This is a genomic window from Flavihumibacter cheonanensis (assembly GCF_022352215.1).
In the GTDB taxonomy this organism is placed as follows: Bacteria; Bacteroidota; Bacteroidia; order Chitinophagales; family Chitinophagaceae; genus Flavihumibacter; species Flavihumibacter cheonanensis.
In genome coordinates, this window is sequence record NZ_JAKRWF010000005.1 from 115,344 (window position 1) to 173,014 (window position 57,671).

46 protein-coding genes and 1 riboswitch (2 of these 47 cut by a window edge) are annotated in these 57,671 nt (G+C 44.6%); of the genes, 18 read left to right on the forward strand and 28 right to left on the reverse strand.

Features of this window, described 5'->3' with window-relative positions:
• The 5 genes in view from MD536_RS19480 to MD536_RS19500 are tightly spaced (at most 10 nt apart) and all read left to right on the forward strand, a layout consistent with a single transcriptional unit that may run on beyond the window.
• Window positions 1-736: the 3' end of a TonB-dependent receptor gene (locus MD536_RS19480; protein WP_239603199.1), read on the forward strand. It extends 1,763 nt beyond the left edge of the window; 736 of the gene's 2,499 nt are visible here — the last part of the coding sequence; its start codon lies beyond the left edge, outside the window; the stop codon is at window positions 734-736.
• Between the two features lie 10 nt (window positions 737-746).
• The gene (locus MD536_RS19485) at window positions 747-1,967 is read left to right on the forward strand and encodes a PepSY-associated TM helix domain-containing protein (protein WP_239603200.1); all 1,221 of its coding nucleotides are present in this window, start codon (window positions 747-749) and stop codon (window positions 1,965-1,967) included.
• Window positions 1,968-1,975: 8 nt separating this feature from the next.
• Window positions 1,976-2,470, forward strand: coding sequence for a DUF1579 family protein (locus tag MD536_RS19490; RefSeq protein WP_239603202.1), 495 nt, complete (start codon window positions 1,976-1,978; stop codon window positions 2,468-2,470).
• Between the two features lies 1 nt (window position 2,471).
• Entirely contained in the window at window positions 2,472-3,905 is a 1,434-nt protein-coding gene (locus MD536_RS19495; RefSeq protein ID WP_239603204.1) for a phytoene desaturase family protein, read from the forward strand.
• A 2-nt stretch (window positions 3,906-3,907) separates the two neighbouring features.
• Window positions 3,908-5,161 carry a YeiH family protein gene (locus MD536_RS19500; protein WP_239603205.1) on the forward strand — a complete coding sequence of 418 codons (1,254 nt, stop codon included), beginning with the start codon at window positions 3,908-3,910 and terminating at the stop codon, window positions 5,159-5,161.
• On the opposite strand, the gene MD536_RS19505 is transcribed toward MD536_RS19500, so the two are convergent.
• Window positions 5,158-6,417, reverse strand: a complete 1,260-nt coding sequence (locus tag MD536_RS19505; RefSeq protein ID WP_239603207.1) for a homoserine dehydrogenase — start codon at window positions 6,415-6,417, stop codon at window positions 5,158-5,160. The two genes, MD536_RS19500 and MD536_RS19505, sit on opposite strands and share 4 nt — an antisense overlap.
• Window positions 6,418-6,438: 21 nt before the next feature.
• Window positions 6,439-7,584, reverse strand: a complete 1,146-nt coding sequence (locus MD536_RS19510) for a trans-sulfuration enzyme family protein (protein ID WP_239603209.1) — start codon at window positions 7,582-7,584, stop codon at window positions 6,439-6,441.
• A gap of 149 nt (window positions 7,585-7,733) precedes the next feature.
• A riboswitch (SAM riboswitch) is annotated at window positions 7,734-7,846 on the reverse strand.
• Window positions 7,847-7,974: 128 nt separating this feature from the next.
• Here MD536_RS19510 and uvrA point away from each other — a divergent pair.
• On the forward strand, window positions 7,975-10,839 hold the full coding sequence (gene uvrA, locus MD536_RS19515; protein ID WP_239603210.1) for an excinuclease ABC subunit UvrA: 2,865 nt from the start codon (window positions 7,975-7,977) through the stop codon (window positions 10,837-10,839).
• A gap of 268 nt (window positions 10,840-11,107) precedes the next feature.
• Here uvrA and MD536_RS19520 read toward each other — a convergent pair whose 3' ends face one another.
• From MD536_RS19520 to aspS, 10 genes are all read right to left on the reverse strand, one after another.
• Window positions 11,108-11,485 (reverse strand): hypothetical protein, encoded by a 378-nt coding sequence (locus tag MD536_RS19520; protein WP_239603212.1) that lies wholly within the window; start codon window positions 11,483-11,485, stop codon window positions 11,108-11,110.
• A 28-nt stretch (window positions 11,486-11,513) separates the two neighbouring features.
• Window positions 11,514-12,482 carry a DUF6089 family protein gene (locus MD536_RS19525; RefSeq protein ID WP_239603214.1) on the reverse strand — a complete coding sequence of 323 codons (969 nt, stop codon included), beginning with the start codon at window positions 12,480-12,482 and terminating at the stop codon, window positions 11,514-11,516.
• A gap of 118 nt (window positions 12,483-12,600) precedes the next feature.
• Window positions 12,601-13,053, reverse strand: a complete 453-nt coding sequence (locus tag MD536_RS19530) for a GNAT family N-acetyltransferase (protein ID WP_239603215.1) — start codon at window positions 13,051-13,053, stop codon at window positions 12,601-12,603.
• A 9-nt stretch (window positions 13,054-13,062) separates the two neighbouring features.
• A complete protein-coding gene (locus MD536_RS19535; protein ID WP_239603217.1) occupies window positions 13,063-14,412 on the reverse strand; it encodes a M28 family metallopeptidase in 1,350 nt (449 codons plus the stop codon).
• Between the two features lie 13 nt (window positions 14,413-14,425).
• On the reverse strand, window positions 14,426-15,688 hold the full coding sequence (locus MD536_RS19540) for a replication-associated recombination protein A (protein ID WP_239603218.1): 1,263 nt from the start codon (window positions 15,686-15,688) through the stop codon (window positions 14,426-14,428).
• Between the two features lie 50 nt (window positions 15,689-15,738).
• Window positions 15,739-16,686 (reverse strand): transglutaminase family protein, encoded by a 948-nt coding sequence (locus tag MD536_RS19545; protein WP_239603220.1) that lies wholly within the window; start codon window positions 16,684-16,686, stop codon window positions 15,739-15,741.
• 8 nt (window positions 16,687-16,694) lie between these two features.
• Window positions 16,695-17,636 carry an alpha-E domain-containing protein gene (locus tag MD536_RS19550; protein WP_239603222.1) on the reverse strand — a complete coding sequence of 314 codons (942 nt, stop codon included), beginning with the start codon at window positions 17,634-17,636 and terminating at the stop codon, window positions 16,695-16,697.
• 18 nt (window positions 17,637-17,654) lie between these two features.
• Entirely contained in the window at window positions 17,655-19,100 is a 1,446-nt protein-coding gene (locus MD536_RS19555) for a circularly permuted type 2 ATP-grasp protein (RefSeq protein ID WP_239603224.1), read from the reverse strand.
• Between the two features lie 99 nt (window positions 19,101-19,199).
• On the reverse strand, window positions 19,200-19,712 hold the full coding sequence (locus tag MD536_RS19560; protein WP_239603225.1) for a hypothetical protein: 513 nt from the start codon (window positions 19,710-19,712) through the stop codon (window positions 19,200-19,202).
• A 65-nt stretch (window positions 19,713-19,777) separates the two neighbouring features.
• Window positions 19,778-21,601, reverse strand: coding sequence for an aspartate--tRNA ligase (aspS, locus tag MD536_RS19565; RefSeq protein ID WP_239603227.1), 1,824 nt, complete (start codon window positions 21,599-21,601; stop codon window positions 19,778-19,780).
• Between the two features lie 44 nt (window positions 21,602-21,645).
• On the opposite strand from aspS, the gene MD536_RS19570 reads away from it, so the two are divergent.
• Both MD536_RS19570 and MD536_RS19575 read left to right on the forward strand, forming a co-directional pair.
• Entirely contained in the window at window positions 21,646-22,470 is an 825-nt protein-coding gene (locus MD536_RS19570) for a zinc-dependent peptidase (RefSeq protein WP_239603228.1), read from the forward strand.
• Window positions 22,471-22,690: 220 nt separating this feature from the next.
• Window positions 22,691-23,491, forward strand: coding sequence for a zinc-dependent peptidase (locus MD536_RS19575; RefSeq protein WP_239603229.1), 801 nt, complete (start codon window positions 22,691-22,693; stop codon window positions 23,489-23,491).
• 6 nt (window positions 23,492-23,497) lie between these two features.
• Here the strand turns inward: MD536_RS19575 and MD536_RS19580 are convergent, their stop codons facing one another.
• A complete protein-coding gene (locus MD536_RS19580; RefSeq protein WP_239603231.1) occupies window positions 23,498-23,779 on the reverse strand; it encodes an Rdx family protein in 282 nt (93 codons plus the stop codon).
• Window positions 23,780-23,827: 48 nt separating this feature from the next.
• Between MD536_RS19580 and MD536_RS19585 the strand changes: the two genes are divergently transcribed.
• Window positions 23,828-24,637, forward strand: coding sequence for an MOSC domain-containing protein (locus tag MD536_RS19585; protein ID WP_239603233.1), 810 nt, complete (start codon window positions 23,828-23,830; stop codon window positions 24,635-24,637).
• On the opposite strand, the gene MD536_RS19590 is transcribed toward MD536_RS19585, so the two are convergent.
• From MD536_RS19590 to MD536_RS19620, 7 genes are all read right to left on the reverse strand, one after another.
• Entirely contained in the window at window positions 24,610-24,969 is a 360-nt protein-coding gene (locus MD536_RS19590) for a hypothetical protein (protein ID WP_239603236.1), read from the reverse strand. The two genes, MD536_RS19585 and MD536_RS19590, sit on opposite strands and share 28 nt — an antisense overlap.
• 25 nt (window positions 24,970-24,994) lie before the next feature.
• Window positions 24,995-26,074: an NAD(P)/FAD-dependent oxidoreductase gene (locus tag MD536_RS19595; RefSeq protein ID WP_239603238.1), complete on the reverse strand. Its 1,080-nt coding sequence runs from the start codon at window positions 26,072-26,074 to the stop codon at window positions 24,995-24,997.
• A gap of 5 nt (window positions 26,075-26,079) precedes the next feature.
• A complete protein-coding gene (locus MD536_RS19600; RefSeq protein ID WP_239603245.1) occupies window positions 26,080-32,127 on the reverse strand; it encodes an alpha-2-macroglobulin family protein in 6,048 nt (2,015 codons plus the stop codon).
• A gap of 333 nt (window positions 32,128-32,460) precedes the next feature.
• Entirely contained in the window at window positions 32,461-33,333 is an 873-nt protein-coding gene (gene sucD, locus MD536_RS19605; protein WP_239603247.1) for a succinate--CoA ligase subunit alpha, read from the reverse strand.
• A 74-nt stretch (window positions 33,334-33,407) separates the two neighbouring features.
• Window positions 33,408-34,217 carry an ABC transporter ATP-binding protein gene (locus MD536_RS19610; RefSeq protein ID WP_239603249.1) on the reverse strand — a complete coding sequence of 270 codons (810 nt, stop codon included), beginning with the start codon at window positions 34,215-34,217 and terminating at the stop codon, window positions 33,408-33,410.
• Window position 34,218: 1 nt separating this feature from the next.
• Entirely contained in the window at window positions 34,219-34,956 is a 738-nt protein-coding gene (locus tag MD536_RS19615) for an MlaE family ABC transporter permease (protein ID WP_239603251.1), read from the reverse strand.
• A gap of 21 nt (window positions 34,957-34,977) precedes the next feature.
• Window positions 34,978-37,323: an NADP-dependent malic enzyme gene (locus MD536_RS19620; protein ID WP_239603253.1), complete on the reverse strand. Its 2,346-nt coding sequence runs from the start codon at window positions 37,321-37,323 to the stop codon at window positions 34,978-34,980.
• A gap of 106 nt (window positions 37,324-37,429) precedes the next feature.
• Here MD536_RS19620 and MD536_RS19625 point away from each other — a divergent pair, with 106 nt between their 5' ends.
• The 4 genes from MD536_RS19625 to MD536_RS19640 are packed head-to-tail and all read left to right on the forward strand — an operon-like array spanning window position 37,430 to window position 40,229.
• Window positions 37,430-38,260, forward strand: a complete 831-nt coding sequence (locus MD536_RS19625; protein WP_239603255.1) for an ABC transporter ATP-binding protein — start codon at window positions 37,430-37,432, stop codon at window positions 38,258-38,260.
• Between the two features lie 20 nt (window positions 38,261-38,280).
• Window positions 38,281-39,090: a hypothetical protein gene (locus MD536_RS19630; RefSeq protein ID WP_239603256.1), complete on the forward strand. Its 810-nt coding sequence runs from the start codon at window positions 38,281-38,283 to the stop codon at window positions 39,088-39,090.
• Between the two features lie 25 nt (window positions 39,091-39,115).
• Complete coding sequence (locus MD536_RS19635; RefSeq protein ID WP_239603258.1) at window positions 39,116-39,493, forward strand: GntR family transcriptional regulator; 378 nt, start codon at window positions 39,116-39,118, stop codon at window positions 39,491-39,493.
• A 10-nt stretch (window positions 39,494-39,503) separates the two neighbouring features.
• Window positions 39,504-40,229, forward strand: a complete 726-nt coding sequence (locus MD536_RS19640) for a hypothetical protein (RefSeq protein ID WP_239603260.1) — start codon at window positions 39,504-39,506, stop codon at window positions 40,227-40,229.
• Here MD536_RS19640 and MD536_RS19645 read toward each other — a convergent pair whose 3' ends face one another.
• The 3 genes from MD536_RS19645 to deoC all read right to left on the reverse strand — a co-directional run bounded on the left by MD536_RS19645 (window position 40,230) and on the right by deoC (window position 42,660).
• Window positions 40,230-41,432 carry a M20 metallopeptidase family protein gene (locus tag MD536_RS19645; protein WP_239603262.1) on the reverse strand — a complete coding sequence of 401 codons (1,203 nt, stop codon included), beginning with the start codon at window positions 41,430-41,432 and terminating at the stop codon, window positions 40,230-40,232.
• A 61-nt stretch (window positions 41,433-41,493) separates the two neighbouring features.
• Entirely contained in the window at window positions 41,494-41,922 is a 429-nt protein-coding gene (locus tag MD536_RS19650; protein ID WP_239603264.1) for an SPOR domain-containing protein, read from the reverse strand.
• Between the two features lie 60 nt (window positions 41,923-41,982).
• Window positions 41,983-42,660: a deoxyribose-phosphate aldolase gene (deoC, locus tag MD536_RS19655; protein WP_239603265.1), complete on the reverse strand. Its 678-nt coding sequence runs from the start codon at window positions 42,658-42,660 to the stop codon at window positions 41,983-41,985.
• A gap of 91 nt (window positions 42,661-42,751) precedes the next feature.
• On the opposite strand from deoC, the gene MD536_RS19660 reads away from it, so the two are divergent.
• From MD536_RS19660 to MD536_RS19675, 4 genes are all read left to right on the forward strand, one after another.
• Window positions 42,752-45,832, forward strand: coding sequence for an amidohydrolase family protein (locus tag MD536_RS19660; protein ID WP_239603267.1), 3,081 nt, complete (start codon window positions 42,752-42,754; stop codon window positions 45,830-45,832).
• Window positions 45,833-45,843: 11 nt separating this feature from the next.
• On the forward strand, window positions 45,844-47,154 hold the full coding sequence (locus MD536_RS19665) for an amidohydrolase family protein (RefSeq protein ID WP_239603268.1): 1,311 nt from the start codon (window positions 45,844-45,846) through the stop codon (window positions 47,152-47,154).
• An 88-nt stretch (window positions 47,155-47,242) separates the two neighbouring features.
• Window positions 47,243-47,689: a hypothetical protein gene (locus MD536_RS19670; RefSeq protein ID WP_239603270.1), complete on the forward strand. Its 447-nt coding sequence runs from the start codon at window positions 47,243-47,245 to the stop codon at window positions 47,687-47,689.
• Between the two features lie 81 nt (window positions 47,690-47,770).
• A complete protein-coding gene (locus tag MD536_RS19675) occupies window positions 47,771-48,979 on the forward strand; it encodes a DUF5009 domain-containing protein (RefSeq protein WP_239603272.1) in 1,209 nt (402 codons plus the stop codon).
• 26 nt (window positions 48,980-49,005) lie between these two features.
• Here MD536_RS19675 and MD536_RS19680 read toward each other — a convergent pair whose 3' ends face one another.
• The 4 genes from MD536_RS19680 to MD536_RS19695 are packed head-to-tail and all read right to left on the reverse strand — an operon-like array spanning window position 49,006 to window position 56,343.
• Window positions 49,006-50,586: a calcineurin-like phosphoesterase C-terminal domain-containing protein gene (locus MD536_RS19680; RefSeq protein WP_239603273.1), complete on the reverse strand. Its 1,581-nt coding sequence runs from the start codon at window positions 50,584-50,586 to the stop codon at window positions 49,006-49,008.
• Window positions 50,587-50,591: 5 nt separating this feature from the next.
• A complete protein-coding gene (locus tag MD536_RS19685; RefSeq protein ID WP_239603275.1) occupies window positions 50,592-52,025 on the reverse strand; it encodes a SusD/RagB family nutrient-binding outer membrane lipoprotein in 1,434 nt (477 codons plus the stop codon).
• Window positions 52,026-52,043: 18 nt separating this feature from the next.
• Window positions 52,044-55,283 carry a SusC/RagA family TonB-linked outer membrane protein gene (locus MD536_RS19690; RefSeq protein ID WP_239603276.1) on the reverse strand — a complete coding sequence of 1,080 codons (3,240 nt, stop codon included), beginning with the start codon at window positions 55,281-55,283 and terminating at the stop codon, window positions 52,044-52,046.
• Between the two features lie 22 nt (window positions 55,284-55,305).
• Entirely contained in the window at window positions 55,306-56,343 is a 1,038-nt protein-coding gene (locus tag MD536_RS19695; RefSeq protein WP_239603279.1) for a FecR family protein, read from the reverse strand.
• 102 nt (window positions 56,344-56,445) lie between these two features.
• On the opposite strand from MD536_RS19695, the gene MD536_RS19700 reads away from it, so the two are divergent.
• Window positions 56,446-57,036 (forward strand): RNA polymerase sigma-70 factor, encoded by a 591-nt coding sequence (locus MD536_RS19700; protein ID WP_239603280.1) that lies wholly within the window; start codon window positions 56,446-56,448, stop codon window positions 57,034-57,036.
• Here MD536_RS19700 and MD536_RS19705 read toward each other — a convergent pair.
• On the reverse strand, window positions 57,017-57,671 hold the 3' portion of the coding sequence (locus MD536_RS19705; RefSeq protein WP_239603282.1) for a 3-keto-disaccharide hydrolase. 188 nt of this gene lie beyond the right edge of the window; only the last 655 of its 843 coding nucleotides appear in the window; its start codon lies off the right edge, out of view; its stop codon occupies window positions 57,017-57,019. The genes MD536_RS19700 and MD536_RS19705 overlap by 20 nt on opposite strands.

Consider the following 57,671-nt stretch of genomic DNA (forward strand, 5'->3'; position numbering starts at 1 on the left):
ACCCAAATTCGGATTGGTTTACCAGGTGATTCCTTCAAAAATCAGCCTGTTCGCCAACTATATGAATGGTTTCCGGAATTTGGCGCCGGTGGTGCAGCCATTACCTGATATTGATGGAACATTTAAACCCCAGCAGGCCAACCAGTTTGAATCGGGTGTAAAAATGGAATTGTTCAACCGTAAATTATTCCTGACAGCCAGCTATTACAATATCCATGTTGCCAATATTACCCGTCCGGAAAGTGTTGAACGGGAAGGAACGGTTTACAATATCACAGTGCAAAACGGAGAACAAAGAAGTAAAGGGGTTGAAGTGGAACTCCAGGCAAATCCCGTTCCCGGTTTGTCAATGGTTGCTGGATATGCATACAATGACAGTCGTAATGAAAAAACAAATCCAACCCTGGATGGTCGCAGGGTAGTTGGTTCCGGACCGGCACATTTAGGAAATGCCTGGGCCAGTTATACACAGCCATCAGGCAAACTGGCAGGATTCGGAATTGGAATGGGAGTTAATTATGCCAGTGAAAATATTGTAACTAACAATAGCACCACCGGTCAGTTCATACTTCCAGAGTACACAATTCTTAATGCAACTGTGTATTACCAGGCAAAACTGTTCCGTATTGGCTTGAAGGGAGATAATCTGGCAAATACCAGGTACTACAAAGGCTGGACTACCATTGAACCACAAATGCCTCGTCGCTTATTGATGACAGTTAGTATTGGATTATAAAAAAAATCAATTGGGAAAAACTCGAAAATTTAGTGCCCGTTGGTGGGCAGCAAAATTACACCTCTGGCTCGGACTCGCGTCCGGGCTGGTTGTTTTTATCGTAAGTATTACGGGGTGCATTTTTGTATTCCAGAAAGAAATCAGTGAGGTGGTTTACAGGGAAAAACTCTATGTTCCTGAAGCACAATGGAGCCATACGCTCCCTGCCTCCACCTTGCTTGAGATTGCCCGTAAGGAAATTGGAGAAGGTGTTACAATCCGGAATTTCACTATTCCCACTGATCCGCGTAAGACCTGGGAATTTATGGCTTTCGAAGGAGGAGATAAAGACGCGATCACGTTCGCCGGATCAGTAAAATATTATCAAAGCGTACACCTGAATCCTTATACCGGTGAAGTAACCGGTAGAACAAATTATCTAAGGGAGTTTTTCATCATCATTAAATATTTGCACTGGAGTTTATTGTTGAATACGCCGTATGGCCAACCGATTGTCGGCTGGAGTACCTTGATATTTGTAATCTTGCTTATAACCGGACTTATTTTGTGGTGGCCTAAAAAATGGAATAAAAAACAGCAGCAACAGGCTTTTACAGTAAAATGGAAAGCCAGATTCAAACGACTGAATTATGACCTGCACAATGTATTGGGGTTCTATTTCCTCATACCTTCCATCATACTGGCACTTACAGGAATGGTATGGTCGTTTCAATGGTTTAAAAAAACTGTATATGTAGCTGCTGCCCGTACTAATGCTGCACCAGGTGTTTTGAAAACAGTTTCTGCGGACAGCTTATTACTGAAACGACAACCAGCGGCAGTTCTAAGCCAGACCGCGTTAGACAAAGCGCTGGCTGAAGCCCGACTAATATTACCGAATGCCAAAAGGTTTAATGTATTACCAGCTGCTGCTGATCCTTCCGCTGTGTTGAAAATAAATGGTTATGGCCATGAACAAACTTATCATAACCGCGATGAGCTTCAGTTTGATCAGTTCAGTGGCAAATTGCTAGGCAAACGAATGGATATCGAAAAGAATGCCGGAGAACAGTTGGTGGAAGCTAATTATGATATTCATATTGGTGCGATTGCCGGTTTGCCCGGGAAAATACTGGCGTTCATTGCCAGCCTGATTTGCGCGAGTTTACCACTGACCGGTTTTTTGATCTGGTGGAATAAAAGAAGAAAGCATGTGATCATTTATAAGCCGATAATACCGAAACATGCTTAACTTGAAGTATGGAAAAAATGAGCTTTGCCATCTCTCAGGAGAGAGGAAAACACAAGGACTTGCAGGCCTTTGTTGGTAAATGGAAAGGTATCAGCAGGGTATGGCTGGAAGCAGGCCAGTTATCGGATGAATCTCCCATTGAAGGAACCATTGAACCGGTTCTGGATGGACGGTTTTTACTTCATCGGTATACCACTCGATTTAAAGACCGCGACATTGAAGGACTTTATCTCATTGGGTTTGATTTGCAATCCAACCAGTTCCAGGTTGCCTGGGTCGACAGCTTTCACATGAGTACAGCCATTATGTTCAGTAAGGGAAATCCAAACGATCAGGATTTTGAAGTACTGGGTTCCTTCCCCGATCAACAGGAGCCTCCGCAACAATGGGGCTGGCGCACCGATATGCATTTTGAAGGTCCAGACCTGGTCATTATTGCCTACATCATTACTCCAACTGGGCAGTCGGGAAAAGCAACCGAGATCCGTTACCAGCCTGCCTGATATGATTACTTCATCAGAGTTTGATGCTGTAATTGTTGGCGCAGGACCGAATGGGCTTGCTGCTGCAATTACGCTTCAGAATGCAGGTTGTAAAGTTCTTCTTTTGGAAGCTAAAGCAACAATTGGAGGAGGTATGCGCACTGCTGAATGTACTATTCCCGGTTTTAAACATGATATCTGTTCCGCTGTACATCCTTTACTCGCTATCTCACCCTTTTTTGCTTCGGTTAACTGGTCAGACTACCAACTTCAAATGGTGAACCCCAGTATATGTGGTGCCCATCCACTTGATCATCTAAGGCCTGTCTTTTTAAGATCTTCTTTGGAACGAACTGCTTCGGGTCTGGGTATTGATCAGGATCGGTACACCAGCCTTATAAAGCCACTTTTGAATGATTTTGATACGGTAACTAGTTTTATTCTTTCACCCCTAGGCTGGCCGAATCAACCCGGTACTATTCTGAGATTTGGCTTGAACGCGATTCAGCCTTCCAGTTGGATCGCCAACAGGTTTGCATCTGTGGAGGCAAAAGCGTTGGTAGCAGGAATGGCAGCTCATAGTATGCAACCCCTTACAAATTGGGCTACCGGCGCATTTGGGCTGGTATTGCTGGCAGCCGGACATAAAGTTGGATGGCCCATCCCTGTCGGCGGCTCTCAATCTATTGCCGATGCCATGGCGGCTCATTTTCGGTTACTCGGCGGTGTTATTGAAACCAACTTTGAAGTAAAGTCACTACAGCAATTACCTTCCTCGAAAGCTGTGCTGTTTGATTGTACACCCCGGCAACTTTTGCAAATCGCGGGTCATAAATTCTCTGATTTTTACAAATGGCAGCTCAATCGCTACCGGTATGGCATGGGCGTTTTCAAAATAGATTGGGCGTTGGATGCTCCCATTCCCTGGCAGGATGAAGAAATCAAATTGGCGGGTACGGTGCATATTGGAAATACATTTGAGGAAATCAGTTGGAATGAAGCAGCAACTGCAAGAGGTATTCATCCGGAAAAACCTTTTGTACTGCTGTCGCAGCCTTCGCTTTTTGATAATACAAGAGCACCGGAAGGGAAACATACAGCCTGGGCCTATTGCCATGTTCCCTTTGGTTCTGAGAAAGATATGACAGAAGCAATCGAAAAACAGGTGGAGCGGTTTGCGCCTGGTTTCAGAGATCGGATCCTGTCAAGACATACCATGAATACAAAAGCCATGCAGGACTATAACCCAAATTATATCGGCGGCGATATCAATGGTGGTGTACAGGATATTTTTCAATTGTTTACCCGACCTGCCTTGCGCTGGTCGCCCTACCGCACCAGTGCAAAAGGTCTCTATATTTGTTCTTCCTCCACTCCCCCGGGAGGTGGTGTGCACGGCATGTGTGGATATCATGCAGCAAAACAGGTTTTACAAGATGTTTTTAAACAAGGTTAATCATGGCGGAAAAAGTAGCAAAACCCATTTTACATGAAGACTGGACAGCTGTTTGGCTCGGTGCCATTATTATTCTGCTCGCTGTTGCTGGATTCACGATTCCTAAACCCGCATTCTCCTGGTCCGATTCAACTGCCTTTTTGACGAAACTATTGAGTTCGGATAATGTAGTTGCAATTACTGGACTTTTTCTGATCATGTATGCAATTGCGGTAATAGGTACCTGGCTCGCAGGAAAACCAATTCGCGCTCTTGTACAAAGTTTTCCTGTTGTCTTTTTTGTCTCGATCCTTGCCATGATACTGGCAGGAAATAAACAGATCAAAGCCCTCAACCTGGAAGCAGTTATTTTTAGCCTTTGCCTGGGCTTACTCATTGGGAATTTTGTTAACCTACCCCAATGGTTCAGAAATTCATTGCAAACGGAATTGTTTGTGAAAATCGGACTGGTATTATTGGGTACCAGCATCATTTTTGGAGATATGCTGAAAGCAGGCTCGCTGGGCCTGCTGCAAGCACTAATCGTGGTGTTATCCGTTTGGTATTTTGCATTCTGGGTATGTAAGAAATTAGGCGTGGAAGATGATATGCGTATGATGATCTCCAGTGCCGTTTCAATTTGTGGTGTTTCGGCGGCTATCGCTACCGCCGGTGCCATCAGTGGTGATACTAAAAAACTTTCTTATGTAATATCCCTTGTACTGGTGACGGCAATTCCCATGATGATTGGCATGCCTTATATCGCTCAATGGTTGCAACTGCCTGAAGCGGTTACCGGTGCCTGGCTGGGTGGCAGTATTGATACTTCCGGTGCTGTAGTGGCAGCCGGCACCCTGGTAGGAGAGGAAGCATTAAAGATCAGCACCATTGTAAAATTTTCGCAGAATGTATTACTCGGACTGGCAGCATTTGCCATTTCTGTCTACTGGACCTATTCCAGGAAGGAAAATCAGGCTGTTGAAAAACCTACGCTTTCTGTGATTTGGGAGCGATTTCCAAAATTTGTACTTGGTTTCGTTTTTGCCTCCCTGTTATTTTCGTTTGTGCTTTCAGGTGAAACCATAACGGCCGTTAAAGAACCACTGAAAAATATCCAGACCATGTGGTTTGTGCTGGCTTTTACCAGTATTGGGATGGAAACCAAATTTGCTGATCTTTTCCACCAGGACAATAAAAAACCCCTGTATGGATTTCTGATCGCACAGGGATTTAATATACTGGTTACGTTGATTGTTGCTTATCTGCTATTCCGCTAGAAGGCTACCCCGGCAAGTTCAAGGCTTTTTTTCTTGAGCTGCTGAATCGCAACGTCTTCAATGATGGGTTGAGGCGTCAGGATCAGGGAGGTGTTGTTCTGTTTCCACCAGTCATTTTCGATCAGCTCTTTTACATGCAATACACCCACCAGGTACTTGCGCTCTTCTCTTGCATGCCATTCTTCGATCCATTCGAATTTTTCCCGTGGAACATATTTCCAATCGGTAAAACTTAAATAGACCCGCAGGTAGAAATCGTTCGTTAAACTGTTGGGCTGATGATGGTAGAGTTTTTTGTATTCGTATTTGTATTCATACCGGAGCGCAGACAGATCACTTAATACAGCCGATGCAGTAGGAAAACTTCCTGCTCCCTTGCCATAGAAGAATTGTTTGTCAGCAAATCCGCTTTCAATTACAACCCCGTTATATTCATTTTTTACAAAGGAAAGGTGATCGTCCTGTTGAATGAATTGAGGCAGAATAAAACTGGCAACTTTTCCATTGTGTAGTTTCTGTGCCTGTGCCACCAGTTTGATCTGTTGACCTTTTTCCGCTGCAACCCGGGCATCCATGGCGTGAATATTTTGTATGCCGGTAAACAGCAGTTTGTCTGGATGCTCCACAATTCCATAGGCATGTGTCAGGAGGAAGGTCCATTTGTTCAGGGCGTCGTATCCTTCCACATCCAGCGATGGGTCGGATTCCGCAAAACCCAGTTGCTGCGCCAATAAGAGTGCCTGCTGAAAATCCAGTTTGTCCTCAAACATTTTGGTTAGGATAAAATTCGTTGATCCATTTACAATGGCTTTGATGCCATGCAACAGGTCATTGTCGTAGTATTCTTCCAGGTTCCGGATAACAGGAATCGATGCACAGGCCGCCGCTTCATAGAGAAAACTGGTTGAGACATTTTTCTGGATCTCTAGTAATTCAGGCAGGTGTTCAGCAATCATTTTTTTGCTGGCGCTTACTACTGATTTGCCATTTTTCAATGCCCGGCTAACAATTTGAAAAGCAGGTTCCGCTTCATTGATCACTTCCACAATTACATTGATTTCCTCATCATTCAATAACTCCTCCCGATTGGTGGTGAATAAATCGGCCGGAGCATTTCTTTTCTTCGTTGCGTCTTTGATACAAACTTTTTTTATCCGGGCACTGAGGGATGGTGTCTGTTGTAATACTTTGAACAATCCTTCTCCAACAACACCAAATCCGAATAGTCCGATTGTTAATTGCTTGTGATAACTCATGGTGGGTTCTCTTGCTTAAAGTTAAATAGATACTAAGGCTGATTTTATTTTTTTTCTGGAACTGCTGATTTCTCCTACTGCCAGAAACGCATCTTCCAGGTCATTTACCAGGTCGCTGCCATCTTCGAGGCCAACACTGAGCCGGATGAGTCCGTCTGTTATTCCAGCTGCTTTGCGCTGTTCAGGATTAACCGTTTTGTGTGTCATGCTGGCCGGGTGACTTACCAGGCTCTTAACACCTCCGAGGCTTTCCGCGAGGTGAAATAGTTTGGTGGCACCAATAAATTGAAGTGCTGCTGCATGGTTGTCTTTCTTCAATCGGAAACTCACTACGCCACCGAAACCGGGATAAAATACTTCTCCGACTTCCGGATGATTTTTCAAATAAGCGGCAACCCGGCTGGCAGTTTCTGTATGTTGCTTTAGCCGGATGTGCAGCGTTTCGAGCCCGCGTATCAGGAGGAAACTGTCAAAGGGGCCCAATACCGCTCCGCAGGCATTCTGATAAAACTTGATTTGTTGGCCAATCTCCGGGTCTTTGGCAATTACCAATCCGGCTATGACATCACTGTGCCCGCCAATAAACTTAGTGGCACTGTGTACTACTATATCTGCCCCCAGCGCTAATGGCTGCTGGTAAACCGGAGACGCAAAGGTGTTATCTACGGCAAAAAGCAATTTATACCGGTTAGCAATTGCTGCGATAGCCCGGATATCAGCCACTTTCAGGGTAGGGTTGGTAGGTGTTTCCAGCCAGATCAGTTTGGTCTTCAAGGTGATGGCCCGTTGAATAGCGGAGAGATCGGTCATATCCACATAGCTCACCCGGATTCCAAACTTTTTGTAAACTTTCTCAAACAGGCGGAAGGCACCTCCATAAATATCATTCACGGCAATGATTTCATCTCCTGATTCCAAAAGTTTGATTACGGCATCAATGGCTGCCAGTCCGCTTGAGAAAGCTGCCGCTACGGAACCTTTTTCCAATTTGGCTACAATTTTTTCCAATTCCTGGCGGGTTGGATTGTTGGTCCGGCTATAGTCAAATCCTTTGTTGACGCCCGGAGCTTCCTGCACAAAAGTGCTGGTTTGGTAAATCGGAACGGCGATAGCGCCGGTTTGTGCATCCACCGGGATGCTGTGCAATAATTGTGTTGTCGCTTGCATTGTTAAACAGTTTTAAAATTGAAAAACAGGTTGTTAGCGACACCACCTACCAAGCAAAATCGGGAGGAGCGGGTATAAAAAAAGCTCTCCCGATAAATCATCAGAAGAGCTCTATGAAGAAGTTATATTTCTGCAAAAGCCATTCATCTGACTTATCTGTCCCCTTACGGGCTGGATTTGGCACCTTACTTCCCGCAATTAAGCGGAAAACAGGTTGTCAAGGCTTCATCGGGCCATTTCCCTCTGCCTTTCTTGATAAGCGATGCTCTAAAGAACTGACGCAAAGGTAGGGAGATTTGTTTGATATCTCCAAACTTTAGTCGCCAATAACTGTTTTCAGATCTGTCAGATACTTACTTATTCATCTGTCGGAGAGCTTAGATTTGCATTATGAAAAAAAAGAAGGCGGGCGCAACAGAAGTGTTGGAAATGATTGAAGTAACCGGCGCAAGAGAACATAACTTAAAAAATATCGATATACAATTACCGAAAAACCAGCTCGTGGTTTTTACTGGCGTCAGTGGTAGCGGAAAATCTTCCCTTGCGTTTGATACGATCTATAATGAAGGGCAACGCCGTTACATGGAAAGTTTCTCCGCCTACGCCCGCCAGTTTGTGGGTGATATGGAACGTCCGGATGTTGATCGCATCACCGGTCTCTCTCCGGTTATCTCTATTGAGCAGAAAACGACCAACAAGAACCCTCGCTCCACCGTGGGTACCATTACCGAAGTGTATGATTTCCTGCGACTGCTGTATGCCCGTGCTTCCGATGCGTATAGCTACAATACCGGAAAACAAATGACCAAGTTTTCCGAAGAGGAAATCGTTGACAATATTTTCAGTAAATACACCAAACAAAAAATTTCACTGCTTGCTCCACTTGTTAGAGGCAGAAAAGGCCATTATCGGGAACTCTTTGAAGATATCCGTAAGAAAGGTTATCTCAAAGTGCGGGTAGATGGGGAAGTGAAAGACCTGGTGCCGAAAATGCAGGTGGATCGATATAAGATTCACGATATTGAAGTAGTGGTGGATCGACTGGCTGTTACTCCCGATATGAAACTGCGCCTTAGTCAGAGTGTGCAGAAATCGATGCAGGTTGGAAAGGGGTTGCTTTTTCTCTTGTTAAACGACAGCAACCAGGTAGTTCAATACAGTCGCCAACTAATGTGTGAAGACACTGGCATCTCCTATGAAGAACCCTCTCCAAATAGTTTCTCCTTTAACTCTCCCTATGGTGCCTGTCCAACCTGTAAAGGCCTTGGTACAGTTTACCAGGTTAGTATGGAGAAGATCATTCCCGATTGGAGTAAAAGCATCAAAGAAGGAGCCATTGCGCCGCTGGGTGAAGAACGGGAAGCCTATGTGTACAAACAGGTGCAGCAACTGGCAAAAAAAAATAAAATTGATTTGAAAAAACCGGTGCGGGATTTGCCGGATGCGCAACTCAACCTGGTGCTGTACGCTACTGAAAAACCGGGAGAGGAAGCAGATTTCGATTTTGATGAGCTCAGTGCGGCAGATCGGGTATATGCCGAGGAATTTGAAGGCGTTATTCCCCAACTGAAGCGCTGGTTTGCTTCCGCCAGTTCCGATGGCATTCGTGAATGGGCGGAAGGTTTTATGGACCTCACTACCTGCTCTTCGTGTGCTGGTGCCCGTTTGAGAAAAGAGAGTCTCTGGTTTAAAGTGGATGGGAAAAATATCGCAGAGATCAGCCAGTATAACCTGGATAAGTTGCTTGTCTGGTTCAATGGTCTTGAGCAACGATTGTCTGCCAAACAACGTGTTATTGCAAAAGATATATTGAAAGAAATTCGGGAACGATTGCAGTTTCTGCTGGATGTAGGACTTTCCTATCTTACATTGAACCGTGCTACGAAAACACTTAGTGGGGGCGAATCGCAGCGAATCCGGTTAGCCACACAAATTGGTTCTCAGTTGCAGGGTATCACCTATGTATTGGACGAACCAAGTATTGGCTTACATCAACGCGATAATCATCGGCTCATTACTGCGCTGCAGAACCTGCGTAATATCGGTAACAGTGTATTGGTGGTAGAACACGATAAAGACATTATGATGGCAGCGGATTACCTGGTTGATATTGGTCCGCGTGCCGGTAAATTCGGTGGCGAAATTGTTGCCCAGGGAACACCTAAAGAAGTACTGGATTCCAATTCTGAAACAGCGCAATACCTAAGCGGTAAAAAAAATATTGATGTGCCGGAGGCGCGTAGAAAGGGGAGTGGAGCCAGTCTTGATCTAAAGGGTGCCAAAGGAAATAACCTGAAGAATGTTTCAGTGAAGTTCCCATTGGGAAAATTAATTCTTGTAACAGGTGTGAGCGGAAGTGGTAAGAGTACACTGATCAATGATACACTGTATCCGATTTTATCACAGTACTGTTATGAGTCCAAACAAAAACCGCTGGAATATAAATCCATAAAAGGACTGGAACATATCGATAAGGTGATTGAGATTGATCAGTCACCCATTGGTCGTACTCCCCGAAGCAATCCGGCTACTTATTGTGGTTTCTTTACAGAAATACGACAGCTATTCGCGGCGGTTCCGGAAGCAAAAATCAGGGGCTATGCAGCGAGACGTTTTTCCTTCAATGTAAAAGGTGGCCGTTGTGATATGTGTGAAGGTGGGGGCATGCGGGTAATTGAAATGAATTTTCTTCCTGATGTATATGTGCACTGTGAAAAATGCAATGGCAAACGATACAATCGGGAAACACTGGAGATCCGGTACAAGGGTAAATCCATCAGTGATGTGCTGGATATGACGGTGGACGAAGCCGTGGAGTTTTTTCAGGCAGTACCTTATTTGTACCGGAAGATTAAAGTGTTGCAGGAGGTAGGACTTGGTTATATCACACTTGGACAAAGTGCCGTTACGCTTAGTGGGGGAGAAGCACAACGTGTCAAACTGGCAACTGAATTATCAAAGAAAGATACGGGCAAAACCTTTTACATATTGGATGAACCAACCACCGGTCTTCACTTTCAGGATATTCAGCACCTGCTGGATGTACTCAATAAACTAGTGGATCGTGGAAATACGGTTCTGGTTATTGAACATAATCTGGATGTAATAAAAGTTGCTGACCATATCATCGATATTGGTCCCGAAGGCGGCGATGGTGGTGGCCAGGTTTTATTCGAAGGCACCCCCGAAGAGCTCATAAAAGTGAAAGAAAGCCATACTGCCAGGTTTTTGAAGGAGGAGATGAGGAAGAAGTGAAAGGTGAAAAGTGAAAGGTGAAAGTATGTGAAAAGTGAAAGGTCAAAAGTGAAATTGGATGAATTCATTTTTCATTTTTGACCTTTGACAATCTTTCACCTTTCACTTTTCACCTTTCACGTTTTTCCGATAAGAGGCGGCAGGTAGTCTTAATAAAATCGTTGCATATAAAGGGTACAAACAATAGGGAACGGATCAGGTTCTAAAACCGGATTATTGGATTTTATCAATTTCCCTGCCTTCTTATCGGTAAGCTTATGGATACATATTAATGTACTACAATGGTTCCGCTTTCAATCAGTATATCATCACTGAATACTTCATAATAGTAGCGACCTTTTTCCGGTTTGCTGACTACCGTTGTTTCGCGGTTCTTGATTTTACTCTGTTTTACCAGTACTCCCTTTTGTTTGAATAGGAGCAACTTATACGTGCTTTGGTCATCGCCCTGTGCACTGAAGAATAAAACCTTTTGTGAAGTGTTAGTGTAGATGTTGACTGAATGCCGGTGATTGTTGTTTAGTTTTTGAATAATAATACTATCTCTTTCTGTGGGTTGATGGCTGTTTCCGGCCATCGCAACTATGCTTCCCATACAACTCGCCATGATCATCCACAGTTGCCGTTTCAGGATCCTGCATTTCATGGGAACGGATTATTGATTACATCGTTGATTAATAACGCAGCAATGTCGGGCACCTCATTTGACGATCACTATTGCTGGGTCTTGCCAGTTTGAAACTGAGTTTGAAATTGAATGAGTAATAGGCATCATTCTGTGTAGGCGTACCTCTTTTATCACCCGGACCAAAACCTGCCGATGCTCCACTTGTCTGGTCTGTTTTATTGGCCATTCTTCGGGCAAGCTGTGCTTTTTGAGTTCCTACACCAAAATACTGGTCAAACAAATCCGGATCAATGTAATTGGTACTTACGTCGTCAATATAATCGGTAAATGTTTTACGATGCAATACTTCCACTGACAGACTTGTTTTATCACTCAGGAAATACTTTACGCCTAATCCCATTGGGATATTGAGCTGAGTCAATTTGTAAGGCTTGCGATCAGGATACTCTGCAAATCCCTGTCCCTCTGTACTCAATGGTTTAAGGTTAACATATTCACCGGTAAGGGGATCGGTACCCTGGGGGTTATAATTAAATACGCCCACACCGATTACGCCATAAGGGCGAAATTTCCGATACAGATCTTCCGGATCCCATTCGAATAATACGGATGGATAAACTTCTGCGACCAACATACCTTCCAATACCCTGGAGCGAAAATCGGAATTACGAAAACGACGGGCTTCTTCCCAGCCCCCCTGCCCTTTAATAGCGGCATCGTCTCCTGCAATAGTACCATAGTTAGCGGCCAGTCTCAGTCCAAGTAGTGGAGACTGGTACGCAGTTATATGTGCACCAACAAAAAAACGGGTTTGTGAAAAGTTATTGTCTTTCAGAAAAGTAGTTCCTTTTCCGCGGTTACCTCCCAGGTCGCCCAGGAAGTTAGAGGGGCCAATGGTTATGCCCGCCTCGAACTCGTTGAAGATTCCGAGTTGTGCAAAACTTGCCTGCGTAGTTACAAGAGCAACAAGAGATAAGGCACATTTACGCAGGAATAGGGGTAAATGCTGTTTCATGAATATCAGATTTTGTTTTCGAACGGTTACTTGGATTACTACTATTAACGAGGTTTGGTCGGCTCTCGTATAAGCTTCGTAATCTTTTTTTTAACCTTCGTAAAACTACGCTCCGATATTACGATGGCATTTTTACCATTTCTATGTGTGGAATCCCATCTTCCAGGTAGATTTCTCCTTCCGGCTCAAAGCCTAATGATTGATAAAATTTTTCCAGATAACATTGTGCTCCAATGCGAATGGGAGCGTTACCCCAAAGTTCGTAACAGGCTTTTACAGATACTTCCATCAGTTCCCGTCCAATCCCTGTTCCCCGAACCAGGGGCGAACTTACCACCCTGCCGATGGACATTTCGGTATAGGAAATTCCCGGTGGCACCAATCGGGTTGAGGCTGCCAGTAATTCTCCTTTCCATCCCAATAGATGATAGCATTGCTGGTCTTTATTATCCATATCAAGAAAGATGCACTGCTGTTCTACTACAAATACTTCACTTCGAAGTCTTAATAATTGATACAACTGATGTGCGGTTAACTCCTCAAAGGATTTGAGTTGCCATTGAATCTTCATGTTGCTGTTTTATCTCCCAACTTCCGGAACTACCGGTAAACTTTCCTGTCCGTTTTCACTTACCGATTGAACCGCAAAAAAATAATTATCCTTGGAATAAGGTAGACGGATCGATGTTTCTGTTGTAAATATTTTTTTCTGCCAATGAGCTTCACTGGTTTCTCTCATTAATATATAATAGCCTTTGGTTTTCCCTGTTGCAGGAGCTTTCCAGTACAGATAGCTGGAGTTGGTAAGATTTTTTACATCAATTTTTACATCTGCCGGAACACCAGGAGCGCCTGCGAGGTTCGCCAGGCAGGCGAGGTTAACAGCCGTATTTTTTCTCAGGTATTCGAAATCCATGAATTCACGCAGGTCTCCATACTGCACTCCTTTTTCTATTCTTACATCCTGGTGCTGGTGTAAAAAATTTTCGTTCATTTCTGTAATCCGTACTGCAGCAAACCCTCTTTGCACAAAGGGAGTATGATCGCCGCCTCTCAGAAAACGATCGTTGCGATAGATAAGTTTGATTTCAAGATGATCCACATACCGTTCTCCCACTTCTTTTACATAACGCGCCAGCTGACGGGAAGGGCCATCATTCTCCAATCCCATACCGCGAATGGAAGCAGCTTTTTTATCAAGCTCATAGGCAGGAAGTCCTTCACTGAATACTCGAAGCCGGGTATTATCTATAATATTGGTTTCATTGCTGTTATTGCTGCCCATGATATCATTATTTAAAACAGCTTCAATTTGCCAGTTTTCTTTTTTGGCTTTTTCGGCGAGAAAACCTGCACCCAATAAACCCTGCTCTTCCCCGCTTACTGCAACAAAAATGATGGTCGCAGGATAAGCCGTTTGGCTTAATATTCTGGCTGATTCAATTACTGCTGCTACACCACTGGCATCATCATTGGCACCAGGCGCATCCGCCTTTGCATTCATTACATCCGTCACCCGGCTGTCGAGGTGACCGCTTATTAAAAAGATTCGTTTATCATTCGGATCGGTACCTTTTAGAACAGCCATCGCATTGCCCAGGTTAACCTGCTGGTTAATGCGGCGACCATCCGGCTGAAGGGTACTGGTATCAACATAGGCAGTCATTCTTCCATTGGTTTTAACCGCAAACTGGTTGAATTTCTGAACAACCCAGTTGCGGGCAGCACCAATTCCCCGTTTGGGATCTGTTGTAGAACTCAGGGTATGGCGGGTGCCAAACTTCACTAACTGATCGATATATGCTTGTAATGAATCGGAAGAAACCTGAGAAACCATTTTTTCGATGAGGGGGTCGCGACTTACAATAGTTTGCGCAACAGTTGCATAACCTGCAGCCGTTAAGGCTAACAATATCAGAGCTTTTTTCATAACCGGTAAGTTATTAATAGTTGTATTTATCCTTCCATCTTTGTTTAAGGAATTTGCGGATTTCCTCTTCTCTCGCATTCCTGCCGGGTTGGTAAATAGGGCGACCGCTTAGCGCATCCGGCAGGTATTCCTGCGCGGAAAAGTTCAATTCATAATCATGTGAATACTGATAGCCCTTGCCGTATCCCTGGCTCTTCATGAGTTTGGTTGGGGCATTTCTCAAATGAAGTGGTACCGGTAAATCGCCATGCTGTTGCACCAATGCGATAGCTTCATCTATTGCCAGGTAACTCGCATTACTTTTAGCAGATCCAGCCAGGTAAACTGCACATTGTGATAAGATAATCCTGGCTTCGGGATTACCAATCTTATGAACGGCATCGAAACAGGCATTGGCTAACAACAAGGCATTCGGATTCGCATTACCAATGTCCTCACTTGCCAGTATTACCATCCGCCTGGCAATGAATTTGATATCTTCTCCTCCGGCCAGCATTCTCGCCAGCCAGTATACGGCACCGTTAGGATCGCTTCCGCGAATAGATTTAATAAACGCGGAAATAATATCATAATGCTGCTCTCCCTGTTTATCGTAAAGCGCGATTTTTTGCTGAGCCACCTGCATCACCCGTTCATCGGTGATAACAACCGGACTCGCATCACCACCTGCTTGTACCACTAACTCGAGCAGGTTTAACAACTTACGGCCATCTCCACCCGAAATCCGGATAAGGGCGTCAGTCTCCTTTAATTCAATTTTTTTTTGCTGTAACCATTCATCCCGTTTCAGTGCATCCTGAAGTAATTGAATCATAGCCTGTTCAGTCAGGGCTTTCAGTACATATACCTGGCTCCTGCTCAGTAAGGCACTGTTCACTTCAAATGAAGGATTTTCAGTAGTAGCGCCAATCAGGGTGATGGTGCCTTTCTCGACTGCACCTAATAAGGCATCCTGCTGAGATTTATTAAAGCGATGAATTTCATCAATGAAAAGAATGGCTTTCTCCTGCGATTTAGCCAACTCAATTACTTCTCGCACTTCTTTTACGCCGGATGAAATCGCACTTAAGGTATAAAATGGGCAATCCAGTGTATGTGCAATGATATTAGCAATAGTTGTCTTGCCCACACCGGGAGGTCCCCATAATATCATGGACGGAACCTTCCCCTGTTCAATGGCATTTCTCAGGATACTGCCCCTCCCCGTTAGGTGTTCCTGCCCGATTAATTCATCCAGCTTGTGGGGGCGCAATCGCTCTGCTAATGGAACCGGCATGGTACAAATCTTAGTGGACAAATGTACTGGAATAGCCGGATTATACCATTCTATTGCTGCTGCTGTCTGCCGGCCTGATCCACTGTTGGCCGGAAATCCTGGTTGCTACTGCCGGGGGGCGTATTTACCTGGTTGCGTTCTTCAAAGCGATGACCATCTTCATAACCAACCGATACATAAACATACAGGTTTTGATGAGCCGGACCTTTAAAAGTCCCTTTGACGGGCGAGCAATCGGAAAAATTTCGCCCTACTGCCAGTTTTACATGGGTATTGCTGACCCAGATATTGTTAGTGGGATCAATTCCACACCATCCGTAATTGGGAATCCAACTTTCCACCCAGGCATGAGTAGCGCCTTCACCGCGCAAGCCGTTTTTATTCGGACAGATATAACCACTTACATATCGGCTCGGGATTTTCAGGGTTCGTAGCACCTGCAACATGACATGGGCAAAATCCTGGCAAACGCCCGAGCGATGTTCGATGATCTGATCTACCGTTGTTTCGATATCCGTGATGCCTTTGATGTATTGAAAATATTGATATATAAACTGGCTGCAATCCTGAACGGTTGCTGCTACGGATTTCCAGGGCTGGTAGATTTGACGAACGATTTCCTGGATAGCTTCCTGGCGCTGTATCAATTCCGGTTTGGTTAATTCCAATAAATGCAAAGATTGACTGATCTCCTGTTGCAACTGTTCGAATCCCGTATTGAACACCAGGGTACGATCCGCCGGAACTTTGGTGCGAACCACCAGTTTACTCTCTATCACCAGTTCCGAATGCGCCTGGTTCAGATTGAATTGCCCGATGCGGTTGCCCCAGTAATCAGTGTAGTTTAACATGGCGGGATTTCCGGTAATCTGCAAATCATGCTCCAGTATTTCCTGCTCTTCACAGGCATAAGGGAAGATCCGGATTTCGTTATGGCTTTCGGTAACAGGGCGATCGTACTCGTAACTGGTGATATGATGTATCTTGAATGTTGGCATGAGCTAAGTTAAGCGTATGAAAAAAAGAGCTGACTGAAACGCTGATTGAAGTCAAACAGGTCGCGTTTTATTTCCTGCATATAGGGTTGTAATCCTTTTTCCTTGAGAACAGATAAATCGGCATATTCAATTTTACTATGCAGTCGGCCAAACTCACGGTAAAGGCTACCTGCTTCTTCACTGTAGTTGTCCTTTATAACTTTATCGAGGTAAAAGCCAATGCGATCGAAACAATAACTGGCTGAGCGTGTGAACTGTTTGCTGAACAATACCTGTGAAGCTACATGCTGGTTGTGATAGGGACTACGGTAGGTTTTCAGATATAATTCATATCCCGATAAGGAGAGGAGCAGGGTTCGCCAGAACAGAACATCTCTTGAATGATCCAGTGAATAATCCACCTCAGCAAAAAAGCGGTCTGCCAGTTCTATGCTGATGACGGCTCTTTCCATGAATTTTCCCAGGGTCATAAAATTCCATCCCATATTCCGGGGCATGGTGCTGTCGGTAATGCCGGTGTACAGTGTCATTTGGGTGCCTAGCTCAGCTAATACATTCAGCGCATCGTTACGCATCAGTTTTTGCTGTAACAGGGGATTGTTGATCAGGTGGTAAAACTGGTTCACCTGTTCCCAAACTTCTTTCGTGATATGATCCTGTGCGCCTCTTGCATTTTCCCTTGCCCGGATTACCATCGCACGAATAGAGTTTCCGTTGGAGGTATCATAAATCAGGTGTTGCACCAATTGGAGCGGATGCTGATCGAAAAATTCTTTTTTTGCTTCCGCTGCCGTGCTGAACATATTGGTCAGTTGTGGCCAGAAATGAACAGCATGATCACCCTTGTCAAGCCATAAGGTGTAGTTCACATGCAGGATACGTAAGATGGCATCGCTTCTTTCGAGGTAACGGTTGAGCCAGTATAAGGAGTCTGCTAATCTGCTTAACATAAATGTTTCTCAGGTTGTTTAGTTGATGATCCAGGTGTCTTTACTACCTCCTCCCTGGGAGGAATTTACAACGAGCGAGCCTTCTCGTAAGGCAACACGGGTCAGGCCTCCAGGTACAATTTTCACGCCGCCCGGACCGTATAACGCAAAGGGCCGTAGATCTACATGTCTTGGCTCAAACCGGTTGTTGATAAAACAAGGCACGGTAGAGAGCCGGATAATTGGTTGAGCAATAAAATTGCGTGGGTCTTCTTCAACGGATTGTAACATGTTGTGAATCTCTTCATCGGTGGCAGAATTACCCATCAGCATACCATAACCACCTGACTGGTTGGTACGTTTGATTACCATCTCACGGATATGGTCAAACGTGAATTTCCTGGCATCCGGGTCAGCCAGTTGGTAGGTGGGAACATTGGACAAGATCGGTTCCTCATTCAGGTAATATCGGATCATGGCGGGTACATAGGCATAAACAGCCTTGTCGTCAGCCACGCCGTTGCCGATAGCATTGACAAGGGCAATATTCCCCTTTCGATAAGCTCCAAGAATGCCCGGAATGCCTAATGCACTATCGGGACGAAAAACCAGTGGGTCCATGTATTCATCATCAATCCGGCGATAGATCACATCCACCTGTTGTAGTCCCAATGTGGTTTTCATGTATACTTTGTGATTGTCTACTACCAGGTCGCGGCCTTCTACCAGCGGGATGCCCATCGACCTGGCTAAAAATGTGTGTTCATAATAAGCGGAGTTAAAAACACCGGGAGTAAGTAAAACCACCGTAGGATGCGCGATCTGCCTTGGGGCAAGTGATACCAGAACATTATATAGTTCCAGCGGGTAATTGTTTACCATGCGCACTTTGTTGGAAGTGAGCATATCTGGGAAAATGCGTTTGGTGACTTCCCTGTTTTCCAGCATGTAGGACACACCGGAAGGAGTGCGCAGGTTATCCTCTAATACATAATAAGAACCATCCTGACCTCTGATCAGATCAATACCTGCGATATGGACAAAAATATCATGCGGCACCCGGATGCCAAAAACTTCACGTGTATAATGGGGGCAGGATGCAATCAGTTCGGCAGGGATAATGCCATCTTTCAAAACCTGCTGCTCACTGTAGATATCTTTCAGAAAAAGATTCAATGCTTTCAGGCGCTGGGTGATGCCAGCTTCAATCTGATCCCATTCGTTTCCGGGAATGATGCGGGGAATGATGTCAAAGGGAAATATGCGTTCAATCCCTTCATTATCGGTGTAAACGGTAAAGGTGATACCCTGACTCATGAATAATTCACTCGCGAGGCGGTCTTTGTCATTCAGACTTCCGGCACTCAATTGATTTAAGGTTTCAAATACCTGTTGATAAGGCGGACGCACCTGCGATCCATCACACATTTCATCCCAACTCATGGGCACCATACAGTAATTGCTGAAAACAGATTGTTCAAGCATAGTTTTGGTTATAGATAAAAAAAGGTTGTTGCCCCACGTATGGAGCAAGCAACCTGTATTTCAAATATAACGATTCAGTGTGGTATTTGCAGGCCTGATCTATTCTTGCCCGGTTGGTGTGTCAAATGCATCTGCATGTTGTTTCAGGAGCCGGAACGTCATTGAAACATGGATCAGCAGTAACAACCCATACACCAACAGAAAATTGAGCATGGACTTCATGGTAGAATACATCATTTCCTCCAGTCCCTCAACTTCTTCTTTTTGCATGGATAAGGCCTGATCAATTGCCGTATTCAGCATTTCGGGATTCATTTTAAGAACCACTGCGTTCATAAATGCCATTCCTCCCAGCACGAGGGTGCCAATTCCATTTACCCGGATCAGATCACGAAGGGATGGTTTGCAATACATGTGGGCATCAATACCCCGGCTTAGGAACCGAAAACTGCAATAACTGTAAATAACCACGCAGGCCATCAGGAAAACAAAGATGAGCATAACAGGATTGGCCAATGCGGCCAATAAGCCGCCCAATACAAAAAAGGCGATAATACCAGCGATAGCAAGCAATAGATAAGTCAGAATTCTATAGAAGATCAGTTTTTTCATGATGGTTATTCCCGGCCGTAAAATTAAGGGTCTACCGGTCGGGTGGTACCCGACCGGTGAGAGGATCAGGAATTTAATTTTATACTTAACTCAGTTAGTTGTTTATCGTCGATCGCAGCGGGTGCATCCAGCATTACATCGCGGCCGGAATTGTTTTTCGGGAAAGCGATGAAATCGCGGATACTCTCAGAGCCTCCCAGGATAGCGCAAAGACGGTCAAATCCAAAAGCAATTCCACCATGTGGCGGCGCCCCATATTCGAAGGCACCCAGCAGGAAGCCAAACTTGTGCAGGGCTTCTTCCTTGCTCATACCAAGGGCCGCAAACATTTTCTCCTGCAACTCACGCTGGAAAATCCGGATGGAACCACCGCCGATTTCATTTCCGTTCAATACCATATCATAGGCATTGGCCTTAATATTCGCATACGGATGTTGCAAGTAATTGGCGACATCTTTGATTTCCGGATCATTTTCAATCATCACAGCAATATGATCCGGCTTGGGCGAAGTAAAAGGATGGTGTCTTGCTACCCAGCGATTTTCTTCTTCTGCGTACTCAAACAATGGAAAATCCAATACCCACAACAATTTGAACTCATCCTTACGACGCAAGCCCAGGCGCTCACCCAGCTCAAGCCTCAATTCACTGATTGCCTTGCGGGTTCTTTCTTCCCGGCCTGCCAGTATCAGTACCAGGTCGCCTGGTTGTGCAGCGGTTATGCCCGCGATAGTTTTGAGTTGTTCTTCATTAAAGAACTTATCTACGGAACTCTTAAAACTGCCATCAGCACCACAACGGATATAAACCAGGCCGTTCATTCCGATCTGCGGACGTTTAACCCATTCCGTTAGCTCGTCCACCTGTTTGCGGGTATAGTCAGCAGCACCTGGTACGGCAATTGCCAGCACCGTTTCTGCCTCATTAAATACTTTAAATCCACTTGCCTCAAATATTTCCAGTGCAGCTGCATCTCCTGTCTGTGCCTCAAATACAGTTTTCAGGTTCGCCAGCTCCATTCCAAAACGGATATCCGGTTTGTCGTTACCATATTTCAGCATGGCATCGTTCCAGGTCATGCGCTGAACGCTTTCCGTATAATCTATGTTTCTAACGTCCTTGAATATGCGCTTAATCAATCCCTCGAACATCTGCAGGATGTCTTCCTGCTCTACAAAACTCATTTCGCAGTCGATCTGTGTGAATTCCGGCTGACGGTCGGCCCGCAGGTCCTCATCGCGAAAACATTTAACTACCTGGTAATAGCGATCGTATCCGCTTACCATCAGTAATTGCTTGAAGGTTTGCGGACTCTGTGGCAACGCATAAAACTGTCCGGGGTTCATACGGGAGGGTACCACAAAATCACGGGCGCCTTCCGGCGTGCTCTTAATCAGAAATGGTGTTTCAATATCCATGAAGTTGTTTTCATGGAGATAATTACGTGCGGACCGATTCACTGAATATCGCAATTCCAGGTTGCGCTTTACTGCATTCCGGCGTAAATCGAGATAGCGATACTTCATTCGAAGATCATCACCACCATCTGTATCATCCTGGATGGTAAAAGGAGGTGTAGTCGCTTTATTCAGAATGGTGAAACTGGTCACGTCAATTTCTATATCACCGGTTGCCAGGTTTTTATTTTTGCTGGTTCGTTCAATCACCTTTCCTGTTACCTGCAGTACATACTCTCTGCCCAATGGCTGGTTATCCAGTTGCGGGGTTAGTGTTTCTCCGAATAATAATTGTGTGATCCCATACCTGTCTCGCAAATCCACGAAAGTGATGCTGCCGAATTTACGAACCGTTTGAACCCATCCTGCCAATGTCACTTCTTTTCCTATGGCATTTGCATTTAATTCCCCACAAGTATGCGATCTATACATATAGAATTTATATTTTCGGTTTGTTGCTGAGGTGCAAATGTAACATGATTACCGTAATTACGATATTAGGCGGAAGCAGCCTCCTGGTTTTTCTGATCTGGAGCTGGGAGCGAATTCGTTATGATTACCGGCGACTTGACCGCGACAGCAATCATCCTGCACCGGAAGGCTCCGGCTCCCTGTTGCCGGAGTGGGCACAGCACCACGACTGGCTTCGCACCCACAATATCTATTATCGGTCGCTTAGTTTAGATAACCAGGCCCGCTTCCTTCGAAGAGTGATGGATTTCATGCGGTATAAAGAATTTAAATATATTGACCTGGAGCCAGATCCCATGATTCCGCTCCTGATCAGCGCCGCAGCTGTGCAACTGACATTCGGACTGACAGATTTTCGCCTGGATTTTTTTGAAAAAATCTATGTTTCCGGTTCTGCCTACCAGGTTCACTGGCACAAACAGGCTTTCCAGGGCCATGTAAGTCTGCAGGGAATATACCTAAGCTGGGATCATTTTTTTCATGGATACCAGGAATATGATGATGGCCACAATGTAGGGTTACATGAAATGGCCCACGCGCTCACCTATGGTGCCATGATGGGCAGAACTACGATGGAGAAAAGTTTCCGCACCAAATTCAAAGAATACGCACAAGCGGCCTACCCGATACTTATGCGGATGAGGAATGGAGAAGATTCCGTCCTTGACCGCTATGCCGCCACCAATTTTCACGAATTCTGGGCTGTTTCCATCGAGACTTTTTTCGAAAAGCCCCTATTGTTAAAAACCTGTGAACCTGCCTTATACAATGCACTTTGTCAATTGCTGAACCAGGACCCACTTGAATTAACAGCCGTAAAACTGGTTTAAGGCAGTCCATTCGTCGAAAACCTGATTTTTACAGGATTTTAAAGGCCAAATGCTTTTAAACTTCAAAATCTAGATTTAAATTGTGCTCAATTATTACCCTTACTCGAACCGTCGAGCATTTTTAATCCGTACCAGTCTCCTCTCCGAAAGGCCATCGTATCCATTTCTGTGTTGAACCAGCAAGACAATTTCGATTTTCTTACCCGTAAAGTTGACCCTTATGGAAATCGTGTTCATTTGTTTGCTGGTGTTCAGTACTGTTTTTTTGTTTGATCTGCTGAACAATCGCTGGCAATATTTTTTACTCTACCGCCGACGCAAGGGCTTTGAACTGCATGAACCACAGTTTCGAAAGCTTATTTCTTCGAACATTCGCTACTTTAACAAAGTGGATGAAGCAACCCAGCAAAAATGGTTGTTCAGGGCCTATCTTTTTTTCCGGTCTAAAAAATTCCATTACGTAGGTGTAGAACGTAGGGAGGAAATGCCCATATTAATCAGTGCAACAGCTGCTCAGTTGACATTGGGACTTGAAAACTTTTCCCTCAATTATTTTCGGGATATCTATGTATTGCAACATGATTATCATTACGGACACTATTCGCTCCCTTTTATGGGGCATGTAGACAGTTCTGGCATCTATCTCTCCTGGCATAATTTCCTTGAAGGAATTCGGAGTGCACATGACAGCAGCAATGTTGGCTTACATGAAATGGCACATGCGTTGGCCTATGTCAACTTCATCACCAAAACGGATGAAGACCGCCACTTCAAAAAGGAATTTCACAATTTTTCAAAAGTTGCACGCCCGATTTTTCAGGATATGCAACGGGGACGTAAAACCATCCTCGGAGAATACGCCGCTACCAATTATCATGAATTCTGGGCAGTGAGTGTGGAAGTGTTTTTTGAGAACAGTGTGCGGCTGCGGCATGATCTGCCAGATCTTTATGAAGCGATGGCAAAACTGCTCCGCCAGGATCCCTATAAAGTATTGGTTAGCCGACTGGCTGCGGCCTGAGAATGATTAGTCTTTTCGATCTGAATGTCCCAGCGATTTGCCCGGGGCAATGTGATCGCGAACCAATTGTTTTATTTCTTTAATCTCTTTAAAACCGCCATCACGCTTACGATCGTAAACAGGTTCCTTGTTGATGAATAAGGTGTAGCGACCAGCGATTTCACTGGGTCTGAGTGTTACCTCGGCTAATTCGGCTTCGAATGTGGTCAATAATTCCTGTGCCATATAAGCAGCTCTCAGTAACCAATGGCACTTCGGGCAGTATTCGATTGTGATCGTAGCTTTCATGTTCATGGTATTACTTCAAAGGTAAGCGGGCTTTTGTATTTTTACCAAATGGCAACAATTAGCGGCTTATTCATTTATCCCATTAAATCTTTGGGTGGCATTGAGTTGGAATCAGCTTATCTCACCGACAGAGGATTTCAATACGATCGGCGCTGGATGCTGATTGATTCAACCGGTCGATTCCTTACCCAACGTGAACATGCCGTAATGGCATTGCTTCAGGTTACCTTAGAGCAGGATGGATTACGGGTATATCACAAAAAAAATACGGAAATAAGCATTCGGATTCCATTCGAGCAGCAGGGTGGTGAAACAACAGTAACTGTTTGGGAGGATACGATGCCTGCAACCCTGGTTGGTGCTGAATTTGATAACTGGTTTTCACAACAGTTGGGAATGAATTGCCGCCTGGTTTATATGCCGGATTACAGTCGCCGTGAGGTAGACCCCGATTATGCCCACAACAAAGAGCTCACCAGTTTTTCCGATGCCTATCCTTTGTTGCTGATTGGCCAGTCTTCCCTGGATGATTTAAATACAAAACTTACTGAGCCTGTTCCTTTGAACCGGTTCAGGCCTAATATTGTAGTAGAGGGATGGGAACCCTTTGCAGAAGACTTTATCCGAGAATTCAAAATTGGTGAAATTCAATTTGAAGCTGTAAAGCCCTGCGCCCGTTGTGTACTTACTACCATCAACCAGGATACGGCTGAACAAGGAAAGGATCCGCTTAAAACATTAGCGGCATATCGAAGTAAGAATAATAAAGTATTATTTGGACAGAACCTGTTATATAACGGAAACGGATACCTGAAAAAAGGAATGGAGGTTCAGTTTTTACGCAACTCCACCAGGTAAAACCAGGCAATAAAAAACATGCCAATTCCAAAAGGAATGGCTGTGTAATACCGATAGTGATCTGGTGTTTCATAGAACTCCAACACCATCCAGGAGCAGTTGGCAATGATCCAGAAAAGTACCGCCAGGTTGTGAAATAATTCCGACTTTATTTTCCTGGTTTGGTAGGTTATGAGGATAGCTACTGTTAGGGTAGGGACGATCATGAACATACCAATCGGTTTCCAGAGCAGCGCCCAGCTCATGTCTTTAAGCAGCCAGAATACAATGTGCAGGTTTTCAATCCGGCGGAAACGTTCCGGGATTGAGTACATGGGGGAGTTGCTTGCCATTCCTTCTAAAATTTCAGCGGCAAAGTTAGGGGCTGAGCAGGCTCGAAAATCGATTAATACTGGCTTCTGGACGAATTGAACAGCCATCTGTAATATATTTTGCCAGCTGTTGCCCGAAATAGGGGGCTAATGAACAACCTTTAGTTCCCATCCCGTTCAAAATGCCCACCCTGGGCAGATGGGGATGAAACCCTGCAAATGGCCGCCTTTCAACTGTAGCGGGCCTGATGGCTGCCCAATGATGAAGGGTTTTAAAAGGCCGCTTAATCCAGCTGCGAACTGCCAGCTCCGTTCGTTCGCGGAAAGCATCCGTAGGAGCGTCCGTCTGATAGCGGTTTTCATACGTAGAGCCCGCCCAGAAATAACGCTGATTTTCTGTCCCCCCTAGGTGCGGACAGGGCACCAGGCTTATCCCTTTTTTATAAATATGGTCCCCAGGCAGGTCTTCGATTTCAAGTAGCAGGGCTTCTCCTTTATTAGGAGAAAAAGGAAGCCTGCTGAAAAAAGGCAAGTCCATCCCCTGAATGCCATCGCAAAAAACAATGCGCTCTGCCTGGATATCCCGATAGCGTATAGAGTGCTCGTTTAGCTCCATTTCACCCGGTTCAAATTTCTCCTGAATCAATTGTTGCTGTTTTTCCAACACAATTTTCCAGGAGTTCAGCAAGAGGTTGAGATCAATCAACAGGGCAGGGGATATGCTGCCAAGTCCGTATGGAATTTCCATCAGGGAATTCCAGTACTCCTGATCTTCGGGTATACTCAGGTATTCTGACAGTTCCGGCAATCGTTTATCAAAAGCTTCTTTCATCTGCATACTGGGAAAACTGTGCAGGATGCGGGTCGACTGAATACAGCGAATGCCTAATTGGTTGCCCATATTGGTATAGGCGCCAAGTGCAAAGGGGAGCAGGGTTTCCGCCATCCAGGTTTTGGCCAGCACCCGACCGGTTACCGGATTGATCACACCCGATGCGATGCGGGAGGAACTGATTTTCCTCCCTTCATCTATGACCATAAATTCCTCGTTGTACTGCGATAGCCACCAGCTCAGCCAGCTACCCGATAAGCCCTGTCCAACAAGCAGGGTGCCGGTATGGATCATGTGTTTTAGTTTGCTTCGATGTTCAATTTAATGCCTTCTGTGTGACTGGTAAACTCCGGTGCATACATACACTGAATGCTGCTGATGCCATTACTAAAGGTCCCGGCATGTGATACAAACAGGGAGTATTCCAATACATGGGAACCTTTGGGCAAATACTGGATAAAGAAATTAGTGCTTGCGTCCCGGGTGCTTTCATAATAACCTAGCGCTCCTTTCCATCGATAGCCGCTTAACACATTCGTAGGTTCCAGCGCCGATGCACGCATGTCTTTTACATGTACATACTCCATCTGACGGTCGGTTTTGATTTCGAGTCGCACTACGAGTTTGTCTCCAACCTTCAGCATCGCGCTATCCGTTATTGCTTCCAGCACCGGACCTTTATCCGTCAGCTTTTCAACCATCACCTGCTTGCTGATGGAAAGCGGGCCTTTGGCTGCTGTGATGTTTTCAAAATTGTCGAAATATTGCCAGTATATGGCTCCCCAAACAGGTGCTACAGTCTTTGGCGCTGCCGCCTGTTGCACCTGGATCTTAATTTGACCCATTTCAGGAAATACCGCTGTTCCTGGAATGATCTTCTGATAATATCCCGTTCCTGCTTCTTCTTTGGCAGCAGTAATGGTTGTTACTCCACCCAGATTCACACTTACTTTCGGTGCTGCTTCCAGCCAGTTGTCGCCCTGTAATAATAAAGCGTAGCAGGCATCTGCTGTAGCCTTGGTACTACTCCATCTATTGGTTTGTTTGTTCAGCAATAACCAGGCTTTTAAAGCATTGATGGTGGTGGCCGGTTGTTTGAGTTCCTGGAAGAGTTCTATTAGCAGCGCCTGTGTTTCTATAGGCGCTTCCTGCCAGTAATAACCAGCCGTGTTAGCTTTCCAATACATCCCCTTATCTTCCGATTTTATCGCTGTCTGTTGCAATGATTTCAGGATATTGCTGGCCGTTAGTTTATCTCCGGTACGATGCAGGGCCAGCGCAATCATTGCTTTGGTATAGAGATTGCCCTTGGTCCAGAGAGATTGCATTTCCTTACGGTAATGGTTAGCTGCTACCATAAACTGTCCGGATAAACCTATACTACTGTAAAAACTCCGCATGTAATGATATTGTACCGCATAGGTATTCAAATAAGCAGGCTCCTTCTGCCCCTTATCCCGTTTGTTATAATCTTCCAGCAGTCGCTGATCGGAATAACTCAAGGCCGTGCTAACTATGGGAGCGAAGAGGCCATAATCTGCACCGATTATGCCCAGCTTTTGCAGGTGCCCAATTCCGGTTAAGATATACTGTGTAATGTAACGATCATCCGGTCCGCCTGTGAACCAGCTAAAGCCGCCATTTACGCTCTGCATTTCTTTCAGTTTGGCAATAATTTTGGAGGATTCATTGCTAAGGCGGGCTGCGTCAAATAAGAGCAGCAAACGTTTCTTTTGTTCCGCTTCCGTTTTCGCTTCCAGTACCCAGGGTGTTTCTTCCAGCAGCACTTGTTTGAGCTGCTGGTTTTTCTGCAGGTTACTCAGTAGGGCACTGGTATCTTTTTGTTGCCATTCCAGCAATACCTGTTTGATGCGTGGTGCGGATTTCAGCAAATGCTCAGCGATCAGGTAACCGTACAACCTATTGAAGGTTTGCTCGGAACATTCATAGGGGTAGTCAGTAAGGTAAGGGAGCGACTGAATAGCATACCAGGCAGGGTTAGCTGAAAATTCTACCGTGAGCGATTGATTACTCAGGGTTTCGCTGTCCTTACTGTTGAGCAGTTTGGTCAGTGGAATTTCTTTAGTTGCAGCTCCATTGATAAAGAAAGGAATTGCCTCTGTTACCAATTGTCGGTTACTCAATACCGGTAGTGTGGCTGATTCACCATCAGTTTTATCTCCCACTCTTGCAATGATCTTCCAGGTAAGGGCCCGGTCGAACTGATAGGGAACTTCCATTGGAAATTTTACCAGCTCACTGGATTTTGGTCCAACTGTGAAATATTGATTGGGGAAGAAATTCCGGAACCAGCCATCCACCGGTTGATTGGTGGTAGCATCAATTAGTTGCAATTCAGCCTGACCGGTTACTTCTTTATCGGTCAGGTTCACCACTTTGGTAGTGATCTCCATCTTATCGCCTTCCCGCACAAAACGTGGCATATTGGGCTGTACCATCAGGTCTTTCTGCGTAACAATCGTTTGCTGCAGGTAACCCATGGCCAGGGATTTGGTATGTGCGAAGAGCTGCCAGTTCCAGCTGGTGATTGATTCGGGCATGGTGAAACTGAAGCTATAATGCCCGTTGGAATCGGCGCTTAATTGCGGGAAGAAGAAAGCGGTTTCATTGAAGTTGGTGCGGATAGATGGAGGGGGAATTGTTGATACAGGTTTAGGTTGGTTTTCACCTTTGATGAAGAGCTCTTCTCCTTTCACTGTTGAAGCTGATCCTGTGATTTCTTTTTTTACAGAGGTTGAATAGGCAGTAACGACCACTTCATCCATTTCGTCTGCCTGTTTTTCTCTTGTGCCTGGCGCAGCTGCTGGCAATCGCGCAGCAACATTTCCTGTCAAAGTCCTAATTCTTCTTCCCTCTATTTCTTCAAACCCAATTAACTCCTCCTCCCTCTTCCATTCCTCCACTTTCCCTTCCAATTGAACCCGGTGATCCCTGCTTCCTTCGGAAATAAAATTCGTTCCGCCACTCCAATTGCCAAGTGGATTCAAGCTAGGCCAAAGGTTTGGCTTATTCCAGGTATTAAACGCAAACTGATCCAATGAAGCATCGTACATCGAAGTCAGTAATTCCATGCCGAATTTTTCTGCTTCTGCTCCTGAAATGGCAACCGTCCATTTTTCTTTTCCTCCAGGCTCCAGTTTATCGCGGAAGGTTTTCAACTGAATCTTCAACTCCTTCTCTTCCAGTGGTACGGAGAAATAACTGTCGTAACTATACACCCTGTTGTGTTTGACAAATACATGCTGTACTTCAATGCCACCTTTGTCTTCATTGGAGGCTATAACGGGAATCTGTACCCGTTCTTTATCGAGCCCGAACAACCGAAACTTTTGTGAGAAGGGCAGTTTGATTTCTTTTGATTGTTCTGCCCAATTGATTTTTCGTTCTATCACGAACAAATCCGTTGCTTCTGTTGCCAGCTCAATACTGGTTTTTTCTCCGGGTTTCAAACTGCGTTTTCCCTGGCTGGCGCTCAGGTAACCCGTTTCCGCAACCGTTTTTCCTGACGGGTCCGATAGGAATACAACAGACTTGCTCTCAATCATTTCACCAGTTGGATCCACCGCTTTGGCGATCAGCCGGTACCAGCCCGGAGTCCATTTTTTTCTATCCAGTTTTACCAAGCCGGTGGAGTCGCTTTGTATGGATTTACTCCAAACTACTTTTCCCTCCGACCAGGTTTCGGGATCATCTTCATTCTTATATAAATCATTCGGGAAGTAACGACGAAACTCCTGCTCTGTCAGTACAAAGGTATCCGGAGCTTCCCAATAGCGGGAGCGAAGCAATAAACCCGGACTCTTTAATGGTACAATCTCCACGTTAACTTTTATAGGTTGTGGTTCTCCTACCAGGTTGGTGCTGCTTACCAGGATATGCTTAAAATCGGCAACCGACATTTTTTCCTGCTCGGCCCGTACATTCAATTGAATGGACTTATATGATACGGGTACCGAACTGTTTGCTGAACGGGTTTCTCCATTCAAATCAGTGATATCAATATGGATGGTATAATCAAATACCGGATCGGTTTTTGGATCAATGTTTCCATCGGGTATAGCCGGGAAAGAAATACTAAAACTTCCGTCCGCTTCAGTTGTCAGGGTGCCATGCGCTATCTCGGCGGTTCGATACCCCGGTCTGAATCCATAAGCTGCCAGCTTCCAGGGATACGGAAATCTGGCACCCCTGGTTACCCTGTAGGTGCCGGTTGCATTGGAAATTGCATTGCCTGCATAGGCCATGGCTTTCCCCTTAATGGTAACAGTATCGCCTAAACGAACCGTAGTTTTCAATTTATCCAGGCTTACTTCAAAACGTGGCCGCTTGTATTCTTCCACACTGAAGTAAGTGGAGGAACCATATTCTACGGATTCAATGGTAAACTGTCCGGTTAATCCGGTTGCCGGTAAGGTGAATTTTCCGGCAACTGATCCGTATTCATTACTGGTTAACAACAACGAATCAACTTTCTCCCCGTTCGTATCAAACAAATGAAGAGTTATTTTTTTGCCGGTCAATAACCGGGGCAAACCGCTTTCCTTATCCTTGCTTGTCAGTACTGCTTTAAAGTAAAGGAGTTGTCCGGGGCGATAAATCCCCCGATCCAAAAACCAATGTACTCTTGCGTTTCTCTTTTCATAATCCTCATCTGTAGTGTGTTCTTCCCGCTGACTATAGGAGTAAATATATTCCTGCTCATCAATACGTAAGCTGTCACTGCCATGCTGTACTTCCAATGAAAAGCTACCGTATTCAGTATCACCAATTTTGTCGATGTAGAGATATCCTTTATCGTTTGCTGTAAGCGTTTCCTTTTTCATCCGGCGATAACTCCTGGAAACGGGGTCATAGATACGTTGATACAGTTCTACAGTTGCTTTTGGCAGCGGCTGTCCGCTATTCCGGTGCAGGAAAAAATAATCCTTGCCAGAGTGGATATAGCTAATATTGGAAACATTCAGCTCCACCACTCCCAGGTTAGCATCTGCCATTGAGAAAGAGGACCGATCACTTGCCAGTATAAAATACCTTCCCACTGGCAAGGCATCAATCTTGATTTCTGCCCGGTGAAGTTTATATTCTTTTTTTTCAGGAAGCGCCTGTTCCCACGCACGCATTGTTTCCGAGCCGGTCAATAATGCCCAGTTGGTGCTATCAAAATACCTGGACTGCTCCAACAAATGCCCATGTTTTACCGGATCCACCTGGATAATACGCAGGTATATCCTTTCCAGGTTTTTCCATTCAACCAGTCCCCGAAAGGGCTCAGCCGGGATATTGACTCTTTCCGTCTGAAGGCTCAGCCTGGAGGATTTTATCTCCTGCACCAGGTTGTAGGTGCGGATGCTACCGCCACTAGTTTTATTTTGCCTAACCAGTTCTTCTGCCAGTTCCAGTGCCTTTGCCGGATTTTCTTCTTCCCTGTAATACCAGTCTGCCAATAGGAAAACTGCCTGATCTGCAGCAGCTGTTCCCTTGAACTCCTTTCGATGTTGCTCCAGTACAGCTTTGTATAAACTGTCCTTATCTGCAAATTCAGCTTTACTATGCAGGTAGACATACCGTTCAAGATCCGTTGCGGCCAGCTCTTCACGTTGCTGCTGACCGGAATAATAATTCATCAAATCCTGCAGCAGCCCCAGACTGATCCTTCCAGGCTCCGCACTATCTCCTTCGCTTAACCGCAGTTTCATAAATCCTTCTACCGGTTGCCAGAGTGTTTTGTTTTCCCAGAATGATTGATCCGCCTGCTCCGGAAGTTCCACCGGATTTTCTTTGAAATAGTTCAGTGCTTTTTTTACCACTAATTCGTACAAGGATGACCGGTAGTTGGTATTTTCTCCATTTTTTATCAGTGGTTCAACCAATCTGCGGGCCTCCGGGCCTTTCAACGCTGGCTCGGCAAGCGCCTCTCTGTATGCTTTTGTAATTGCTTTATGAAAATCGATCGCTGTCCATGTTTCAATATCCACCGTATTGGTTTCCGCAAGTGGTGTGCGGTCATAGATCAACCAACGTTGCTGGTTGTATTTCTTTTTATAATAATCACCTAACAACGTATTCAGGAGCGCCCGGGCCACACCCTTCTCAAGCGCAATTTCTTTTCGCAACAAATTCAACGCAGCTGTATCACTTTCATCCACCAATACTTCCTGCAATTGAATACGATAGAGGATCGCTTTGATTTGGTGACCTGATTGTTTCTCTGCCTTTGCCTTTGTATACACTTGTTGTACTTCATCCAATGCAGATTGGTACAAACCTGCTTGCTGTACCAGGGAGTCTATTTTTTCCCACCAGGGATCGTATTGTGTTTTTGGCATTTTCTGGGCTGATAAGGAAAAGGAAAAAAATAAAATCAAAAGGCTTAGACCTAAGCGCATATCCGACATTTTAATACAAGTTATTGAAAAGCATACAGACCATAGATGCAGACACTATTGGATTACACAGACCAATGCCCGCAAATCAATCATCTTAACAGAACCTTGAGTGTGTGGGGGCAAAACCCGTTGCAGGAAAAATAAAAAAAGACTGCCCCCGAAAGGACAGCCCTATGTTGGAGTGAATGGGAGACGGCCGCCTGGAAGGGTACAGAAAGACAAAAGCGGTACAAATATTGCACCGCTTTTTAATATTTCTAAGTATTTCTACGATTATTTTTTTATCACCTCTGCCATTTTTTTACCAATATCAGCAGGGCTCTGTACTACGTGGATTCCACATTCTGCCATGATCTTCATTTTCGCGGCTGCAGTATCATCTGCTCCACCAATGATCGCTCCGGCATGTCCCATACGACGGCCCGGAGGCGCTGTCTGACCTGCAATAAATCCTACCACTGGCTTAGTACCATTTTCTTTGATCCATTTAGCAGCTTCCGCTTCCATGCTTCCCCCGATCTCTCCAATCATTACGATTCCGTCCGTTTCCGGATCATTCATCAGCAATTCTACCGCTTCTTTGGTCGGTGTACCAATGATGGGGTCACCACCAATACCAATGGCTGTTGAAATTCCCAATCCCGCTTTAGCAACCTGGTCTGCCGCCTCGTAAGTCAGGGTACCACTCTTGGAAACAATACCGATACGACCAGCTTTGAATACAAATCCTGGCATGATGCCTACTTTACACTCGTCGGCAGTGATTACACCCGGACAGTTTGGACCAACCAGGCGGGTCTTGCGGCCCTGCAGGAAATTTTTGGCGCGAACCATATCCTGCACCGGAATACCTTCTGTGATACATACCACCAGTTCAATACCGGCTTCTGCGGCTTCCATAATGGCATCTGCTGCAAATGCAGGCGGAACAAATATAATGGATACATTGGCGCCGGTTGCCTTCACAGCATCGGCTACCGTATTAAAAACAGGACGATCCAGGTGGGTTGAACCACCTTTACCGGGAGTAACACCACCCACTACCTGGGTGCCATACTCGATCATTTGAGTAGCATGGAAAGTTCCTTCCGTTCCTGTGAATCCCTGTACTATAATCTTCGATTGCTTATTTACTAAAACGCTCATATGGCTATATTTTACTGATCGGGGGCAAAACTAAGGTATAATGGGCAGATATCCGGTGCATTCCAAAGGGAAAATTAGCGGACCAGGTCCTCCATATTCCGGTCGTTGTCAATCTTGCCGGTCTGCTCCAGCATCCGCATGTCCTTTGCATCCCGGAGGAAGTCTGAGGCAAAGATGAATTCATTCAGGCGCTGGTTCTTGCTGAAGATGATCTCTTTGTTATTCCCTTCCCATTCCTTTTCTCCTTTGTACATATAGATGATCTTATCCCCAATCTCCATTACGGAGTTCATATCATGGGTATTGATCACGGTTGTAATATTAAACTCCTGCGTCAGTTCCTTGATCAGCTTGTCAATCACGAGTGAAGTCTGCGGATCAAGGCCAGAGTTGGGTTCATCGCAAAACAGGTATTTGGGATTTAATACGATTGCCCGGGCAATGCCTACCCTTTTTTTCATCCCACCGCTGATCTCAGCGGGAAACTTTTTGTTGGCATCCCTTAGCTCCACCCGATCCAATACCTCATCTACTCGCTTGCGTTTCTCCGCAAGGGTCCAGTTGGTAAACATATCCAGCGGAAATTGAATGTTTTTTTCCACTGTCAAACTGTCGAACAAAGCAGATCCCTGAAACAACATGCCAATCTTTTTCCGGATCTCTTTTTTACCGGCAGCGTCCATGTTAGTGAAGTCTTCACCATCATATAATATGGAGCCGCTATCCGGACGAAACAATCCCACCAGGCATTTCATGAATACGGTTTTCCCGCTTCCACTCGATCCGATGATCAGGTTACATTTACCATCCTCCATAACGGCGCTTACATCGTTAATTACGATTTTATCGCCAAAACCTTTTTTGATATGTTGAACTTCTATCATGTTATAAGAGTATGGCTGCCAACACGTAATCGGCAAATAAAATTAATACACAACTCACCACCACCGATTTGGTAGAGGCCCGTCCGATTTCAAGCGCTCCTCCCTGTACATAATATCCATAAAAGGCAGGTACACTGGATATGATAAAAGAAAAAACATAGGCTTTTACCATTGCAAAAAATACATTGTACGGCAGAAAAGAATTCAATAACCCCTTGTCAAAATCAGTGGTTGAAAGAATATTCGCCGCCTGCCCGGCCAGCCGGCCACCCCAGATACCCAGTCCGGCTGATATCACCACCAGCATGGGTATCACCACCAGGGCTGCCACAATCTTGGGTAACACCAGGTAGGTTTTTGTATTAATCCCCATAATTTCCAACGCGTCAATCTGTTCACTTACCCTCATATTTCCGAGTTCACTCGCAATTTTACTGCCTACCACCCCCGCCAATACAATACAAACAAGGGTAGGGGCAAACTCTAAAAGCACAGTATCCCGAACGATCTGAGCGATGGAAGATTTTGGAATAAGCGGACTCACCAGTTGATAAGCTGTTTGCAGGGTGGATACGGCACCCATAAATACGGAGATGATGACCACAATGCCGAGCGATCCGATTCCTATATCATTACATTGGTGCATGAATTCCTTCCAGTATACCTTGCGGTTCTCCGGTTTGGAAAACATATCCCTTAACATCAGTATGTATCTTCCGAATTCCTGGATAAATTTCATGCTATGCGCTTAGCTGATTAATTACATTTCTTTGCTGACCTTCTGGAATCGTTTCCACCACTTGGATTTGCGAACGATTTCTTCTGTCTGATTGCGGCTGCACTTCATCTGTGCATCTATTACCGCAACCAATGCCATGTTAAAGATACTCCGAACAGAGCTTCCTAACTGTAATACATGAACGGGCTTTTTCAATCCCAACAGAATCGGACCAATAGCATCGGCTCCACCTACTTCCTTCAATAGATTATAGGCAATGTTACCAGAGGCAAGGTTAGGGAAAATCAGGGTGTTCACATCCTTGTCAACCAATTCACTGAACGGATAGTTCTCTTTTAATATTTCTTTATTAAAAGCGATGATCCCCTGCATTTCACCATCTACAATTAAAGATGGATTACGCTCTTTCACCAGCTTGCGCGCCTTGGCAACCAATTGCGCTTCTGGTGATGCACTGCTTCCGAAATTGGAATAACTCAGCATTGCGATGCGGGGAGTGAGATTGAAATTCCGAACCTCCTTGGCTACCATCAGTGTGATTTCCGCCAGTTCCTCTGCAGTTGGATTGAAGTTTACCGTGGTATCTGCCATAAAGATGGGCCCCTTCTTTGTCAGCAACAGATACATACCGGCGATCTTGTTTACGCTTTCTTCCGTACCGATCACCTGCAAGGCCGGCCGGATGGTTTCATCATAATTACGGGTGAGTCCGGATATCATGGCGTCTGCATCACCTGTTTCCACCATCATGCAACCAAAATAGTTCCGGTCTTTCATGATCTTGATCGATTCGTACTTATTCAGGCCCTTACGCTGTCTTTTTAAAAAGAGCAGTTGTCCATATTCCTTTCTCTTCTCCTCCTGCTCATCACTCCGGGGGTCAATGATAGGAATACCATCGAGGTCAATCTGGTGGGTTTCCGCGATCCTACGGATCTTTTCTTCATTTCCTAACAGTATGGGGTAAGCGACACCTTCCTCAAAAACAATAGAAGCAGCTTTCAGGATTTTCATGTTATCTGCCTCTGCAAATACCAGGCGTTTTGGATCCCGTCTGGCCTTGCTGCCAATTACACGCATCAACTGGTTGTCGATACCCAGCCGGTTGTTTAATTCTTCTTCGTAGGCTTCCCAGTTTTTAATAGTAGTAGTAGCTACCCCACTGGCGATGGCCGCTTTCGCTACTGCCGGTGCAATACAAGCGAGCAGGCGCGGATCCAGCGGTTTAGGGATAATATAATGCGGACCAAAAACAATATTCTTTTCATTGTAGGCCAGGTTTACAATATCTGGAACCGGGCTCTTTGCCAGATCCGCCAGCGCATGTACAGCCGCCAGTTTCATTTCCTCATTGATCTGAGTGGCTCGTACATCCAATGCACCCCGGAAAATAAATGGGAATCCCAATACATTGTTTACCTGGTTGGGATAATCACTTCTTCCGGTTGCCATGATCAGGTCCTTGCGGGCGGCAATTCCTTTATCATAAGTGATTTCAGGATCGGGGTTGGCCATCGCAAATACGATGGGATTTTTCGCCATGCTTTGTACCATCTCAGTAGTGACTACATTCCCGACACTTAATCCGAGGAATACATCCGCGTCCTTCATGGCTTTGGTAAGTGTCCAGTCCGCAGATTTTACGGCAAAAGGTGCTTTGTCTTCTCCCAGGTCAGTTCTGCCTGCATGTAATACCCCATCTTTATCAAAAAGGGTAAAATTTTCATGCCTTGCCCCCAGCGAAACATAAAGTTTTACGCATGCCATGGCTGCTGCTCCTGCTCCGTTCACTACAAACCGGACTTTCTCGATCTTTTTCTTCTGTAATTCAAGTGCATTCAATAAGGCAGCTGAGCTGATAATAGCTGTTCCATGCTGATCATCGTGCATTACCGGAATTTTCATCCGCTTTTTCAACTCCTTCTCGATATAAAAACACTCCGGTGCCTTGATGTCTTCGAGGTTAATCCCGCCAAATGTGGGCTCCAGTGCCTGAACGATCTCCACAAATTTTTCGGGATCCTTTTCATTGATCTCTATATCAAATACATCGATGTCTGCAAAAATCTTGAACAATACCCCTTTCCCTTCCATTACCGGCTTACTGGCTTCCGGGCCAATATCGCCAAGTCCCAATACCGCAGTACCATTGGTGATGACTCCCACCAGGTTGCCTTTGGCAGTGTATTTATAAATGTTCTCACGGTTGGATTCGATTTCCTTACAGGGTTCGGCCACACCCGGACTATACGCCAGCGACAGATCCCGCTGGGTTTTGGCCTCTTTGGTGGGAACCACTTCAATTTTCCCAGGCCTTCCTTTCGCATGGTACTCAAGGGCCTGGGAACGTCTGGTTTCTTTACTCATACGGGTGCAAAATACGAAATGACATTTTGCAAAAAGATTTGGTTGGAAAAGAAAAAGCGCTACATTTGTACTGTACTAGTTAAGTAGTACACTAAAACAATAAAACATGATATCCATCCAGAACATTCATTTCAGGTACAAAAACAAACCGGTATTCAGTGGTTTGTCGCTGGATCTTCAACCCGGACATATCTATGGACTGCTGGGTAAAAACGGAACAGGGAAATCGACCCTGCTCCGATTGATCAATGGTTTACTCTTCCCAAAAGAGGGAAAGCTGAACGTGCTGGGTTATACACCGGCCAAACGCCAGCCAGCTTTTTTGAAGCAGGTTTTCCTGGTGCCAGAAGAGTTTTACCTGCCGAATATCTCCATCAATGAATTTTTAACCGCCAATACCGGATTCTATCCCCAATTCAGCGCAGAACAGTTTACTAACTATCTGGGTGAATTTGCCATTCCCCGCGACCAGCACCTGCAGGAAATGAGCTATGGACAGAAGAAAAAATTATTGATCAGTTTTGGTTTGGCCTGTAACACCCCCATATTATTAATGGATGAACCTACCAATGGGCTGGACATCGTAAGTAAAAGCCAGTTCCGGAAAGTGATGGCGGGTGCGGTTAGTGAAGAAAAATGCATCCTGATTTCCACCCACCAGGTAAAAGACCTGGAGAACCTGATCGACCGGATCACCATAATAGACGAAGGCGGTATTCTCTTTGATCAGACTATTGGAAGCATCACCAATCGCCTGCATTTCAAAATTTCTTTCGACAGTGAGGAAGTACGGTCTGCGCTTTACAAAGAGACTTCCTTAAAAGGGAATGCCATTATCCTGCTCAACGACGAAGGGGAGGAGGGGAGATTGGACCTTGAGATGTTATACAAAGCCATTATCTCCAATAAGGAGGCGGTACAAAAAGCATTTAAATAATCAACCTTATCCAATTAATTATGAATAGCGAATTCAGTTTTGAACGTTTGTTTGGATTAATCCGCAAACAATGGATCGAGAATAAAAAGTTTTATACGCTTGGGGCATTGGCACTATTGGGAATGATGGGAATTTGCATGTATCTCTTCTGGGTGCTGATGGATGGCCACAATTATTCCGAAATGACGGCTTACCAGATATATGTTATCGGCCTGATTTTGTGCGGAACTATTTATGGCAGCATTAGTTTTAACATGCTGGGCAATAAGGAAAAGGGACAATACTGGCTGACCTTTCCCGCAAGCGTTACAGAAAAGCTATTGGTCACTTTCTTTTTCAATCTGGTACTTTTTTTCCTGGTTTATTCAGCCTGCTTTTTTCTCAGCAAGTGGGGGGCGCAGGTTTACATTGAGCAATATCTAAAAGAAAATGAGCATGCCAGTTACCAACCGATGAATTGGAAAGATGGTTTTGGGGAAGCATTCCCTTATATCATCTGGGGTTATTTCTGCTTGCAATCACTCTTTATCCTGGGTTCTGTTTATTTCAAACAATTTGCTTTTATAAAGACAGTCATTTTTGTCACTATAATTGGGGGAGCCCTGAGTTTCCTGTTAGCCAAGCTCGCTATAAACTTATTCCCTAATTATAACTTTTACTGGAACAACCTGGAGCTGAGAGAATATCATGATCCTACCAATTATGGAGTCTATAAATCCTATGCCTTAGGTTCAACTTTATCAAAAGTACTTGGTTACATACTTACCTATAGTTGGGTGCCTCTGTTCTGGGTAATCACCTGGTTCCGTTTGAAAGAAAAGGAAATTTAACGTATACCCTTAAACGAAATTAATCATGCAATTCAATACAACAGGTCAGGCTATATATCTACAGATTGTGGATTTTGTCTGCGAGAAGGTACTGCTTGGCGAATATCAAGCGGAAGACAAATTGCCCAGTGTGCGGGAGATGGGTATGCAATTGGAAGTAAATCCCAATACGGTCATGCGTGCATATGAAGTCCTCAAGCAGCAACAGATCATTCACGACCGGCGCGGAATCGGCTACTTCATTAGTGAAGCTGCCAAAGACAATGCGCTGAACTACCGGAAACAGGAATTTACCAACAGTGAACTCCCCGCATTTTTCAGGGTTCTGTTTATGTTAGGCATGGAACCATCCGATCTGGTTCCAGCTTTTGAGAATTTTAAAAATAAATACGTAAGAGCATAAACCTATTCAGATGAAAACAAGTAATAAATTATTAGTAATCCTGCTAATCAACCTCGTACTGATTCCAACCACCATCATGCTGGCGCTTTCAGCAAAAGTCAATAGCGGTAATTATGTACTGGGTATGACTGAAATGGAAAAAGAAGCACGTGCAGCTAAACCTATCTCAAATACCGGCTTGTTGAAATTGACAGCGCCAATAGGAACCAAACTTGAATGCACCATTCATTATTCTGATAGTGTATACTACCGCAAATATGGTTCTGCGAATGAACGGCTTTCTGTTGAAAATTCAGGCGATACATTGGTGTTTTCGCTACCTGCATCTGCAGAGAATAGTCAAGATGAGGAGCGCAATGAAATCTATCTTGATTTATTTATGCCCTTCAACGGTTTGTTAATGCTTGATGGTGCCACGGCAAAACTGGATTCGGTTGCCGCTGATGCTGAAATTGAAGTAGCCATGCAAAATAATAGCATCCTTACTTTGGGTAACAGGGAAAGAGATAAAAATACTCCTTTGAAATTTGCTTCTCTTTTTGTGCAGGCGAATAATTCGGATCTGACTATTCCCGACCGCACTTTCATTGAAAAGCTGGTACTAAAGCTGGATGGACAATCGAAACTTGCTTTCGGCCAGGAATTACAACTTGCCAATCTGGAAGGAACAATTTCAGGTGAAACATCTGTGACGGGTCCTGCAAAATGGTTTTACCTTTTAAAACCAGCTCCCTGATCAGGGCTGTACCAGGGCTCCCAATACAGCCATCATAGCCATCCCGGTTTCGATGGCAGATTCATCAATATTGAACGTGGGCGTATGCACTCCGGATACGATGCCACGTTCTTTATTCATTACACCCAATCGGTAAAAACAACCAGGAATCTGTTGCGAATAATAGCCAAAATCTTCAGCACCCATTCTCAACTCTGTTTCTTCTACTCTGGCACTTCCTAGAAAATCTGTTGCAACTGCTTTGGCTTTTTCATGCAGGCCTTCATTGTTGTAAACAGAGGGATAGCCCACATCAATGTGTAAGTCTACTTCAGCCCCCATGGATTGCGCAATACCCTCGACTATATTTCGGATCAGTTCATGCGCTTTGAATCTCCAGCCTTCATCCATAGCCCTGAACGTACCCATCATTTTAACTTCGCTTGGAATAACATTGGTGGTATGTCCACCCTGTATGGAAGTGATGGATAAAACGGAAGGTTGATGCGGATCCCTGTTTCTGCTGATCACCTGTTGAAGAGCAACGACCATTTGTGAGGCAACCAATAAGGTATCGGTTGTAAGGTTTGGTGCAGCAGCATGTCCGCCTTTTCCTTTTACGGTTATATAAATCTCATCCGCACTCGCCATTACTTTTCCGGCCCGGAAACTTACCTGTCCAACCGGTAATTGCGGATGTACATGTAATCCAAATATCGCGGCAGGTGCCGGGTTTTCCAATACTCCATCCCGGATCATATAACTGGCCCCACCTGGATTTTTCTCCTCACCTGGTTGAAAAACCAGTTTGATGCTGCCCGTCCACGCATCATTTAGCTCCTGTAAAATACGCGCTGCACCCAGTAAACAACTGGTATGTACATCGTGTCCACAGGCATGCATGATACCTGGCCTGGTTGATTTATAGGGTATATCATTTTCTTCCAGAATAGGAAGTGCGTCCATATCCGCCCTTAAGGCAACACACCTGCTTTCGGGGGTTCGACCTTTTATTAGTCCCACTACACCTGTAGTAGCCATTACCGTAAATGGAATGCCCAGCTTGCGCAGGTGTTCCTGCACAAAATGGCTGGTCTCAAATTCATGGTAACTTAATTCCGGATTGGCATGTAAGTGTTGCCGGATGGCAATATATTCTGCTGCATAGGTAGCAGCTTTCTGCCTTATTTTTTCCTGTAATACCTGTTGCTTCTGGTTCCCCATCCCACAAATATAAGCGCTCTCCCAACTTCCTACTTCTCACTTCTTACTTCTTACTTCAAAACTATTCTTCCGTGCTCTTGTCCGGATTCACTTCAATCACATCATTCACGATGTATACATTCTGCTTAAATTCCCGCGATAATTGCCGCTGGTAGGACTCCGCCATTTTTCTATCTTCAAAATTGCCCACCCGTAACCTGAAATAGGGTGCCTGGTACATAAGATAGGCTTTCAACTCCGGGAATAACCTGTAAACTGTAGTTTTTGCATTGATGGCTGCATTCCGGTCGGTTGTATTAATTACCTGGATCCGATAACCTGGAACATTCCGGCGGGATTCCCTCGTGGTTACTTCATTGATCTCAATCTGCTTTTTCACGAGTTGATCCAGCCTGGGATCTTTCTTTACGATTATGGTATCTGCTACCGGATTGGCATAACCGATAAGGGTAAACATGCAGGCAAAAAATAAGATTGTCAGGGTTTTCATGTTACTAAGACATTCAAAATCCTCGCCAAAGTTGGCAGGACCGTTCATTTTAATATTTTACTAATAACCTCCGGTAGTTTCCCCGGCTGGATTTCCCTCCGCAATGGCAACACTCGCACTGCAGCCCAGACGGTTTGCACCGGCTTCCACTAGTGCACTTGCAAATGCAAAATCCCGGATTCCGCCAGAAGCCTTGATCTGTACCTGCGGGGGTAGGTGCTTTCGCATTAACTGAACCACTTCCACACTGGCTCCTTTTTCAGCATAACCGGTGGATGTTTTCATGAAATCAATACCAAGCGGCCCCAGTTTTTCACAACAACCAATAATTTCTTCCTCACTCAGGATACCTGATTCTATAATCACTTTTAAGATTCTTCCTTTATTATGACATACTTCCACCAGCAGGGCTACTTCTTTCTGCAGATAGGTCCAGTCCTGCTGTTTAAGTGCTACCAGGTTGATGACCATATCTACCTCATGGGCCCCGTCTACAATAGCCAGTACGGTTTCTGCTACCTTGGCTTCCGTGGCGGAATACCCAAAAGGGAAACCCACTACGGTGGCTACTTTTACGGAGGTTGGTGCCAGGATGGCGACCGCTCTTTTTACAAAAGGTGGGGGTATACAAACTGCTGCAAACCCATAAGCAACGGCCTCTGCACATAATTTTTCAATGTCCCCGATAGAAGTAGTTGGCTTTAATATGGTATGGTCTATAAAAGAAGCAATATTCATAATATGAACCGACCGCTGATAAAAATCGGTAGTCGAAGTTATACCATTTACTTAAATTCGGTACTTCACACAAACGAAACAAGTAACACACATGAGAAAGCATTTTATGCTGCCCTCAGGCCTTCGGTTACCCGCACTGCTCTGCGCTGTGCTCAGTGGTTCCCTGGCCCAGGCGCAACCGACTTTCCCGGTTAATGGCATTGCTGATGAAAAAGTTGCCACCTATGCATTTACCAATGCAACTATTGTAGCAGAATCCGGTTCTGTACTCAATGCAGCAACCATGGTGGTTAAAGATGGCAGGATTCTCTCCATCGGCACCAATGTAACTGTTCCCAAGGAAGCGATGGTGGTTGATTGCAAGGGAAAGTACATCCATCCTTCCTTTATTGATATGTATTCCGACTATGGCATGCCTCCCCTGGCAGCTGTTCAGCGTCGGTTTAATTTCAATGCCCCCGCACAGCTAACTTCCAATCAGAAAGGCGCTTATGGCTGGAACCAGGCAATTCGTTCCGATGTTCAGGCTGTAACACAATTTGCTGCCAATGAAGAAAAAGCCAAACAACTTCGCGAGCAGGGTTTTGGAACCGTGCTCACGCATGTTCAGGATGGTATTGCCCGTGGTACCGGCACCCTGGTTACCCTGGCCGACGATAAAGAAAATAAAACTATCTTAAAAGATAAGGCAGCATCTCATTTCTCTTTCAGTAAGGGATCCTCCACCCAGGTTTATCCCAGCAGTCTGATGGGTACGATCGCTTTACTGCGTCAAAGTTTTATCGATGCCCAATGGTATAAAAACAATGCGGCTAAAGAAGGACTTAATCTAAGTCTTCAATCCTGGAATGAAAACCTGTCGCTGCCCCAGATCTTCGAAGCCAATGATAAGTGGATGGCTCTAAGAGCTGACAAAATCGGTGATGAATTCGGCATCCAGTACATCATCAAAGCTGGCGGTAATGAATACCAGCGGATCAGGGAAATGGCTGCTTCAAAAGCTCCTTTCATCCTGTCGCTAAACTTCCCCCAGGCGATGGATGTTGAAGATCCGAACGATGCCCGCTTTATTTCTCTTTCCGATATGAAACATTGGGAAATGGCGCCCTCGAATGCGGCTGCTTTTGAAAAGGCCAATATTCCCTTTGCACTTACCGCAGCAGATCTTCGCGATACCAAACAATTCCTGGCGAATCTGCGAAAAGCAATTGAATACGGACTGTCTGAAAACAAAGCACTGGATGCCCTTACTAAAACACCTGCAACATTACTGGGTGTGTATAATGAAGTTGGTAGCCTGTCTACCGGCAAATGGGCAAATTTTATCATTACCAGCGGACCTGTTTTCCATGACAAAACAGTGATTTTGCAAAACTGGGTACAAGGTAAAAAATACGGAGTTAAAGAGGATAGCTGGTCTGCCCCTATGGGTGAATTTCAATTGACTTTAAACAGTGCCAAAGGACCACAACAATACAACTTGCTGATCAAAGCAGGTGGCGCTGCTTCCGTTATTCAGAAAGATACGCTGACCGGAAAATTTAGCTTTGATGGCAAATTGGTTAAACTCAGTTTCCCTGAAAGCAAACAATCCAAAAAGAATATCCGTCTTAGTGGTGTTAGCCAGGCAGATGGTTGGCAGGGTACAGGTGAAGATGCCAGTGGCAATAAGTTCTACTGGACAACCAAAATGGTGAAAGAAGAGTCTGCTAAAGCTGACAGTGTTAAAAAGAAAATCACTCCGGAGCTGGGTGCTGTTCCTTTTCCTTTCAATGGGTATGGCTTTGAAAAAATGCCGGAGCAGCAAACCCTCCTGATCCGGAATGCCACCGTCTGGACCAATGAAAAAGATGGCAAACTGGAAGGTGCAGATGTATTAGTTAAAAATGGTAAGATCGCTGCAGTAGGTAAAGGTCTGTCAGATGCCGGCGCTACAGTGGTTGACGGTACCGGCAAACACCTTACACCCGGGATTATTGATGAACACTCGCATATCGCAGCAGCTTCCATTAATGAAGGCGGACAATCGGTTACTTCAGAAGTACGCATTGCTGATAACCTGAATCCGGAGGATATAAATATTTACCGCCAGTTGAGTGGAGGGGTTACTTCCTCCCATATCCTGCATGGTTCTGCCAATACCATTGGTGGACAGACCCAGCTAATCAAACTTCGCTGGGGTGCAGATGCTGAAGGACTGAAATTCGCTAACTGGATTCCCCAGATCAAATTTGCACTGGGTGAAAACGTAAAACGTTCCGGTAGTAGCGCCAACAATCGCTTCCCTGATAGCCGAATGGGTGTGGAAGAAGTACTGGTAGATGCGTTTACCCGTGCCCGTGATTATGAAAAAGCAATTGCGGCTGCTTCGGTTGTGCCTAAGGGTAAGAAAGGGGCAACTGCCAATCCATGGGCTACTGTTCGCCGTGATCTGGAACTGGATGCACTGGTGGAGATCCTTAACAAAAAACGATACATCACCTGTCACTCTTATGTTCAAAGTGAAATAACTGCTGCCATCCGTGTAGGTGACAAATTTGGATTCACGTTCAACACCTTCACCCATATCCTGGAAGGTTATAAGGTGGCGGATAAAATGAAAGCACATGGTTCCAATGCCAGTACGTTTTCCGACTGGTGGAATTATAAAATGGAGGTAGTAGATGCCATTCCGCAGAATGCAGCTATCATGCAGGAAGTCGGATTGAATGTAGCCATCAATAGTGATGATGCAGAAATGGCCCGTCGCCTGAACCAGGAAGCCGCCAAAAGCGTAAAATACAGCAAGATGAGTGAAGAGGATGCCTTGAAAATGGTAACCTTGAATCCAGCCAAAATGCTACATGTAGAAGATCGTGTGGGCAGCATAAAAGTAGGGAAGGATGCCGACCTGGTACTCTGGTCAGATAACCCGCTCAGCATTTATGCAAAGGCTGAAAAAACCATCGTAGATGGAATCGTATATTTCGATCGTCAGCGCGACCAGGAACTGCGTGCGAAAATCACAGCAGAAAAGAGCCGTCTTGCACAGAAAATGATTGGTGAAAAAAAATCAGGCGCTCCAATGGCGCCGGCCCGTGCAAGTATGGAAATTATGCATACCTGCAGCGACCATGCGCATAGTCATGGTCTGTTGGTGGTAGACGCAGATGAGATCAATTCTAACGACTAAACGAGACAACAATGAAAAACAAAATAATTGCATTACTGGGAGCTTACCTGATTTCAACTGCTTCCTTTGCCCAGGAAAATGTTTATCCTGCGCCTGAATACAAGGGACTGCTTTTTCTGAAAAATGGTACCGTACATGTTGGTAATGGCCAGGTGCTGGAGAATACCACCATTCAGATCAAAAATGGCAAGATTGAAAAAATCGGACAAAACCTGCCCATCCCAATGGATGATGTGAAAGTGTTCGATGTCAGTGGTAAACATATCTACCCCGGACTAATCCTTAGCAGCTCCACGCTTGGGTTGGTGGAAGTCAACAGTGTCCGGGCTACTATTGACCATACAGAATTGGGTGAGATCAATCCCTCCATTCGTTCTATTGTAGCTTACAATACCGATTCCAAGGTGATCAACACACTGAAAACAAATGGTATCCTGATGGCTAATATTGTGCCGGATGGTGGACTGATCAGCGGTTCTTCCTCCGTGGTTCAACTGGATGCCTGGAATTGGGAAGATGCTGCGGTGAAAATGGAAAATGGGCTGCATCTTAGAATGCCATCCCTGATCAACCGTCCTAACCGCTTCGCTTTCTTTATGGGTGCTGCTGCACCTGGCGATCCGGTGAAAAGAGGACTGGAGCAGATTGCCCAAATCAAGAGCTTTTTTCGGGAAGCCCAAGCCTATGCAAATGAAACAGGTCGCACTAGCACCAACCTGAAATACGAAGCGGTAAAAGGGCTGTTCAATAAGTCGCAGAAACTCTTCGTTCATTGTGATATCGTAAAGGAAATGCTGATCGCTGTTGACTTTGCCAAGGAATTCGGGATGGATGTTGTTATTGTTGGTGGTAGCGAATCTTATCAGATGCCCGAACTGCTGAAACAAAACAACATATCAGTAATCCTGAACCAGATGCATAGTTTGCCCACCTCAATTGATGATGATGTGGATCAGCCTTACAAAACCGCAGCTGCACTTCAAAAGGCAGGCGTTTTGTATGCAATTAATGATGCGGACGGACAGACCCGCGGCCGAAACCTTCCCTTTAATGCCGGTACAGCTGCTGCCTACGGGTTAACCAAAGAGCAGGCTCTGCAGGCCATCACCCTGAATCCTGCGAAAATCCTGGGTATTGGTGACCAGGCCGGATCCATCGAGGTGGGTAAGGATGCCAGCCTGGTAGTGAGCGAGGGGGATATCCTGGATATGAGAAGCAGCATCATCCTGCATGCCTTTATACAGGGACGTAAAGTCGATCTGACGGATAAACACAAGCAATTGGATGAACGATACAGAAAAAAATACGGACTCACTAAATAATTAAAAAAAGGTAACCAACTCGGTTACCTTTTTTCTTGTGGCGGCAACCAAGTTCAAATTAATTCGTTCAGATTTTAAATTGAACTATATGAAAAAGCATATGATGCAACTGGTGGTTGTTCTGTTTGTGAGTTTAGGTATGATTGCCTGCGACAGACTGGATGACGATAATGATGATCCAACCAATACACCCGCAAATTCAGTTACCAACTCCTACCTGATCAATGGAAGCTGGAAAGTAAGCCTGCTTACAGATGATGGGAGAGACGAAACCAGCGATTATGACGGGTATACTTTTGTTTTTGCCGCTGACGGAAAGTTGACTGCGACACGTGGAGCGGTTACCACTACCGGTACCTGGCTTACCCGCAGGGATGATGGCAGTAACGAATTGGTTATCCTGCTTGCCACTACAGACCGGGATCTGCTTGAACTGAATGACGATTGGGATATCGTACTAAGCACCAACTCCAAAATTGAATTACAGGATGATAATGATGAGCGCGACGAAAAACTGCACTTTACGAAAAAGTAAAATCTTAGTTCACTCCGCCTCAGGTGGATGCCACCGGACGGGTGAGGAAATTTGGTATATTAGAGGGATAACCTAAACTAAATGAGCTCTGATTTTATCCCTAAAGCCCCCATTCGCGTGGCTTCTATTGATGTGCTGCGTGCACTCACCATGTTTGGAATGATTTTCGTAAATGACCTCTGGACACTGAAAGATATTCCACACTGGTTGGAACATGTTGCTGCAGATGCAGACGGAATGGGCTTTGCGGATATTGTATTTCCGGGTTTTCTTTTTATCGTTGGTATGTCCATCCCCTTTGCAGTTAGAAACCGGCAGGCGAAAGGAGATAACCAACAACAACTTACCCTTCATATTCTCCAGCGCGGGATTGCCCTGCTCCTGATGGGGGTATTCCTGGTAAACGGAGAAAATATCAACGAAACTGCAACCGGTTTCTCAAGGGGAGCGTGGAATGTAATCAGTTGGATCGCTTTTATGGTGCTTTGGAACCAATATCCAAAACATTGGAATAAAACAGGTATCCGCATAGTCCAGGTACTGGCTTTATTGGTGCTCGGGGCATTAGCTTTTATCTATCGGGGTGGCTCAGCCGAAAGTTTATCGGGATTCACTACCTGGTGGTGGGGCATTCTTGGTTTGATCGGTTGGGCCTACCTGCTAGCTGCTCTACTCTTTACCTGGGTGAATGGAAAGATAATACCTATCGCAGTTGCTGCAGTTATTAGTTTAATTATTTCAGTAGCGCACCACCTTCATTGGTTGCCTGAACAGGGCTTGCTTAATACACTTCTTTCACCCATTGGGCATGGTGCCATGACGGCATTTACAATTGGCGGGGCATGGGCTTCCCAGGTATTTTGGAAAGGACGCCAGGCAGATCAGTCCATGGCGAAATTGTCAGTTTTATTTGGGGGTTCTGCATTGCTGTTGCTTGTTGCTGGTTTTCTGACCCGGCCGCTTTGGGGAATATCCAAAATTCAGGCTACGCCTTCCTGGGTGATGATTTGTGTCGCAATTTTCCTGGTACTTTTTTTACTAGTCTATCAGCTGGTGGATCAACAACAAAAATCGAACTGGTTTGCAGCCATTCGTCCGGGAGGAACAGACACACTGCTTTGTTATGCACTTCCTTATTTTGCGTATGCAATGATTCGTCCTTCCGGCCTTTACCTGCCCGACTGGGCATTGACCGGATCAGTCGGATTGCTTAAATCTTTGCTGTTCTCGCTCTTAATGATTCAAATTGCCGGATGGCTTAGTAAAAAAGGATTAAAGCTGAAATTGTAAAAAAGCCTCCCGAAGGAGGCTTGGATCTATTCTGTAGTTTTTTCAACCCTGAAACCGCGTTGAGCAGCAAAGACACGGCCAAACATATCGGTTGCCCGTATTTCTATTTGATGTGTTCCTTCCGGAAGGTCAGTAGGAAAGCCGATTCTGAAAAGATGCGTAGATTTTTCAGGATTACTGGGTCTTTTACCATTTAACAGCGTATCTGACATATCCCATTTAAAAACTGCCTGCAGATATGCAGGATCCGCATCTTCCACATAGTTCATTTTTTTCCAGGCTCCTCCGTTAATCCTGCATTCAACCAGCGATCCCCGATGGCCCATAAAAAAATTGACATGTATGCCTGCCGATGTCCTTTGCTTAAACGGAATAACTTTCGGTGCGGCTATTTCCATTTGATACGAGGCTGGTTTGCCGGCAACCTTATAGTCAATCAGGTATTGGTTACCGGTAATTTGTAGAAATGCATACCCTTTTGGAGTTCCATCCCGCATGGTTGAAACGGGAATGCCGGCTTCATTTAATTCTCCTTTGTACCAGTCGCCGGATGTTGTTCCTGCATTAAATTCATGATGCGGTTTTGCTCTTTCAAAGCCGTCCTCCTTCCCAAAAAAATCATTTCGTTGCAAATGGGTATGGGCAGATAAGGATAAGGTATTGGGATAATTTTTCAACAATTCAAAGAGTCGCCTTCTATCAGCTGAGCGAAATGCTTCTTCACTGTTTTTTAAGGGAATATGAAAAGCAAGCACAATGAGGCGGTCTGATGGTACCGTCCTAAGATCATTTTCAATGAACTCAAGTTGTGAAGCACGAAAACCACCCCAGTAACCTTTTTGATCTCTTGGATCGGGGTACAGAATATCATCAAGTATGATAAAATGCGCTTTTCCTACATTAAATGCATAATTGGCCGGACCAAAATTTCTTTCAAAAGTTTCATCTGCCAAGGAATCTGCCGTAGCATCATAGTTCATATCATGATTACCCATGAGATTGTACCAGGGTATACCCACTTTCTGCACTGCTTTGATATAGGGATTATGTAAATCAAGATGATCTCCCACCAGGTCGCCCAAACTCAAACCCAATAGCGCATCTTTAGACCCCTCCAGTTCAGCAACTACACCTCTTGCAAAATACTCCACTTCCTTCTCCGTGTAGGGTTGTGGGTCTCCAAATAACAAGGTTGTGAAGGTGTCCGTAGCGATTTGTGGAAGCAGTGGGAAGTCCACAAAAGCAGGTAGGGGTCCGGTTGGTTCTACTCCTTTATACTTAAAACCAGCCGGCGATCCAGACGGTTTATGATTATAAAAAAACTGCGGCTGATTGAACTCGTTTACCGGGCAACTGTATTCAGAAGGTTTGATAACAAAAACCAACTGGTCATCCGATATCGGAATTTCGTAATAACCGGAAGAATTGGTTTGCACTACCTGGATGCCATTGGATACCGCCACTCCAGGAATACCTTTTTCTTTTTTATCACGTTTGTTGTTTTTATTGCTATCTGCATAAACATAGCCTTTTGCTATGGTCTGCGCCATTACCACCTGGTTCAGCAGGCTGAAAACTAAACAGTAACTTAATAATTTGTATTTCATATGCTTTATTTTTCCCACCATCCTTTACTATTAATATTATCTCCGCCCATCCGTTCAACTGCTTTATTATAATTCTCGGTATTGGTGGACCGAATCGCAATCGGGTAATAATAGCGTACGGGCATTTTCTGATCGTTTACCATACCTGCTCCCTTTGGTAATACAGGAAAACCAGTTCTTCTGTGTTCAAACCATTGCTGGAAGTCTACAAAATACAAGCTAAAGTATTTTTGACGGTGGATGCGCTCCAGGGTTCCATCAAATACTGTTTCCGTATTTTCAAAATAATTCGCTGGCAGGGTTGCTCCCCATTGTTCGATAGACGATTTTACTCCTTTTTCATAGGAGGTCTTAGCTGTAGTCAGATCATCTGATAACAACGCAACTTCCGCTTTTATGAATTCAACTTCAGAATAAGGAAGTATTGGGCAGATCATAGGTGCTGTTACAAGTGCAATGTTTACATTGGATGGGATATAGTCAAACTGGCTTTCTGATCCATCAAATCCACTTGGGATGCCCTCATAACCAATGGTGGTATTACCTGCTGGATTTCTGGCCTGTGTGCAGAACTTTTCTCTGCGCGGATCATTCATCGCGTTTAGTTCATCAGTAAAAAATTTTCCGGCTGCGCGAAAGGTAGTAAAATCAACAGCTCTTCCCCAGGGCGATAAAAAAGGCGTTACCCCGGAAAGTGTAAGAATGGCCGCTTCCTCATTTTTCGTAAATACAGGGTAGGTAGTAGGATCGGCGATCATTGTTCTCAACTGAGCCAGGCTATTCATTTCGGGTTTCGCTGAAACACGTAACAGCAATCGCATTCGTAGTGAATTGGTAAATTTCTTCCATCTGCTGATATTATTTCCCATCAGAATATCAGTGCCAAAATTCATGGCTTTCGAAGGATTATACAAGGTGTTGGCCAACTCGAGGTCTGATAATATGCGGGTGTATACTTCCTGTTGTGTATTAAATGCCGGGCGGAAAATTCCCTCCTCTCCACGGCCTGCTTCATCCATCGGAATGTCTCCAAAACAATCCGTTGTGTTTGAAAGAATCCATGCTTTTAATGTAAGCGCAATTGCCTGGTAATTGACATCTTCAGCAGTAACTGCAGCCTTGTGCATTTCCAGTACGTTTGTCAGCCAGCGATAATAGGTATTCCAGGTGGAGGCACCTGCGTTTTCCTGTATGTCATACCGGTGAACACCACCCGCAACACTTGGATATGGTAAGGCGACCTGCATAAGGTTAAAGGTAAAGTCATCCGCTTTTTCCATGTTGAAGGCGGTTACGGAATATAATATCGGATTTAGTAAGGTGCCGGGACTAATCTGGCTAATTCTGTTAGGATCCGTATTGGTTTCCTCGAAATTTTTGGTGCACGAAACCAGGCTTGCCAAACTAATGATGAGCAGGCTTATTCGAATTTGTTTCATAATGCTTAATTGAATCGATTAAAGTTTTACTGTGAGATTAAATCCAAAGGTTCGCTGTGTGGGCATCTGTCCCATTTCAATACCTGGGAGAATCGTTGATCCATTGAGCGCTGCAGTTTCCGGATCGAATATGGGAAACTCGGTCCACATCCATAAATCTCTGCCATATAGGGCAAGTGATACCTGTTGAAAACTTGTTTTGCGGATCCAGCTCATCGGAAGATTGTATTCAATTCTGGCTTCTCTTAATTTAATATAGGAAGCGTCGAATGAGTTTGATTCCACATTGGCTCTTCTGTAATAATCAGCATAGTATTGATGAGGTAATACTTTGGTTGTATTGGGAACATATTTACCTTCAGCATCCAATACGACCCCTTCGCCAATAATGAAATTTTCTTCCCTGCCTCTGAGTGTATGTTTAAGTTTTCCCTGTTCACTCATTTTGTGATGTGTCTGGGAATAAATAATGCCACCATACTGACCATCAAACAGGATACTCATGCGCAAATTTTTATAAGAGAATTCATTCCGGAATCCTGCTTTCCAATCGGCATAAGCGTTGCCGATATACTGAATCTCCTGCGGTCTTGCTGGCAAACCGGCAGCTGTATAAATGATTTGCCCATCCGGAGATCGCAAAAATCCAAATCCATAAATATCTCCGGTGGTTCCACCTACCCTGGCCTGAATGGTAGCATTTCCTCCATATCCGATGTCCTGTTTGTCTTCCATTCCCTCTGTGAGCTCCAATACTCTTTTCTGATTCTTTGCCCATGTAAGGAAACTGTTCCAGCGGAAGTTTTTCGTTTTAACAGGCTCTCCTGTTACTACCAATTCAACACCCCGGTTTCGAATTTTTCCACCGTTTAATACAGCTCTGCTGTATCCGGTTGTCGGATCCAATGGAGCTTCCAGGATCTGGTTGCGGGTGATATTGTTATAATAGGTTAAATCAATTCCAAGCCTTCCTTTAAAAAAGCGAATGTCAAGGCCAGTTTCCACACTGTTGGAAATCTCAGGTTTGAAATTTACATTGTGCAACGTGGTTGGTACGGACGCTGAACTTGGAAATTCACTGGTGCCATAATATTTTCTTGTCTTGTAAGGATCTGTATCATTACCTACCTGTGCTGCTGACAATCTGAGTTTGGCAAAAGAAATCACAGCTGGTAATGACATCAATTCTGATAGGATAAAACTGCTGCTTACAGAAGGGTAGAAGAAGGAATTGTTTTGTTTCGGTAAGGTGCTGCTCCAGTCATTTCTACCGGTGATGTCGAGAAATATTTTGTTTTGAAAATTAATGGAAGCTAACGCATATAAGCTATTCAGGTTCTTATTTCGGTCGATAGAATTGGTTACAGGTGTGCCAATTCCGTTCGCTAACATATAAACACCCGGTATCACCAATCCATTCACGTAACTAGTCAAACTATTGTATCTCCTGCTCATCAGGTTGCCACCGGCTGATGCTGTTAGCTGAAAGTTTTTTCCTAGCTTTTCCTTATAAGTTAGCAGGGCATCCGTATTGATTTCATAAAAGTTAATGGCTTGCTCCCTGTAGTAGCCGTTTTTAAAATTGGCTGAACTGAAAGGCCGACGGGTTTGCCGGTCTTCCATACTCATGTCAATACCAGATCGAACCAGGAATTCAAACTTTTTACTGATGGTGTAGTTAGCGCTAAGGCTTCCGACTACCTGGTTGCTTTTTACGCTATTTGTCATCTCATATGCAATCAGAAATGGATTGTCGATAAAGGAGCTAAAAGGATGAATTTGATCAATTTGATTCAGGCCTTTTTTCCAAATCGGCCGGTACCAATTAAGGTCGACATTCGGGTTTTGAAAAATCATGAAATAGGAGATGGATTGATTGTTATATCCAGTTGCAGGAAGATTATCACTGGTCTTGTTAGTGAAGTTGACTTTGGAACTGATACGAAGTCTGTCAGATGCTTTAAAGTTTAAACTCACAGCCGCTGTAATTCTTTCAAACCCCGTATTGGGCATGATCCATTCATTTTTGGTATGAGTAATGGATGCCCTCGCTGAACCCCGTTCTGATCCTCCTTCAATGGAAAGATTGTTGCTTAACGTATAACCTGTTCTCCAAAAGTCTTTTACATTGTTTTTATAGGGTCTCCAGAGGGTACGTTCTGCGCCTCTTCCTTCTACCGAAGGATCATATTGGTAATAATATTGCCCTTCAAATCTGGGTCCATACGCACTACTGGTACCACTCGTACTGGCGCCATCTTCAGAAGCTCCATATGAATAGTATTTATCTCCATTCGTATTTCTTTGTGTTCCGGTGCCCTGTCCATATTCATGCTGAAAATCGGGCCATCTCAGAATATCGTTTACGCTTGTATTGGAGTTAAACGTTACGCCAATCCCTTTTGATTTTTTTGCACCCGATTTTGTTGTGATTAATAAAGCGCCATTCGCAGCTCTGCTTCCGTATAAGGCAGTCGCACTGGGTCCTTTTAAAACTGTTATGCTTTCTATATCATCCGGATTGATGTCACTGATACCATTCCCGAAATCTACCGGTACATCGTTACCAGAACCCGCCTGGTAAGCATTGGATACTCCGGATGAAGTGAGGTTGCTGTTCATTGGCACACCATCCAAAACGATCAGCGCATTGTTGCCTTCCGGATTTAACGATGCATCCCCTCTCAATGAAATACGTACTGAATTCAATGGCCCTGATCCTGGTGAAACCATTGTCAGGCCAGCCACTTTACCGGAAAGTGCATTGGCGAAATTGTTGGATCGGGCATCGTTTATTTCCTGACTGCTAACCGTTTGGGCTGCATATCCAATTGCTTTTTCTTCTTTTTTTATTCCCAATGCTGTTACTACCACTTCATTTAAGGAACCTGTTGAATCTCTTAACTGCAGATAGATCGATTCCGTTTTTCCAGCCTGCATATTGGTGCGGGTTAGCTGCTGAGTAGCATATCCCACATGTGAAATCGTAATTTGCAGTTGTCCCGCCAGTTGTGCATCAGACAAACTGAATATTCCTCTGTTGTCTGTACTAATGGTTTTGGTAAAACTGGTTTGCTGGTTTTCAATTTTGACAGTTACGCCTTGTAATGGATCTCCTTTTTCGTTTTCAATTAATCCTTTGAGGGTAGGAGCCAATGCTTGTGCTTTTAGTTCACCCTGAGCTGACTGAATGAGGATAAGCAGTAGGGTAAGACTATACACAATAAGTCCCCTCATCACTTTGTAGCAATGTTTCATGTTTACTGAATATTTAGATGTTTTACTTTTTTTGTACTTCCAGGCCGTTGTTGCTGACTTTGATTTGAAGCGAATACAATAATTCCAGGCGCCTTATGATATCCTTTAGCTGGTCTTTCTCATGTATTTTTCCCGAAAAATAAAAATCACTTAATTCGTCGGAATCGTACTGGATGGTAATTCCATATCCGGCTTCCAATTCCCGTAATACTCTTGGCAAGGAGGATTGATTAAATACTTTGCTGAAGCCTGATCTGTTTATTAAATCCGGTTTCGCAGGTGGAGCTGCTTTTATAGCAGGTATCGACCTTTTTTTAGCAACGTATAATTCAGAATTACCAGTTGATTTACTGATTTGTAAACTATCACCTGGTTTCATATATACAGGGCGTTGATTAGTGCCGTTTCTTACATATTCCACCTGTACTTTTCCGGTATGTAATTTTATAAATGTAGACTGCTGGTTGCGGGTGTCAATGGTAAAACTGGTCCCAAGCGCTGTTGTTGAAATGAAACCAGTTTGAACACGAAAAGCAAGTGGAAGACCCTTTTGCACGGAGAAAAAAGCCTTGCCAACCAAACTGATCTGCCGATCTTTTATTCCGAATGTGTTCTGGTATTCAATTGTGGATCCCGTTATTAATTTAATTGTAGAACAATCAGATAAATGAATGATCATTGTGTCACTACCGGTATTGGATATACGGGTTTTACTGGTGCCTGCAATTACTGTTTGCCCTGAGGAGTTAGCAGGTTTGTTCAGGTATATACCCAAACTGCTTACTGATACAATTAGTATGGCTGCAACAGCCCACCTGAATATGTTTTTTGTACGTTGCGCGTGTTTTACTTTTAACTCCGCTGACTGAATAGCATGCTGTACACCGATCCATACACTTGCCTCAAGTGTTTTTATCTTTTCTTCGGGCAATTCCCCCTGTAAGGAATTTTTTTTGTCCGTAACCTGCTGAAACCATGTTTCCAACTCAATGGACTCCGGCTCTGTCAGACGATCAGATTGAAATTTTTCCAATAAATACAATAACCTGCTTCGCAGCATTAGGGGGCTTTTGCATGAATATGCCGCCAATCAAAAAATACCCCCATCTGTTTTTTCACAAATCAACTGAATTCATATTTAGTTAATACGGACCGCCTAGTTTTGTTCAAAACGAAGATCATCTCTTACCCTGTAGGACATATTAAAGATCATTTGTGGTCGCGTATCAAAGCGAACGATCCTGCTGCTTTTGAACAATTCTACCAGCGCAGCTTTCAACAGTTGAGCAATTACTGTTTCAAACTCGTACATGATGAAGAAATTGTAAAGGATGTTTTGCAGGATATTTATACTGCATTATATCTTAGAAGAGGTGAATTGCCAGATGATTTAAATGTTATGGGATACCTGACAAATGCCATCAAGTTTAAAGCTGCCCATATTATCAGGCATCAATTGGTGAAAAATGTTTATTCCGAACATCTTGCCAGCTCCTCTCTTCAGGCTTCAGAAAATACTGAAAAGCTGGTTGAGTTTAATGAATTAAACAACCGATTGGGGAAGTCGCTGGCAGATCTTCCAGAGAAGTGCCGGACAGCATTTATTCTTAACAAACTGGAACAATACCCTTACAAAGAGGTTTCCCAAAAAATGGGAATTTCGGTAAAGACAGTAGAAAAACATATCAGTCGGGCCCTCAAACAATTAAGGGCCGAACTTAGTGACGCACGTTCTATTTTTCCTTTTTGGTAGCAGGGATATTTTGTAATGCCGCTTGCAGTTTTGCCGCATTATCTTTGAATGCACTCAAATCCACTATCTCCACTTTTCTGTACTCAATCGGATGGCTTTCTGATTGCAGGGAGATATAACCCTCACCAATCAGTCCTCCATCTTGTAGCCCCATGCCTTTCACCCATGGATCACGACCATCGTATTGAGGACGTGTATAGGTCAATACGGTATCTCCCTGAATAATATGTTTAATGATGGAATCACCCAATACCAGCATTTCTGCACGTACCCACTGGTCGCCATGATAGGTTTTGGAAGTGGAATTAACACAATGCGGAGTAAATAATTTGTCATTCAAGAAAACATTCGTACCCGGTGTACACAGATTGCCGGTAGTTCTGGGGTCTTTGCCATTTCCTCCCAGGAATTGCGCTTCCAGGGATATCGGAAAATCCTGTTCTTTTTTCATGGTTTCCGGGGCCTGGCAATGTAACATAGCGCCACTGTTCCTTATCGCCCAACCCGGCCCTTCCTTCACCTGCTCACCTACAAAACGATACTCCACCCCCAGCAGGTAATGACTGTATTTGTTCTTATGAAAAATATGACCATACTTTTCTTTGAATCCATCATATTGATCATAGGAAACCTTC

What these genes read in the sequence shown, in the direction of transcription:
- MD536_RS19490 (WP_239603202.1), top strand. Translation starts at nt 1,976, where the DNA reads ATGGAAAAAATGAGCTTTGCCATCTCTCAGGAGAGAGGAAAACACAAG.
- MD536_RS19495 (WP_239603204.1), top strand. Translation starts at nt 2,472, where the DNA reads ATGATTACTTCATCAGAGTTTGATGCTGTAATTGTTGGCGCAGGACCG.
- MD536_RS19500 (WP_239603205.1), top strand. Translation starts at nt 3,908, where the DNA reads ATGGCGGAAAAAGTAGCAAAACCCATTTTACATGAAGACTGGACAGCT.
- MD536_RS19505 (WP_239603207.1), bottom strand. Translation starts at nt 6,417, where the DNA reads ATGAGTTATCACAAGCAATTAACAATCGGACTATTCGGATTTGGTGTT.
- MD536_RS19510 (WP_239603209.1), bottom strand. Translation starts at nt 7,584, where the DNA reads ATGCAAGCGACAACACAATTATTGCACAGCATCCCGGTGGATGCACAA.
- uvrA (WP_239603210.1), top strand. Translation starts at nt 7,975, where the DNA reads ATGAAAAAAAAGAAGGCGGGCGCAACAGAAGTGTTGGAAATGATTGAA.
- MD536_RS19520 (WP_239603212.1), bottom strand. Translation starts at nt 11,485, where the DNA reads ATGAAATGCAGGATCCTGAAACGGCAACTGTGGATGATCATGGCGAGT.
- MD536_RS19525 (WP_239603214.1), bottom strand. Translation starts at nt 12,482, where the DNA reads ATGAAACAGCATTTACCCCTATTCCTGCGTAAATGTGCCTTATCTCTT.
- MD536_RS19530 (WP_239603215.1), bottom strand. Translation starts at nt 13,053, where the DNA reads ATGAAGATTCAATGGCAACTCAAATCCTTTGAGGAGTTAACCGCACAT.
- MD536_RS19535 (WP_239603217.1), bottom strand. Translation starts at nt 14,412, where the DNA reads ATGAAAAAAGCTCTGATATTGTTAGCCTTAACGGCTGCAGGTTATGCA.
- MD536_RS19540 (WP_239603218.1), bottom strand. Translation starts at nt 15,688, where the DNA reads ATGCCGGTTCCATTAGCAGAGCGATTGCGCCCCCACAAGCTGGATGAA.
- MD536_RS19545 (WP_239603220.1), bottom strand. Translation starts at nt 16,686, where the DNA reads ATGCCAACATTCAAGATACATCATATCACCAGTTACGAGTACGATCGC.
- MD536_RS19550 (WP_239603222.1), bottom strand. Translation starts at nt 17,636, where the DNA reads ATGTTAAGCAGATTAGCAGACTCCTTATACTGGCTCAACCGTTACCTC.
- MD536_RS19555 (WP_239603224.1), bottom strand. Translation starts at nt 19,100, where the DNA reads ATGCTTGAACAATCTGTTTTCAGCAATTACTGTATGGTGCCCATGAGT.
- MD536_RS19560 (WP_239603225.1), bottom strand. Translation starts at nt 19,712, where the DNA reads ATGAAAAAACTGATCTTCTATAGAATTCTGACTTATCTATTGCTTGCT.
- aspS (WP_239603227.1), bottom strand. Translation starts at nt 21,601, where the DNA reads ATGTATAGATCGCATACTTGTGGGGAATTAAATGCAAATGCCATAGGA.
- MD536_RS19570 (WP_239603228.1), top strand. Translation starts at nt 21,646, where the DNA reads ATGATTACCGTAATTACGATATTAGGCGGAAGCAGCCTCCTGGTTTTT.
- MD536_RS19575 (WP_239603229.1), top strand. Translation starts at nt 22,691, where the DNA reads ATGGAAATCGTGTTCATTTGTTTGCTGGTGTTCAGTACTGTTTTTTTG.
- MD536_RS19580 (WP_239603231.1), bottom strand. Translation starts at nt 23,779, where the DNA reads ATGAAAGCTACGATCACAATCGAATACTGCCCGAAGTGCCATTGGTTA.
- MD536_RS19585 (WP_239603233.1), top strand. Translation starts at nt 23,828, where the DNA reads ATGGCAACAATTAGCGGCTTATTCATTTATCCCATTAAATCTTTGGGT.
- MD536_RS19590 (WP_239603236.1), bottom strand. Translation starts at nt 24,969, where the DNA reads ATGGCAAGCAACTCCCCCATGTACTCAATCCCGGAACGTTTCCGCCGG.
- MD536_RS19595 (WP_239603238.1), bottom strand. Translation starts at nt 26,074, where the DNA reads ATGATCCATACCGGCACCCTGCTTGTTGGACAGGGCTTATCGGGTAGC.
- MD536_RS19600 (WP_239603245.1), bottom strand. Translation starts at nt 32,127, where the DNA reads ATGCCAAAAACACAATACGATCCCTGGTGGGAAAAAATAGACTCCCTG.
- sucD (WP_239603247.1), bottom strand. Translation starts at nt 33,333, where the DNA reads ATGAGCGTTTTAGTAAATAAGCAATCGAAGATTATAGTACAGGGATTC.
- MD536_RS19610 (WP_239603249.1), bottom strand. Translation starts at nt 34,217, where the DNA reads ATGATAGAAGTTCAACATATCAAAAAAGGTTTTGGCGATAAAATCGTA.
- MD536_RS19615 (WP_239603251.1), bottom strand. Translation starts at nt 34,956, where the DNA reads ATGAAATTTATCCAGGAATTCGGAAGATACATACTGATGTTAAGGGAT.
- MD536_RS19620 (WP_239603253.1), bottom strand. Translation starts at nt 37,323, where the DNA reads ATGAGTAAAGAAACCAGACGTTCCCAGGCCCTTGAGTACCATGCGAAA.
- MD536_RS19625 (WP_239603255.1), top strand. Translation starts at nt 37,430, where the DNA reads ATGATATCCATCCAGAACATTCATTTCAGGTACAAAAACAAACCGGTA.
- MD536_RS19630 (WP_239603256.1), top strand. Translation starts at nt 38,281, where the DNA reads ATGAATAGCGAATTCAGTTTTGAACGTTTGTTTGGATTAATCCGCAAA.
- MD536_RS19635 (WP_239603258.1), top strand. Translation starts at nt 39,116, where the DNA reads ATGCAATTCAATACAACAGGTCAGGCTATATATCTACAGATTGTGGAT.
- MD536_RS19640 (WP_239603260.1), top strand. Translation starts at nt 39,504, where the DNA reads ATGAAAACAAGTAATAAATTATTAGTAATCCTGCTAATCAACCTCGTA.
- MD536_RS19645 (WP_239603262.1), bottom strand. Translation starts at nt 41,432, where the DNA reads ATGGGGAACCAGAAGCAACAGGTATTACAGGAAAAAATAAGGCAGAAA.
- MD536_RS19650 (WP_239603264.1), bottom strand. Translation starts at nt 41,922, where the DNA reads ATGAAAACCCTGACAATCTTATTTTTTGCCTGCATGTTTACCCTTATC.
- deoC (WP_239603265.1), bottom strand. Translation starts at nt 42,660, where the DNA reads ATGAATATTGCTTCTTTTATAGACCATACCATATTAAAGCCAACTACT.
- MD536_RS19660 (WP_239603267.1), top strand. Translation starts at nt 42,752, where the DNA reads ATGAGAAAGCATTTTATGCTGCCCTCAGGCCTTCGGTTACCCGCACTG.
- MD536_RS19665 (WP_239603268.1), top strand. Translation starts at nt 45,844, where the DNA reads ATGAAAAACAAAATAATTGCATTACTGGGAGCTTACCTGATTTCAACT.
- MD536_RS19670 (WP_239603270.1), top strand. Translation starts at nt 47,243, where the DNA reads ATGAAAAAGCATATGATGCAACTGGTGGTTGTTCTGTTTGTGAGTTTA.
- MD536_RS19675 (WP_239603272.1), top strand. Translation starts at nt 47,771, where the DNA reads ATGAGCTCTGATTTTATCCCTAAAGCCCCCATTCGCGTGGCTTCTATT.
- MD536_RS19680 (WP_239603273.1), bottom strand. Translation starts at nt 50,586, where the DNA reads ATGAAATACAAATTATTAAGTTACTGTTTAGTTTTCAGCCTGCTGAAC.
- MD536_RS19685 (WP_239603275.1), bottom strand. Translation starts at nt 52,025, where the DNA reads ATGAAACAAATTCGAATAAGCCTGCTCATCATTAGTTTGGCAAGCCTG.
- MD536_RS19690 (WP_239603276.1), bottom strand. Translation starts at nt 55,283, where the DNA reads ATGAAACATTGCTACAAAGTGATGAGGGGACTTATTGTGTATAGTCTT.
- MD536_RS19695 (WP_239603279.1), bottom strand. Translation starts at nt 56,343, where the DNA reads ATGCTGCGAAGCAGGTTATTGTATTTATTGGAAAAATTTCAATCTGAT.